Below are 57,426 nucleotides of genomic sequence, written 5' to 3' on the forward strand. Positions count from 1 at the left end.
CGCGCAATGAAATTGCGGATGTTATACGGACTCGCAGCAAGGTTTTCTGGACCGTTGGCATATTTACCGCATTTATTAATTTATTAATGCTAGTTCCTTCTATCTATATGCTCCAGGTTTATGACCGGGTGCTTCCTTCTCGCAATGAAATCACGCTGTTGATGCTGACGCTGATCATGCTGGGCATGTTCGGCATGATGTCGCTGTTGGAATACGTGCGCAGCATGGTGGTGATCCGCATCGGCAGCCAGCTGGATATGCGGCTCAACACGCGAGTCTATACCGCGGCCTACGAGGCGAATCTGAAAAACGGCTCGTCTGATGCCGGCCAGATGCTGAGCGATTTGACCAATCTGCGCCAATTCCTCACCGGCAGCGCGCTGTTCGCCTTCTTTGATGCGCCGTGGTTTCCAATCTATCTGTTGGTGATATTCCTCTTTAACCCTTGGTTGGGGCTTTTCGCTCTGGTCGGTGCGCTGTTGCTGATCGCATTGGCGGTGATCAACGAAATGGTGTCGAAAAAGCCGCTGGCGGAAGCCAGCAAGCTGTCGATTATGTCCGGGACGCTGGCCAGCACCAATCTGCGCAATGCCGAAGTGATCGAAGCTTTGGGGATGTTGCCCAACCTGAAACGCCGGTGGTTCGGTCTGCACCAGCGGTTCTTGAACAGTCAGCGCATCGCCAGCGAACGCGCATCGCGGGTCACGTCGATCACCAAGTTTGTGCGCATGTCGCTGCAATCATTGGTGCTGGGGCTGGGGGGCTGGCTGGCGATCGATGGGCACATCACGCCCGGTATGATGATAGCCGGTTCCATTCTGATGGGGCGAACCCTGGCGCCGATTGAGCAGGTTATTAACGTCTGGAAGAGCTACAGCGCGGCGAAGCTTTCTTATGGCCGGTTGGTCAAGCTGCTGGAAACGCATCCGCAACGGGGTACCGGCATGTCCTTGCCGCGCCCGGAAGGGGTGCTGGCCGTAGAAGGCGTCACCGCCACGCCGCCGGGATCCCAAGGCGATGCGGTATTGCATAACGTGAGTTTTGCCATCCAGCCCGGTGACGTGCTGGGGATCATTGGCCCGAGCGCGTCGGGGAAATCGACGCTGGCGCGTTTGCTGGTCGGCATTTGGCCGGTCAGCGAAGGGATTGTTCGGTTGGATAATGCCGACATCTATCAGTGGAACAAGGATGAGTTGGGGCCGTATATCGGCTATCTGCCACAGGACATTGAGCTGTTTGCCGGGACTATCGCCGAGAATATCGCCCGCTTTAACGATATTGACTCAGAGAAAGTCATTGAAGCCGCCAAGCTGGCCGGCGTGCACGAACTGATCCTGCGTTTCCCTAACGGCTACGATTCGGTGCTCGGCAACGGTGGCGCTGGGCTTTCCGGTGGACAGAAACAGCGTATCGGCCTGGCGCGCGCATTGTATGGCGACCCTTCGCTGGTGGTATTGGATGAGCCTAACTCCAACCTGGATGATGCGGGCGAGAAAGCGTTGAACCAGGCCATTATGTTCCTCAAGCAACGTAATAAAACGGTGGTTCTGATTACCCATCGCACCAATTTGCTGTCGATGACCAGCAAGCTGTTGCTCCTGGTAAATGGCAACGTCAACGCATTCGGCCCGACTCAACAAGTGCTTCAGGCGTTAGCCAATGCGCAAAAAGCGCAGGCGCAACCGCCTCAGCAAGCGGTGAGGGCGGTAAATTCCGAGCCGGATGAAGGCAATATCCCGAAAACGCAAATTAATTAAGCCGTGAATTGCCTGACGGCTTTATTGCCGTCCGCAGTTTAAAGGAGTTGGTATGTCGACGCACATTGGCGAGCCGCAAGACTCGTATATTGAAGAGATCCCGCAGGATGAACGGCGGTTTACCCGGATGGGCTGGCTGGTGGTGGGAATTGGTCTGTTCGGATTTTTGGCCTGGGCAGCGTTCGCGCCTCTGGATAAAGGGGTGGCATCGCCGGGATCGGTAACCGTTTCCGGCAACCGCAAAACGGTGCAGGCCCCGGCCAGCGGCATCATCAAGAATATCGCGGTGAAAGACGGCGACAAGGTGAAAGCCGGAGAAGTCCTGGTGCAGTTGAGCCAGGTGCAGGCACAGGCGCAGGTCGATTCCCTGCGCGACCAGTACTACACCACGCTGGCCACCGAAGGGCGTTTACTCGCCGAGCGCGACGGTCTGAGCAACGTCACTTTTTCCCCTATTTTTGCCCAGATCAAAACTCAGCCGCGCGTGGCTGAAATCATCGCGTTGCAAACGCAGCTGTTCGCCTCCCGCCGCCAGGGGCTGCAAAGTGAAATTGACGGTTATAAGCAGTCGATGGACGGGATTCGTTTCCAATTGAAAGGCCTGCAGGATTCGCGCGCCAACAAGCAGATTCAACTTTCCAGCCTGCGTGAGCAGATGAACAGCATGAAGCAACTGGCGGCGGACGGCTACCTGCCGCGCAACCGCTACCTGGAAGTGCAGCGTCAGTTTGCCGAGGTGAACAGCAGCATCGATGAAACCGTCGGGCGGATTGGCCAGCTGCAAAAGCAGCTGCAGGAATCTCAGCAGCGTATCGATCAGCGTTTCGCCGACTATCAGCGCGAGGTCAGAACGCAACTGGCGCAAACCCAAATGGACGCCAGCGAGTTTCGCAATAAGCTGCAAATGGCCGATTTCGATCTGGGCAACACTGCCATCACCTCACCGGTGGACGGCACCGTGGTCGGATTGAATATCTTCACTCAGGGGGGCGTCGTGGGAGCGGGTGACCACCTGATGGACGTTGTACCCAGCCAGGCGACATTGGTGGTGGATTCTCGCCTCAAAGTCGACCTGATCGACAAGGTGTACAACGGGTTGCCGGTGGATCTGATGTTTACCGCCTTCAACCAGAACAAAACCCCGAAAATTCCGGGAACGGTCACGTTGGTTTCCGCCGATCGCCTGGTCGACAAAGCCAACGGCGAGCCTTACTACCAGATGCAGGTCACGGTCTCGCCGGAGGGCATGAAGATGCTCAGTGGCGAGGACATCAAGCCGGGGATGCCGGTGGAGGTGTTCGTGAAAACGGGGTCGCGCTCGCTGCTGAGCTATCTGTTTAAACCTATTTTGGATCGCGCTCATACTTCATTAACCGAGGAATAATTTTGATTCAATCAAAACGACAGGCTGCCGGTCTGGTTATCGGCACCCTTTTGTTTGCGATATCTGCGCCGGTTTATTCGATAGGGATTTTAGACGCATATTCGCTGGCATTAGAAAAGGACCCGACTTTCCGGGCGGCTATAAAAGAGAAAGAAGCTGGAGATGAGAACGAAAACATCGGCAGGGCGGGGCTGCTGCCGAAAGTGTCGCTGAACTATCAGAATTCGCCGCGCAACTGGCAGACGCAAAAATATCCGCAGAGCGACTTTTTCGGCAATGTTTCGGAGGTCACCCGGCGGCAGCAATATCGCAGTTATTCCAGTTCGATCACGCTGACGCAGCCGCTGTTCGATTATGAAGCGTACGCGCGCTACAAAGCCGGCGTCGCGCAGACGATGATGTCGGACGAGCGCTATCGCGGTAAGTTGCTGGATCTTGCGGTTAGGGTGATTAACGCCTATGTCGAAGTGGCCTATTCCAAGGATCAAATCGCGTTGGCCGAAGCGCAAAAGGCGGCTTACAAGGAACAGCTGACCTTGAACGATCGCCTGATGAGCGCCGGTGAAGGCACCATTACCGACGTATCGGAAACCCAGGCGCGCTACAGCCTGGCCGAAGCGCAGGTCATCGAAGCGCGCGATGCGCTGGATGCCGCGCAGCGCGAATTGGAAGTGATTATCGGCATGCCGCTGAACCAGCTGGATGAGTTGCAGGTGTTGCGGCCGGGCAAGTTCAAGGTGGCGCCGCTGATCCCGTCCAAGTTTGAAGAGTGGCAAAAGATCGCGCTGGAGAATAACCCGGTGCTGGCCGCCTCGCGTCATGGCGTGGATGCCGCCAAGTATGACGTTGAAAGGAATCGGGCGGGCTTTATGCCGCAGGTTCAGCTGTATGCTTCGCATTCGGAAAACGACTCCAGCAGCGATAACACGGTTAACCAGAAATATCGCACCGACAGCATCGGCGTGCAGGTCAGCATGCCTATTTATTCCGGCGGCGGCGTTTCGGCGTCGACCCGGCAGGCGGCGGCGCGCTATGGCCAGGCGATGTATGAGATGGATGCGCAGACGGGCACCACGCTCAACGATCTGCGCAAGCAGTACAATCTGTGCATCAGCAGCCGCGCCAAGGTGGCGGCCTATGAGTTGGCGGTACAATCGGCCACCACACAGGTGACGGCGACCCGGCAAAGCGTGCTGGCCGGGCAACGTGTCAACGTTGACGTGCTCAACGCCGAACAGCAGCTCTATAGCGCCCAGCGCGATCTGGCCTCCGCCAAGTACGCCTACATCAAGTCGTGGATTACCTTGCTGAGCGACTCCGGTACGTTGGATGAAAAAGATGTTATGCGGGTAGCGCAGTATTTTGCCCGCAGTCGCTAGCAACATATTCACTATGAGCATTAATCTGAAAGAGCAGCGTTGAGCTGCTCTTTTTCGATGGATGTGCCCTTTCATCACGCGACGCTATTTGATTAGTGGAGCGGTTCTCCTTGCCTGAAGAGGCGTCCATGCCCCAAACGCCATTGATAGGGAACGGCTTGTCCCTTTGGGTGTCGAATCGTGTGCGATATAGCGTTAAAGCAAGAAAATGGCCGAGGGAGAGTGTTGCACCTGACCCCATCGGGCAAGGCCGTGGGCTGCCGTTTTCTCTTCATGCATGAACCATTGAGCTGTATTATGCGTATCGAAATCAATGGATGGCCTGCTTAAACGTCCTACGAAAAAAACGGCCTTCTTATAGAACGAGTAACTAGGCTTTGATGCTGTCGAAGCGTAAGGGGGGGATATGGCAATTTTAGTTACCGGTGGCGCTGGTTATATTGGATCTCACACTGTGTTATCGCTGCTGGAGCGCGGTGAAGAGGTAGTGGTGTTGGACAATCTGTCGAACTCGTCAGCGGAATCTTTACACCGCGTAGAGAAACTGACGGGAAAAGCCGCCGTGTTTTACCAAGGCGATGTTCAGGATGCTGAATGCCTGCATCGCATCTTTGAAGCGCACACGATTACCGCTGTGATCCACTTCGCCGGCCTTAAGGCCGTTGGGGAATCTACGCGTAAGCCGCTGGAATACTACCAGAATAATGTTACCGGCACGCTGGTGTTACTGGACGCCATGCGCCGTGCCGGCGTGCATGATTTCATCTTCAGTTCTTCCGCCACTGTCTATGGCGCCAATTCGCCGGTGCCCTATGTGGAGACGACACCGATCGGCGGGACAACCAGCCCTTATGGCACGTCCAAGTTGATGGTGGAGCAGATCCTGCAAGATTTCGCTAAGGCTGAACCGCAATTTTCGATTATTGCCTTGCGTTACTTCAATCCGGTGGGGGCTCACGAGTCCGGACTCATTGGCGAAGATCCTAACGGTATCCCCAACAACTTGCTGCCTTACATCTCACAGGTGGCTATCGGCAAGTTGGAAAAGCTGGGCATTTTCGGCGGAGATTACCCGACGAAGGACGGCACGGGAGAGCGCGATTACATCCATGTCATGGATTTGGCTGAAGGCCACCTGAAAGCCATGGATCATTTGCCGAAGATCAACGGATTCAAGGCTTATAACCTGGGGGCTGGCGTAGGACACTCGGTGCTGGCGATGGTTCAGGCGTTTGAAAAAGCGTCCGGCGTAACTATCCCTTACCAAATATTACCTCGCCGTGACGGCGATCTGCCTGCTTTCTGGGCGAACGCCGATCTGGCTTATCAGGAGTTGGGTTGGAAAGTCAGTCGGGGTATCGATGACATGATGCGTGATACCTGGAACTGGCAGAAGAAAAATCCTAAGGGTTTTCAGCATTGACCATGCAATTCAACCCCACTGTTTATCGGGAAGGATAAACGGTGGGGCACAAACGTCTATTGGGAAATCAGTAAGCAATACTTGATAAATTGTAACCAGCCTCTTAGAAATCACAGCATGACTCCCTACTAAATTTCCTATATTTTATTTTAAAACCATTGAGTTAAATCTCATCTTCGTACATGAACCACACAAATTCAGCGTATTTTTTTACGTTACGGTGTCGGATGTTTTTGCAAATTGTGCTAGTCTCTCAGACCTTCGCGGATCCTATATTATTTCTGTCATATGCACGCGAGTTTGTTTAAGGTTCGTTCAAAAAGACCTCAGACGTGAAGTGTAAACTCGGTGGCGGCGCGTGTTTATAAGCATAATTCTAGGTCTCTGGGTAACGTTTTTCGTGAGTAAATTTCTAATGAAAGTGATAGAGACGCAGGTTGAAGGTGTAAAGCTGATCGAACCCAAAGTGTTTGGCGACCAGCGTGGTTTTTTCTTGGAAACATTCCAAAAAAGTCGATATCAGGAGTTGCTCGGCATTGATGCGGAGTTCGTACAAGATAACCACTCCCGTTCAGCGCGTGGCGTTTTGCGGGGCTTGCATTTTCAAACGGCAAAACCGCAAGGTAAGTTGGTGAGGGTGGTACGCGGCGAGGTCTACGATGTCGTCGTCGATATTCGTCCTGAGTCGCCGACATTCAAAAAGTGGGTTGGCGTCTATCTGTCCGAAGAGAACAAAAACCAGCTTTGGGTGCCGCCTGGTCTCGCCCATGGTTTTGTCGTAGTTTCGGACTCGGCTGATTTTGAATATAAATGCACTGATTACTATGATCCAAGTAATGAAGGGTGCCTGCTGTGGAACGATCCGGAAGTAGGTGTCGAATGGCCAATCAGCGAGCCGCTGTTGTCGCCGAAGGATCTACAGGGAAAATTGTTTAGAGAGCTTTTTTAATGCGTGTACTTTTGACCGGTGCTGCGGGGCAGTTGGGGCGCTGTATTATCGATCGTTTCCCTGCCAATTGGACCCTGATGGCGATGGACAGCCAGCAATTGGATATTGCGGACTCTGCCGCTGTCTCGGCGGCGGTTGAGCAGCTGGTACCGGATGCCATTATCAATGCTGCGGCTTATACTGCGGTGGATAAAGCGGAATCGGAACCTGAAAAGGCTCGGGCAATCAATGCGTTCGGCCCCGGCTTCCTCGCTACTGCTGCGGCGAAGTTAGACATTCCTTTCATACATATCTCGACCGATTACGTCTTTGATGGCACTTCATCGGAGCCGTATTGCGAAGAGACACCTTGTTCGCCCAAAAGCGTTTACGGGCAGACGAAACTCGAAGGTGAGCGGGCAGCACTACAAGCTAATCCGAAAACTGTCGTGATCAGAACGGCCTGGGTTTTCAGCGAGTACGGTAACAACTTCGTGAAAACCATGCTGCGAGTCGGAGCACAGAGAGGGGAGTTGGGCGTGGTGAGCGACCAGTTCGGCTGCCCAACTTATGCGGGGGACATTGCAGCGACTGTCATCGCTATGCTGTCCCATCCTCAATTGCCTTATGGCATCTATCATTACTGCGGTGATAATGCCGTTTCATGGTTCGATTTTGCTTGCGCTATCTTCCGGGAGGCGGAAGCATCAGCGCGTTATCCGCATAAGGTGAGCGTCAAACCTATCGCAACCCATGAATATCCAACGCCTGCATCCAGGCCAGCGTATTCGATTTTGAGCACCAGCAAGATTTGTGCGCTGGCTCTGAAGCCTAGCCCATGGGAACAGCAACTTAAAACAGTACTCCAGAAGATATTATCTCAGTGATGATCCTTCAAATGGATGAGATTAAAGGGGATAATACTATCCCCTTTGACGTTTTTGTGTGTTGATGAAACGTTAGCATCGCTTATGAGCCTGACGTTCAGTCTTTTAACCACCCTAATGGCATGACTTTGTGACTGCGATAAATTACGGGTTTAGGAACTAGATACAGCATGGCTGTAGACCAAGAAAAATCTCAATTTCAGATCGTTGCATCTATCGTTTTGTTCAACCACAGCTATGAGCAGGTGGCGGGCACCTTGACGTCTCTTTTGGCGGAGCGCTGCGTTGATAAGATTGTTCTGGTCAATAATGGCGGTGCCGATTGGGCCGATGCCTTGAATAATGACCGTATCAGCTACATCTCTGCTAAGGAAAATGGCGGATTTGGCCACGGACATAACCTGGCAATGAGCCGCTACCTGGATTCCTGCGATTATTTTTTGATCTGCAACCCGGATATCAGTTTTGAAGTAGGCGCGTTGGCAAGTTTGCATCAGTTCGCCAGCGAAGGGAAACATCAGTTCGTCTCTCCACGAATACATTACAGTGATGGTCGCTTTCAGTACAGCTGCCGATTGCTGCCGACGCCGGCGAATTTGCTGTTGCGCCGCTTTATACCCCGTTTAGGAGTTAAGATGGATGCAGCCTATGAGCTCCAGGCTGCTGATTATGATTCAACGTTTGCCGTGCCGACCGTGTCAGGGTGTTTCATGCTGATTGCGTCACCATTGCTGAAAAAGTTGAATGGATTTGACGAGCGCTTTTTCATGTACATGGAAGATGTCGATCTCTGTCGCCGGGCTTTGCCGCATAGCGACATCATCTACTTTTCGGGAGCGCAAATCACACATGTCTTCGGCAAAGGGTCTTACAAAAATCTGGTGCTGCTGGGCCATCATGTACGCTCTGCTGTTGCCTACTTTTGCAAATGGGGATGGTTTTTTGATCGTCAGCGCCGCCAATATAACCAGCAATGCTTAAAGAGCATTCCTATGAAAGAAAACGGCCGCAAGCGGTAGCATACATCGCGAGAAAAAGTGCCAAGACGGTGTGTTAAAAGTATTAAGGTATTGATTATGATTATTTTCAATGAGTTTATGGCGGTGAGACATACTGCCGTGATCATGCAGGGGGCAGGGGAATGAGTAATCCGCATAAAAATCAACCAATATCACCGCTCTCCTTGGTGCGTAACATATGGGGTTACAGGCAGCTGATTCTGCAGATGACCAAACGTGAAGTGATCGGCCGCTACAAAGGTTCCGCGATGGGGCTGGCCTGGTCGTTTTTAAACCCTTTGTTTATGCTCGTTGTCTATACTTTTGTCTTTTCGGTCGTTTTTAAAGCCCGCTGGTCTGTCGGCGGAGATGAAAGCCGCACCCAGTTTGCCGTAATTCTCTTTGTCGGCATGATTGTCCACGGTTTTTTTGCTGAGGTCGTGAATCGTGCGCCGCAGATCATTCTGGGAAATACCAACTACGTGAAGAAAGTGGTGTTTCCTTTGGAAACCTTGCCGGTGATCAGCTTATGTGCTGCCCTGTTCCACACTTTGATTAGCCTGCTGGTTCTGCTTTGCGCCTTTTTCCTGTTCAACGGCTATTTGCATTGGACGCTGGTGTTTGTGCCGTTGGTCTTCCTACCGCTGGTCATTTTTTGCCTTGGTTTGGGATGGATCCTGGCTTCGCTTGGGGTATTTATCCGTGATGTTGGCCAGACTACGGTAATCATTACCACCGTAATGATGTTTTTATCCCCGGTCTTCTTCCCAATCACTGCGCTCCCTGAGAAGTATCGGATCTGGATTATGCTCAATCCTCTGACATTTATCATCGAACAAGCGCGTAATATTTTGATCTGGGGTCAGATGCCTAACTGGAGCGGTCTGGTGGTCTATACGTTGGCCGCGATGTTAGTGGCTTGGCTGGGTTATGCTTTCTTCCAGAAAACCAGAAAGGGGTTTGCAGATGTCCTCTAACGATGTTGCGATTCAGGTTAGCAATTTAAGCAAATGCTACCAGATCTACTCTCGTCCGCGCGACCGTCTGAAGCAGTTCTTTGCCCCTAAGCTGCAGCGCGTGGCGAGAAAGGAAAGCCGTACTTATTTCCGTGAGTTTTGGGCACTCAGGGATGTGTCTTTCACGATCAACCGTGGCGAGACCGTTGGCATCATCGGTAGAAACGGGGCGGGTAAGTCCACGCTGCTTCAGATGATTTGCGGTACGCTGACGCCGACGACAGGTGACATCAGCGTCAATGGCCGAATTGCCGCCTTGCTGGAGCTGGGCGCGGGGTTTAATCCTGAATTTACTGGCCGAGATAACGTCTACCTTAACGGCAGTGTTCTGGGGTTAAGCAAGGCTGAGATCGATCGCAAGTTTCAAAGTATTCTCGATTTCGCAGATATTGGCGCGTTTATCGACCAACCGGTAAAGACCTATTCCAGTGGGATGTATGTGCGCTTAGCTTTTGCGGTGCAAGCCTGTATTGATCCCGAGATTTTAATCGTCGATGAAGCGTTGGCGGTAGGGGATATCGGATTCCAGTATAAATGCTTTAAAAGGATGGAAGCGCTGAAGAAGCAGGGGACAACCATCATTATGGTGACCCATTCAACCGGCAGCATTCTGGAATACGCCGATCGCTGTCTGGTTATGAGCGACGGCCAACTGATCGGTGATACGACGGATGTGCTGGCCGCGGTATTAGCCTATGAAAAGGGGATGCTGCTTTCTGAAAAGAAACAGGAACCGGTGGTATCTTCCTCCGTCGACTCTTCCGCCAGGTATGGGATTGAGGAGCTCCGTGCTCTGCAACAGGCGTCGATCAATGCGGAAGTGGATGAGAAACGTTTTGGTAGTGCGCGGGCGATTATCGAGTCGTTCTCTGTCATCAAAAGTGATGGTACCCCCCTGGCTGACAAACCTTTAGTCAAATCGGGTGAAGAACTGTACTTTAACTTTACCCTGGCGGCTTCAGAGACGATCAGCGACGTTGTTTTGGGTATCTCGATTTCTCGCGCTCAGGGGGGAGATATTTGGGGGGATAACAACATCGGCGCCGGGCACCCTCTGACGCTGCAACCAGGTTTGCAAACGTTGAAATACAAAGTTAAGTTGCCGATTAACGCCGGCGATTATCTCATCCACTGCGGTCTGGCATGCTTTAATAATGGCGAGCGAGAAGAGCTCGATCAGCGTAGGCCTATTGGAAAAATTAAGTACTGGTCTTCACGAGAGCTCGGTGGCGTGATCCATGCTCCAATCCAGATCGTTGCCGATGGAGTGTCATAATGGTCAGTGTTTTCTTACCGGCTTATCCCTTTAGAGGCGTTAAAGCACCCTATTTGTGGTTTTTCTATCGCGTCTTGAGCTCGATGAAAGAACCCGTTTATTTCATGATGGGCAACGATTACCTGTCTTCTCTTGAGCAATGGGAAAGTGAGAAGCGTTGGGAGCTTGAGGAGGATTCGCAAAGGCGTCTGGGTTTCCAATTGCCTGACCTGAGCCAACTGAGTGATAAACATAACGTCAGTGTGATTGACGAGTCGTATTTCAATCACTACATGGCAAAATGTTTTAACAATCCCGATGAGCTCTTTAAGAAGTTTATCACCGAGGTGATCCCTGAACTTGAGGAGGTTCTGTTTGCTGCGTTAAGTCAGGAAAGCCACATCGAGTGCGTATTGACGTGGTGTAATTGCCCTTCCTTAAATGCGGCAGCGAAAAGAAGGAATATTAAAGTCGTCAACCTTGAGTTGGGGCCATTACGCTCGCCAGAGTACTTATCGACCGCTTATTTCGACTTTAGCGGGGTAAACGGCAATACAGAGGCGGAAAGGCGCTACCTGAGTAGCGATTACCGTTTCAATATGAACGTTCAGGTGGAGCAACTCCGCGAGTTCTTTACCGGTCAGTCCCTGGCGATGCCTCAAGGTGATGAAGATCGAGCTGAAGACAAGTTTGATGTCGGTATCGCGCTTCAGGTTGAAAATGACTCCAATATCATTGCGTTCAGCAACTCTTTCAATAACCAATCGTTGCTGGACTATGCCGAGTTCACTTTTTCTGGGAAGCGATTGATTCGTAGCCATCCTGGCAGTCGCTTTACTTTGCAGGAAGGACCTGATGTCATCGACCATTCGGCAAATAGCATCGACTTTATTCAGCGTTGCAAACATATCCTGACGATTAACTCCAGTGTCGGCCTAGAAGCGATGTTGTTGGACATTCCCGTGACCGTATTGGGTGATTGTTCATATGCTTTCTGTAATGTTGCCAATCAGACAGAGAAGGTAAAGCGCCTTGCCTTCTATCTGTTCTCCTATTTGGTGCCTTTTGAGTTATTGTTTGATATCAACTATATTCGTTTCCGGCTTTCCTCTCCTGATGAAGCGGAAATAATAGCGAAACACGTCAATTATTATATTACCCTTGGTGATGGCATGCGTGATGCGGAAATGGAAAAAAAGGCCTCTTCCATTGTTGAAGATGGAAGTGTTGAAAGGACTGTTTGTACTTTAATGAATACAATTGAAGATTTGAACTTGGCATTGGCAGCCAAGCAGGCTGAGATCGGCGTTCTGGAAGAAAAAGTCGGCGCATTGGAAGCTACGGTCAACGAGCAATCCGAAGAGATCATTGTCGACGTCGTAGTCCCTGTATACGGTGGATTGGAGGAGACTCAGGAGTGTATTGAGTCTGCTCTGACAACTTTGCCGCATTGGGCGCAACTGGTGGTTATCAACGATGCTTCGCCGGAGCCTGAGCTGACTCAGTGGCTACGTGAACGGGCCGAAACGGCGCGTTTCAAGCTGCTTGAAAACGAGCAAAACCTGGGCTTTGTAGCGACGGTGAACCGTGGTATGAAGCTCAATCCGAAGAGGGACGTCTTGCTGCTCAATAGCGATGTTGAAGTCGCTAATGATTGGCTGGAGCGTATTCGTGACGCGGCTTATTCACGTAGCCGGGTCGGCAGCATCACACCGTTTTCAAACAATGCAACCATCTGCAGCTTCCCTAATTTCTGTGAAGATAATGAACTCTTTATGGGAATGAACGTACAGCAGCTGGACGATCAGTTCTCGACTTATGGTAGAGAAAACAACCTGGTGGAAGTACCGACTGGTGTCGGCTTCTGCATGTATATCCGTCGGGATTGTTTGAATGAGGTGGGGTATTTTGACGTCGAAACCTTTGGCCGAGGTTATGGTGAGGAAAACGACTGGTGCCAGCGTGCGGCAAAAGCCGGATGGCCCAACTTTCATCAGCTCAACGTCTTTGTTTATCACAAAGGCGGCGTGAGCTTCGCCGGCGAACAGAACCCGCGCAAAACGCGAGCGCTGGAGCTGTTGAACGAACTCCATCCCAACTATACGAAGGATGTGATGGATTTCATCGCTCACGATCCGGCAAAAAAAGCTCGCCAACAGATGTTACTGCGTATTTTGGCCAAGAAGGACGTCAGCAAAGTCTTGTTGGTCTCTCATAAGATGGGCGGTGGTGTTACCCAGCATTTGCATGAGTTGGTCAAGTTTTATAAAGATAAGGCGCATTTCCTGCTGTTGACGCCGGAAGAGGAAGGTTGCAGCGTTGCATTGTCGTTAAATACGAACGAGGCAGTGTACCGCGAGAAGTTCATTATTGATGTCACCCATGGTTATGAAACGCTGGTCAACTTATTGCGCTTTATTGGCGTTGGGCACATTCATTTCCATCATATGATCGGGGTTGCCGATAAAATTGGCGAGTTGAGGAATAGCTTGTCATGCACCTATGACATTACGATTCACGATTATTATTTCGTGAACGCGAATCCAACGTTAACCGATAAAAATGGGATTTTTGCTGGTGATGCCGTCGCCACCCGCGATAAGCTGTGCAGTGAACACTATCAGATTCCGGGCGGGTTGTCGGCGGAACAATGGCGTGCAAAACTGCTGCCATGGATCGAAAATGCCGAGCGGGTTATTTTCCCTTCTGCGGATACGCAAGTTCGCTTTATGCGCGATTTTCCAAGTTGCGCGCAAAAAAGTGTCATTGCCTGGCATCCGGATTACGAAGTTGCCGCCCCTTATCCTGAAGTCAAGTCCACCTATCAGCCGGGGCAGAAGCTGAAGGTACTTGTGTTGGGGGCGATCAGCCGTGAAAAAGGCGCATTGATGTTGGATGAAGTCGCCAATGACTTGAAACACGAAGATATCGAGTTTCATCTGTTAGGCTACGCTTTCCGCCCCCTGTGCGATGCCGTCAAAGGTCATGGCGCCTATTCAAGCCGCGATCTGCAGCAGAAACTGGATGAGATCAAGCCGGACGTCATTTGGTACCCGGCACAATGGCCTGAAACTTATAGCTATACGCTCAGCATCGCGCTTGAATACGGAATTCCCGTTGTCGTTCCGAACATTGGCGCTTTCGGCGAACGTGTTGTCGGCCGCCGCGATAGTCGGGTGATTGCATGGGACACTTCCGCCAAGAAAATGTGCGAGCTCTGGCGTTCTTTGCGTGCCGACCCGCAAGCTTTCTTTGCAGCCGCTAATGCGCCGGCGTTGCTGGATCTTTCTCACGCAGAACGCGTAGGGGACTTCTATCGCGACGGTTATCTGCAGGCTGATTGGCTGCGGGAAAGCGAGTTGGGGCGTATCGATTATAAAGCCTTGCTGGCATCCGTTTACGCCTCTGCCTATGTAGAAGTTGTTGCCGTAACGCCAGCTGCACCGCAAGGCCGTAAGGAAAAACTACTGGCCATTTTATGGCGGCTTAGCAAACACCCGGCATTGGCCTGGGGCGTCAAATTGGTGCCTTATCGTTTGCAGCGCTACGTGAAGCGAATTCTGTCGCGCCGAGCGATCCATGAGATCATCGGTTAACGAGACAGAGAACGAGTGTCTTGCGTTAGAAACCGGCGCTAGAGCGCCGGTTTTTTTATAGAAAAGAGAGCGGAGGGACTTTTAAACGGCGCTATTGGCCTACTTGACGGCCAGTTCGTCCACATTAATAGAGGATGTGGACGACGGTGACGGTATCGCTTTCTTGCGTAGGAAGCGTCTTTCCACAAGGTGCCAGGATAACGCACCGAGGAATAAGGTCATTAATGCGCTAAGCAGCATACTGCTGTAAAAACCCAACGACGTATGGTTTATGACAATTTGTTGCACTGGGAACGCATAAATATAGATGCCATAAGAGTAATCAAATCGGCCATAGATAAGTTTGTTCGTTATTGACACACCAATGATAATGACCAGCGCGGGAATGATGAGGTAGCCTAAAACCCGCAATTCATAACTCCCTTTTAGTACATAAAGCAAAATGATACCTGACAGGAAGATAAATTTCTTGGCGTTTCTATTACTCCAACTACTTTCCGTTAATGCCATTAAGGCTCCCAGGAAGAAGGCGACGGCACGTGGCGTAAACAGTTGCAGCGAAATTGAATAGAATCCGAGAGTTGTTGGATTTGACAGAAAATAAATAGTGAGCGCCACCATAACGAGCAGAACGATGAGTATTGGCTTGATATTTTTTGCGAAACAAAAAGCGACGGCAAGAATAAGATAGCAAGCGAACTCTAACGGCAATGTCCAGAGGCTGCCATTTATCGCGTTAGGATAAATGTAATGCTGTGCCATAGTGATAGGGTCAGCACCGCGTAAGGCGACCAGGTTAATCGCAGCAATCAACGATCTTTTAGTAAAGACGCTTTCTGGCTGTAAAGTTAGGCCTAATGCGACGTAGAGAACGATGCTGCATACAACAAGCGCCGGGAATATTCGCTTTATTCTTTTTTCCATAAAAGAGACAAAGCTCACGCTTCTCATCCCTGACTGAGCGATCAGATATCCGGAAACGCCAAAGAATATGACAACGGCCAATCCACCAAAACTTTCAAATCCTAGAAAGGACGGCTCGGCTTTGCCACTCAAAGCAAAATGGTTCGAATAAAGAACAAGGAATGCTGCAAAAATACGAATAACATCAAAACAGTTTTTTGATGAGAATAGAGAGACTTCATTTTCTTTTTTTACACAAAAAATGGGTTGCTGGATTTTAGTGCATCTCACATCAAGTTTAAAGTTTTTCCCCTCTTTACCTCACCTTTTTGTCAATGTATGTAACAAAATGTGAATTTGCTTGCTATGAATTTGTGCCGTGATGTGACCTATCGCACCAATCACTACCCACCCGGCTCAATCCTGAGTTAACATGTGTGCCACATCACAAAACCTGTTGGCCGACGTTGCCAGCAGGGTCATCCTCAGACAGGAGTTCCTAAATGTCCAAGCAACAAATCGGCGTTGTCGGCATGGCGGTAATGGGCCGCAACCTCGCGCTGAACATCGAGAGCCGTGGTTACACCGTTTCCATTTTCAACCGTTCTGGCGACAAAACTGACGAAGTGATCGCTGAGAACCCGGGCAAGAATCTGGCGCCGTATTATACCGTTGAAGAGTTTGTCGAATCGCTGGAAAAACCGCGCCGCATCCTGCTGATGGTGAAAGCGGGCGAAGCAACGGATAAAACCATTGCCTCGCTGACTCCGCACCTGGACAAGGGCGATATCCTGATCGACGGCGGCAACACCTACTATCAGGACACCATCCGTCGTAACCGCGAACTGTCCGACCAGGGCTTCAACTTCATCGGTACCGGCGTTTCCGGCGGTGAAGAGGGCGCGCTGAAAGGGCCTTCCATCATGCCTGGCGGCCAGAAAGAAGCTTACGAGCTGGTGGCGCCGATCCTGGAGAAAATCGCTGCGGTTGCCGAAGGCGAGCCTTGCGTGACCTACATCGGCGCAGACGGCGCCGGCCACTATGTGAAAATGGTGCACAACGGCATCGAATACGGCGACATGCAGCTGATTGCCGAAGCCTATTCCCTGCTGAAGCAGGCGCTGAACCTGAGCAACGAGCAACTGGCCGAAACCTTCGCCGAGTGGAACAAGGGCGAACTGAACAGCTACCTGATCGACATCACCAAAGACATCTTCACCAAGAAAGACGAAGAGGGCAAATACCTGGTCGATGTGATCCTGGACGAAGCCGCCAACAAAGGCACCGGCAAGTGGACCAGCCAGAGCTCTCTGGATCTGGGCGAACCTCTGTCGCTGATCACCGAGTCGGTGTTTGCGCGCTACCTGTCCTCGCTGAAAGACCAGCGCGTTGCCGCGTCTAAAGTGCTGACCGGCCCGAAAGTGGCACCGTTCACCGGCGACAAAGCCGAATTCATCGAGAAAGTGCGTCGCGCGCTGTATCTGGGCAAGATCGTATCCTACGCGCAGGGCTTCTCTCAGCTGAAAGCCGCGTCTAAAGAAAACAACTGGGATCTGCACTACGGCGAAATCGCCAAGATCTTCCGCGCCGGCTGCATCATCCGCGCCCAGTTCCTGCAGAAGATCACCGACGCTTACGCGGCGGATGCCGATATCGCCAACCTGCTGCTGGCACCATACTTCAAGCAAATCGCCGACGAGTACCAGCAGGCGCTGCGTGACGTGGTGGCCTATGCCGTGCAGAATGGTATTCCTACGCCGACCTTCTCCGCTGCGATCGCCTACTACGACAGCTACCGCTCCGCGGTGCTGCCGGCGAACCTGATCCAGGCGCAGCGCGACTACTTCGGTGCGCACACCTATAAACGCATCGACAAGGAAGGCGTGTTCCATACCGAATGGATGGAATAAGCCCGCCCGTTGAGCGGTAAAAAAAGCCGCCGAGGTTAACGCCCGGCGGCTTTTTTATTGGGCGCGAGTTAGCGTCACGCTTTTTTCTGATGCCGCTCGCGCAGCCGGCCGATCACCACGCTCAGGTCCAGATCCTGGTCCTGCAGCAGCACCAGCAGGTGATAGATCAGATCCGAGGCCTCGTTGGTCAGCTCTTCGCGATCGTTGACCGTGGCGGCCAGCGCGGTTTCCACGCCTTCTTCCCCGACCTTCTGCGCAATGCGCTTGGTGCCGCTGGCATACAGGCTGGCAGTGTACGAGCTGTCCGGGCTGGCGTGCTTGCGCTCCGCCAACAGCTGCTCCAGCTGATAGAGGAACGTCCAGTCGCTGGCGGCCGGGTGGAAGCAGCTGCTGTTGCCGAGGTGGCAGGTCGGGCCGATCGGGTTGGCCAATACCAGCAGCGTGTCGTTATCGCAGTCCGGCGTGATGCTGACCACCTTGAGGAAGTGGCCGGAGCTTTCACCCTTGGTCCACAGGCGCTGCTTGGTGCGCGAGAAGAAGGTGACGTTGCCGCTCTGCTCGGTGGCCGCCAGCGCTTCCGGCGTCATGTAACCCAGCATCAGCACTTCGCCGGAAACGGCGTGTTGCACGATGGCCGGCATCAGGCCGTCGGTTTTTTCCCAGTCCAGCTGGTTGTTCTGTTGTTCTGTCAGCACACGCGAATCTCCACGCCTTGTTCAACCAGGAACCTTTTCAGCTCGCCGATATTGATGATTTGTTTGTGGAACACCGACGCCGCCAGCGCGCCGTCGACGTCCGCATCGCGGAACGCTTCCAGGAAGTGCTCCATAGTGCCCGCGCCGCCCGAGGCGATCAGTGGCACCTTGCAGGCCTCGCGCACCCGGCGCAGCTGCTGCAGATCGTAACCGTTGCGCACGCCGTCCTGGTTCATCATGTTCAGCACGATCTCACCGGCGCCGCGGCGCTGCACTTCCTGTACCCAGTCGAGGGTTTCCCACTGGGTGATGCGGGTGCGGCTCTCGTCGCCGGTATATTGGTTGACGTGATACTTGCCGGTTTCACTGTCGAACCAGGTGTCGATGCCCACGACGATGCACTGCACGCCGAAGCGTTCCGCCAGGCGGCTAATCAGCTCGGGATCGGCCAGCGCCGGCGAGTTGATCGAAATCTTGTCGGCGCCGAAAGACAGGATCTGGCTGGCGTCCTCGGCGCTTTTAATGCCGCCGGCGACGCAGAACGGAATATCAATCACCTCCGCCACGCGCGATACCCAGCTTTTGTCCACCACCCGGCCGTCGCTCGAGGCGGTGATATCGTAAAACACCAGCTCGTCCGCACCTTCTTGCGCATAGCGCTGCGCCAGCGGCACGATGTCGCCGATGATTTCGTGGTTGCGGAACTGCACGCCTTTCACCACTTGCCCGTCTTTAACATCCAGGCACGGGATTATCCGTTTTGCCAGCATGCGATCGCCTCCTCAACGCTAAATTTACCTTCCAGCAGGGCGCGCCCCACGATCACGCCGGCAACGCCGCTGCCGCGCAGCTGGGCGATGTCGTCCAGATTGCCGATGCCGCCCGAGGCCTGGAAGGCCACCTGCGGATAGCGGCGGCTGATCGCCTGATACAGCGCCACGTTGGAACCGGCCAGCGTGCCGTCGCGCGAAATGTCGGTGCACAGCACGTGCTTCAGCCCGTAGGGCAGGAACTGCTCCACCACCTGTTCCAGCGTGGCGTCGGAATCCTCCTGCCAGCCGCTGATGGCCACGCGTTTCACGCCCTGCGCGTCGATGCGCACGTCCAGCGCCAGCACCAGCGCGTCGGCGCCGTAGCGCTCGAACCAGCTCTGCACCAGTTGCGGCTGTTTCACCGCGGTGGAGCCGATCACCACGCGCGTGGCACCGGCCTCCAGCAGGGCGCTAACGTCTTGCTCGTTGCGGATGCCGCCGCCGACCTGCACCGGCACATTAACCCCCGCCAGCAGTTTGCGCAGCAGCGGGATCTGGCGCGCCGCCGGATCCTTGGCGCCGGTCAGATCGACCAGGTGCAGCACCTGCGCGCCCTGTTGTTGATAGTCCTGCAGGCGTAACAGCGGATCGTTGCCGTAGTCGCGCTGTTGGCCGTAATCGCCCTGATGCAAACGCACCACCTTGCCGTCGATCAAATCCAAAGCCGGAATAATCATGCTGCCTACATCTCCAGAAAGTTTTTCAACAGTTGTGCGCCGGCCGCTCCAGAACGTTCTGGATGAAACTGCACGCCGAAGAAGTTGTCTTTTTGCACGGCGGCGGTGAAGGGCTCGCCGTAGTTCGCCTGGGCGATGGTGCTGGGGCATATCGGCATCGCATAGCTGTGAACGAAATAGAAGTAGGCGCCGTCATCGATGCCGCGGAACAGATGGTGGCCCGCCTGCGCGGACACCTGGTTCCAGCCCATGTGCGGCAACGGCAGGCCAAAGTCGGTCATCTGCTTGACCGGCGTATCGATGAGGCCGAGCGTGGTCACGCCGCCGTTCTCTTCGCTGCTGGCCGCCAGCAGCTGCATGCCGAGGCAGATGCCCAGCACCGGCTGCGTGCAGGCCTTGATCAGCTCGATCAGATCGCGCTCGCGCAGTTGATCCATCGCCGCCTGCGCGGTGCCGACGCCCGGCAGGAACAGCTTGTCGGCGCGCAGCACGATCTCCGGATCGCGGCTCACCTCCGGCTGGTAACCCAGGCGCCGCACCGCGTAGGTGACGGAGGCCAGGTTGGCGCAGCCGGTATCCAAAATCACCACGTTCATCACAGCACTCCTTTCGAGCTCGGCAGGGTATTGCCCTCGACGCGGATCGCCTGGCGCAGCGTGCGGCCAAACACTTTGAACAGGCTCTCGACCCGGTGGTGGTCGTTTTTGCCCTTGGTCTTCAGGTGCAGCGTGCAGCCCATGGTGTAAGAGAGCGAACGGAAGAAGTGCTCGACCATTTCGGTGCTGAGATCGCCGACGCGCTGATAGTTGAACTCGGCCTTGTACTCCAGGTGCGGGCGGCCGGAAATATCCAGCGCGCAGCGCGCCAGGCACTCGTCCATCGGCAGCACGAAGCCGAAGCGGGCGATGCCGCGCTTGTCGCCAAGCGCCTTGTTCAGCGCTTCACCCAGCGCCAGACCGGTGTCTTCCACCGTGTGGTGATCGTCGATATACAGATCGCCTTTGACGTCGATCTCCATGCGGAAGCCGCCGTGGGTGGCGATCTGATCCAGCATGTGATCGAAGAAGCCGACGCCGGTTTTGATCTTGCTGCCGCCTTCGTGATCCAGCCAGACGTTGACGTCGATCTGCGTCTCTTTGGTCACGCGGTTAACCCGCGCGTGGCGGTCGCGCAGGGTCAGCTGGCGCACGATCTCTTTCCAGCCCAGCACGCCGCGCTGGTAGCGCAGCCCCTGGATGCCCATGTTTTCCGCCAGCTGCACGTCGGTCGGCCGATCGCCGATCACGTAGCTGTGGGCGGCATTCAGCACGCCGGGTTCGAGGTAGCCCTTCACCAGCGCGGTTTTCGGCTTGCGGCAGTCGCAGTTGTCCGCCGGCAGGTGCGGGCAGATCAGCACATCGGCGAACTGAATGCCCTGCGAGCTGAGGATCTGCATCATCAGGTTGTGCGGCGGATCGAAGGTTTCCTGCGGGAAACTGGCGGTGCCGAGCCCATCCTGATTGGTGATCATCACCAGCTGATACCCCGCCTGTTGCAGCGCCAGCAGGGAAGGGATCACGTCCGGCTCGAGCGCCAGCTTGTCCAGGCGGTCAACCTGGAAATCTTCCGGTGGCTCGGCGATCAGCGTGCCGTCACGATCGATAAAGAGGATTTTTTGGCTCACATTGGCTCCTGGCGAGTCTGGTTGGCGCCGGGCAGGGCGGACAAGGCGTCCACCACGCGTTGACATTCGTCGCGGGTGCCTATGGTGATGCGCAGGCAGCCGGACAACCCGGGCTGTTTGTTTTGGTCTCGTAAGATAATGCCCTGATCCCACAAGCTTTTAAACACATTACTTGAGGCGGTGAAGCGGGCCAGCAGGTAATTGCTGTCGCTGGCGAAAACCTGCTCGACGCAGGCGCATTTTTCCAGCTGTTGCTGCAGCCAGCTGCGGGTGGCGGCGATGTCGGTGACGCGCTGACGCATGGTGCGGATACCTTCTTCGCTCAGCGCCTGCGCGGCGATATCCGCCATCGGCGTCGAGAGCGGGTAAGGCGCGATCACCTTCAGTAGCAGGGCGATCAGATCTTCGTTGGCGAGCGTAAAGCCGCAGCGCAGGCCGGCCAGCGCAAAGGCCTTCGACAGCGTGCGCAGGATAGCCAGATGCGGATAGTCGCTCAGCCACCCGGCCACCGAGGCCTGCGGGCAAAACTCGATATAGGCTTCGTCCACCGCGACGATCGCCTTGCCTTTGGCCAGCTCCAGCAGGTTGCGCAGCGAGTCCGGGTCGATCAGGTTGCCGGTCGGGTTGTTCGGGCTGCAGACGTAGATCAGCTTCACGTTGTCCATGCTGTCTGCGATGGCCGGCAGATCCAGCTGCCAGTCCTCTTTGGCGGCCACGGTGCGGCGCTCCACGCCGAAGGTTTCGGCGCTGACGGCGTACATGCCGTAGGTCGGCGGGCAGAACAGAATGGCGTCTTTGCCCGGCTCGCAGAAGGCGCGGATCAGCAGTTCGATGCCTTCATCGGCGCCGCGGCTGACCAGCACCTGCTCTTTCTTCACCCCGGCGTAGGCGGCGTAGCGTTCGATTACCTGCGCCGGCTGGCACTCCGGATAGCGGTTGAAGGTTTGCGCGGTCAGCTGGAACTCGGGCGCGATCGGGTATTCGTTGGCGTTCAGCCACACGTCGCCCTTACCGCCGAGGCGGCGCGCCGATTGATAAGGGGTCAGCTCGCGAACGTTGGCGCGCGCCAGTTTTTCGATGCTCATGCTTGCTCCTTCAGGGCGGCGACGCGCAGGGTCACGGCGTTCTTGTGGGCGATCAGCTGCTCGGCGGCGGCCAGGGTCTCGATGGTGGCGGCCAGGTTGCTGAAGCCCTGCGGCGTCAGCTCCTGCACCGTCATGCGTTTTTGAAAATCGGCCAGCCCCAGGCTGGAGCAGGTGGCGGTGTAACCGTAGGTCGGCAGCACGTGGTTGGTGCCGGAGGCGTAATCGCCGGCGGACTCCGGCGACCAGTCGCCGAGGAACACTGAGCCGGCGCTGGTGATGCCGTCCACCAGCTCGCGCGCATTGCGGGTCTGAATGATCAGGTGCTCCGGGCCGTAGCGGTTGCTGATGGCCACGCACTCTGGCAGATCGCGCGCCACGATCAGGCGGCTGCTCGCCAGCGCCTGGCGGGCGGTCTCGGCGCGCGGCAGCTCGGCCAGCTGGCTTTCCACCGCTTCGGCCACCGCCTGCGCCATCGCCGCGTCCGGCGTCAGCAGGATCACCTGCGAATCCGGGCCGTGTTCGGCCTGCGACAGCAGATCGGAAGCGACGAATGCCGGGGTGGCGCCGGCATCGGCGATCACCAGCACCTCCGAAGGGCCGGCCGGCATGTCAATGGCCGCGCCGTCGAGACGCTGGCTGACCTGCCGCTTGGCTTCGGTCACGAAGGCGTTGCCCGGCCCGAAGATTTTCGCCACGCGCGGCACGCTTTCGGTGCCGAACGCCAGGGCGGCGATCGCCTGTGCGCCCCCGACCTGAAACACTTCCTGCACGCCGCACAGCTGCGCCGCATACAGGATCTCATCGGCGATCGGCGGCGGCGAGCACAGCACCACCCGGCGGCAGCCGGCGATGCGCGCTGGCGTCGCCAGCATCAGCACGGTGGAGAACAGCGGCGCCGACCCGCCGGGAATATACAGGCCCACCGAGTCGATTGGGCGGGTCACCTGCTGGCAGCGCACGCCCGGCTGGGTTTCGACGTCCACCGCTGGCAGTCGCTGCGCGTTGTGGAAGGTGTCCACGTTGGCGACGGCCACCGCCATCGCCTGTTTGATGTCATCGCCCAGTCGCGCGCAGGCGGCGGCGATCTGCTCGGCGCTGACGCGCAGCGCGGCGACTTCCGCCTTGTCGAAGCGGGCGCTATAGTCGCGCAGCGCCCGATCGCCGTTGGCCTTCACGTTGTCGAGGATCTCGCTCACCGTGCGGGTGATGCTGTCGGAAGCGGCGATTGCCGGGCGCATCAGCAGCTCGGCCTGGCGTTCGGCGCTGCACGTTGCCCAGTCGATCGGCGTGTTGAAGGTCGACATGGCGTTACTCCATCATCTTTTCAATCGGCAGCACCAGAATCGAGCTGGCGCCGAGCGCTTTCAGTTTTTCCATGGTTTCCCAGAACAGGGTTTCGCTGCTCACCATGTGCATCGCCACGCGGTTCTGCGCGCCGGCCAGCGGCAGAATGGTCGGGCGTTCGGCGCCCGGCAGCAGCGCGACGATCTCGTCCAGCTTCTCGCTCGGCGCGTGCAGCATGATGTATTTGGATTCACGCGCCTGGATCACGCCCTGAATGCGGGTCATCAGGCGGTCGATCAGCTGCTGTTTGGCTTCCGGCATTTCGCCGTCGCGCTGGATCAGGCAGGCCTTGGAGCGGTAGATCACCTCCACCTCGCGCAGGCCGTTGGCCTCCAGCGTGGCGCCGGTAGAGACCAGATCGCAGATGGCGTCGGCCAGGCCGGCGCGCGGCGCCACTTCCACCGAACCGTTCAGCAGGCAAGATTTGAAGCGCACGCCCTGCTTGTCGAGGTATTGCTTCAGCAGGTGCGGGTAAGAGGTGGCGATGCGGGCGTCCTGCAGGCTTTGCGGGCCGGTGTATTCGGCGTCGAGCGGGGTGGCCAGCGACAGGCGGCAGCCGCCGAAATCGAGGCGGCGCAGGGTGAAGTAACGCGGGTCTTCGCCCTGAGCGCGGCGGCTGAGCAGCTCTTCTTCCAGCACGTTTTCGCCGATGATGCCCAGATCGACCACGCCGTCCATCACCAGGCCCGGAATGTCGTCATCGCGCACGCGCAGGATATCGATCGGCATGTTTTCCGCGAAGGCGATCAGGCGCTGCTGCTGCAGGTTGATCTTGATGCCGCAGCGCGCCAGCAGTTCCTGGGATTCCTCGCTCAGGCGGCCCGACTTCTGCATTGCGATCCGTAAACGTGTCTTGTCCAGCATGGTAACCTCTGTTTAATCTGTAATTTCATGAATTTGTTGTAAAAATATTCTTTCTGTCTGTCCGAAGCCAAAAAAAAACCCTCGGAAGAAATCTTCCGAGGGCTCTCTCTTGCGTTCTGCGCGCCACTGGAAGATTAACAAACCGTCTTCCAGCACACATCGCCTGAAAGACTAGTCAGGGTGATGGTGATGATGGTGGTTGAACTGAACGCGTGTCATGGTGTTTTTCTCTAATCAAAAGCCGGTAAAAACCGTATGCCGATTAAGCTAAACTATCCGCTGTCCACCGCGCAACCCTTTTTTAACGTCATAAATTTAATTTATTGAAACAGGTTAGGTTATTAGCCACACACGGCTTTACCTAACCTTAAGCCGGGCAGATTGTATCGCCGTGCACAGTGGCGTAGCCTTAGGGGCAGGGCGCTGCGATCTTCAGGAGAGGAAGAGGATGAAAAAGGTAGCCATTATTGGTTTGGGTTGGCTGGGCATGCCGTTGGCGTTATCGCTGATGGGCCGCGGGTATGACGTGGTCGGCAGCAAAACCACGCCGGACGGCGTCGAGGCCGCGCGCATGAGCGGCATCGAATGCTATCAACTGGAGCTGACGCCGGAGCTGGTGTGCGATCCGGACGATCTGGAATCACTGCTGCGCGTGGATGCGCTGGTGGTGACGCTGCCCGCGCGCCGCACCGTCGAAGGCAGCGAGAACTATTTCAATGCGGTGCGCATGCTGGTGGACAGCGCGATGGCCTTCGGCGTGCCGCGCGTGATCTTCACCAGTTCCACCTCGGTGTACGGCGAAACCGCCGGCACGCTGCGCGAAGAGTCGCCGCTGCGGCCGGTCTCGCCGTCGGGCCGGGTGCTGGCCGAGCTGGAGGGCTGGCTGCATGAATTGCCGAATACCTCAGTGGACATTCTGCGGTTGGCGGGGCTGGTGGGCGCCGATCGCCACCCCGGCCGCTTCCTGGCGGGCAAACTCGACGTGAAGGGCGGTTCGCAGGGGGTGAATCTGGTGCATCAGGACGACGTCATCGCCGCCATCCAACTGCTGCTGAAGCTGCCGAAGGGCGGCCACGTATACAACCTATGCGCGCCGCGTCATCCGGCCAAACGCGAATTTTATCCGGCGCTGGCCGAACAGCTGCACCTGGAGCCGCCGCAGTTCGCCGACGAAGCGGAGCAGGATGAGCGGCTGGTGGACGGCAACCGCATCTGCAACGAGCTGGGTTTTGAGTATCAGTATCCCGATCCGGCGCGCATGCCGGTCAGCTAACGTCCGTCAGGCCCCGCGCATGCGGGGCTTTTTTTTCGCCGGCGCGCGCCAAATCCTCCAGCAGCGCGTTCAACGCCTCGTCGGGCTGGACGGGGCGGCTGACCAGGCTGAGCGTGGCGCGGTAAGAGAGCGCCGCGCCGCCCAGCTGCCGCAGCAGCCCCTGTTCCACCCAGCGCGCCGCGTAGTGGGTGGGCAGATAGCCGAGACAGGTGCCGCTCAGCACCAGATGGGCGACGCTTTCCATATGGTGGGCCACCGCCGCCAGGTGAGGCGGCGCGATCGGGCACAGCTGCTGCGCCAACAGGTAGCCGCGCTTGACCCAGCGCGCGTTTTCAATCTGCTCGCGCTCCGGTTCTTCCACCGCGAACAGCGGGTGATCCGCGCTGCAGTAGATCGCCTGCGTCTCCTCCAGCCATGGCTGATAACGCAGCGCCTCCAACTGCTGGCCAAAGTAGCCGATGCCCAGATCGAGCTGCCGGTGCAGCAGCCCTTGCTCAATCTCGTTCGGCGAACAGATGCGGCACTGCAATTGCACGTCCTGGTGGCGGCGCTGGAAGTGTTTGATGGCCTGGCTGAACGGATTGCCCGGCAGCGAAACCAGATTATCCACCAGACCGATCTGCAGATCGCCGGTCAGCAGGCCGTTCAGCGACTGGCTGACTCGGGTGAAGTCGCGGGCGGCGTTGAACAGCGAGCGGCAGGCGATCAGCATGCGTTCGCCCTTGGGCGTCAGCCGGAAGCCGGAGCGTCCGCGCTGGCACAGGCGAAAACCCAGCCGGGTTTCCAGCGAGGCCAGGTGAGTGCTGATGGTGGACTGGTTCATCAGCAGCGCTTCCTGCGCGGCGCTGACGCCCTGAGCTTCCGCCACCGCGACGAATACCCGCAGCAGTTTCAGATCGATATCGCTTAGGTTGGTGAGCATCGTCCCCTCCGCAGAACGTCGGCCGGTTAACCCATTTTTAACATCGAGAAAATAGGTGCGGCGCTGAAGATATGGCCTCCCTTATGGCATGAAGTTGAAATAAAAATCAATACTTCAATAGGTTAGTTACATCGCGTTTTTCGATGTTTACATGCAAAAGCGGGAATGGTAGCCGGGGTGGCCAGCGGGGTAGTCTGCGAATGTTGCTCAAATGTTTCAATTCATCGCAGATCAAGACAAGGAAACGCCATGCTGAACCAACCCCAAAGCGGTAACGATATGCCGCGCTTTGCCGGTATCCCCACCATGATGCGCCTGCCCGCCGCCGAACAGGCGCGCGGTTTGGACGCCGCCTTTGTCGGCATTCCGCTGGATATCGGCACCTCCAACCGCAGCGGCACCCGCTATGGCCCGCGCCAGATCCGCCAGGAATCGGTGATGATCCGCCCCTACAACATGGGCACCGGCTCCGCCCCGTTCGAACGGCTGCAGGTGGCCGATCTGGGGGATGTCGCCATCAACCCTTACAGCCTGGCGGACAGCGTGCAGCGCATCGAGGCGGCTTACCACGAGATCCTGGCGCACGGCTGCATGCCGTTGACGCTCGGCGGCGACCACACGCTGACGCTGCCGGTGCTGCGCGCCGTCGCCCGTCGACATGGCCCGGTCGGGCTGATCCACGTCGATGCGCATTCCGACACCAACGAGGAGATGTTCGGTGAACAGCTGGCGCACGGCACCACCTTCCGCCGCGCGTTCGAGGAAGGGTTGCTGGCGCCGGAAAAAGTGGTGCAGATCGGCCTGCGCGGCAGCGGCTATGCGGCGGACGATTTCGACTGGTCGCGCCGTCAGGGCTTTCGCGTGGTGCCGGCCGAGGCCTGCTGGCACCGATCGCTGACGTCGCTGATGGCGGAGATCCGCGAACAGATGGGCGATGCGCCGGTTTACCTCAGCTTCGATATCGACGGGCTGGATCCGGCCTTCGCGCCGGGCACCGGCACGCCGGAGGTCGGCGGGCTGTCGGTTTGGCAGGGGCTGGAGATCGTGCGCGGCTGCCGCGGGCTGAACCTGGTGGGCGGCGATGTGGTGGAAGTGTCGCCGCCTTACGATCGCTCCGGCAACACGGCGCTGCTGGCGGCCAACCTGCTGTTTGAAATGTTGTGCGTGCTGCCGGCCCGCTGAGGCGGCGCACTGACCCTACCGGCGGAGCGGTTGCGTCGGGGCCCCTGATAACAATAACAACGGAGTGGAGGTACCCATGAATCTCGATCTGCTGGTCGTGGTGTTTTACTTTCTGGTGATAGGCGCGGTGGGGTGGATGGGCATTCGCCGCGCCAATTCCAAAGAGGCGTATCTGGTCGCCGGGCGCAACCTGGGGCCGGGGCTGTATCTGGGCACGCTGTCGGCGGTGGTGCTCGGCGGCGCGTCGACCATCGGCAGCGTCAAGCTCGGCTACACCTACGGCATCTCCGGCGTCTGGCTGTGTGGCGCGCTGGGGCTGGGCATCGTGGTGTTGAGCCTGGTGCTGGCCAAGCCGCTGCTCAAGCTGAAGCTGTATACCGTCAGCCAGGTGTTGTCGCGGCGCTATCATCCGGCGGCGCGGGTTACCAGCGGCGCGATCATGCTGGCGTATGATCTGATGGTGGCGGTGACTTCGATCATCGCCATCGGCAGCGTGATGCAGGTGATGTTTGGCCTGTCGTTCAGCGCGTCTATCCTGCTCGGCGGCGGGCTGGTGGTGCTGTATTCGACGCTGGGGGGCATGTGGTCGCTGACGCTGACCGACATCATTCAGTTCATCATCATGACCGTCGGCATGATGCTGGTGCTGATGCCGATGAGCATCGTCAAGGCCGGCGGCTGGGAGGCGTTCACCAGCCTGCTGCCCGCCGGTTACTACCAGCTGTCGTCGATCGGGCTGGACACCATTCTGGTATTTTTCCTGATCTATTTCTTCGGCATTCTGATCGGCCAGGACATCTGGCAGCGGGTATTTACCGCCCGCAGCGCCAACGTGGCGCGCTTCGCCGGGCTGGGGGCGGGCGTCTACTGCGTGCTGTACGGCGTGACCGGCGCGCTGATCGGCATGGCCGGCAAGATCGTGCTGCCGTCGCTCAGCAACACCGACGGCGCCTTCGCCGCTATCGCGCAGGCGGTGTTGCCGGTCGGCGTCAGCGGGCTGGTGGCCGCCGCGGCGTTGGCGGCGCTGATGTCCACCGCCAGCGCCTGCCTGCTGGCCTCTTCCACCATCGCGCTGGAGGACGTATTGCCGGCCATCCGGCGCAAACCTTCCGGCGAGTTGGCCGCCGGGCGCTTCACCACGCTCCTCATGGGCGCGGTCATGCTGGGGCTGGCATTCGTGGTGCGCGACGTGCTGGCGGCGCTGACCCTGGCTTACAACCTGTTGGTGGGCGGCATGCTGATCCCGCTGGTGGGGGCGATCTTCTGGCCGCGCGCCACCAGCGCCGGCGCCATCGCCAGCATGCTGACCGGCAGCCTGTGCGTGGTGGGGCTGATGGTCTGGCACGGCATCGACGCCAACAGCCCAATCTACGGCGGCCTGCTGGGCGGCGGCGTCGCCTTCGTGCTGGGCAGCCTGTTGAGCCGCCCGGCAGCGCAGCTGCAGACCCAAACCGAGCGCTGAAACGCACTGAGCTTTTATCGCGGCGCCTTTGCTGCTTTACTGGAGGGCGGGGCGCACGGCTCCCGAATGGGTTTAACGGCGGTCGTAAGGAGATTGGGAGTGAAGGAAAAAATCAGCGTCGCATGCTGCCAGTTAGCGTTGCGGGTCGGGGAAGCGGAACATAATCGGGCGCTGTCCGCCCAGGCTACCCGCCGGGCGGCGCAGCGCGGCGCCAACGTTATCGTGCTGCCGGAGCTGGTGAACAGCGGCTACGTGCTGCGCGATAAGGCGGAGGCGCGGGCGTTGGCCGAGGCTGAAGACGGGCCTAGCCTCAGCCTGTGGGGAGCCCTGGCGCGCGAGTTGGATGTGGCGATCGTCGCCGGTTTCTGCGAGCGCCTGCCCGATGGCGAGGTGGCCAACAGCGCGGCATTGATCGATGCGCAGGGGGTGAGGGCGATTTATCGCAAAGCGCACCTGTGGCATGAAGAGAGCACCATCTTTACCGCCGGCGATCGGCCGCCGCCGGTCGTCGAGACCCGCTTTGGCCGGTTGGCGGTGATGATCTGTTACGATCTCGAATTCCCTGAGTGGGTACGGCTGCCGGCGCTGGCCGGCGCTCAGCTGCTGTGCGCGCCGGTCAACTGGCCGCTGGCACCGCGCCCGCAGGGCGAACGGCCGGCGGAAATGGTGAAGGCGCAGGCCAACGCCGCCGTCAATCGGCTGTTCATCGCGGTGTGCGATCGTTGCGAAACGGAGCGCGGCGTTGCGTGGATCGGCGGCTCGGTGATCGTCGACGCCGACGGCTATCCATTGACGCAGAGCCTGGCAGGCGAAGGCATGGTGCTGGCATCGATGGATATCGGCTCGGCCGATGACAAGCACATCGGCCGCCACAATCACGTGCATCGCGATCGGCGGCCGATGCTGTATTGAAGCGGCGTGGCGGGCCGCTCCGCAGATCGTTTCTCCGGCGGGAAAACCCGCCGTTTTGGCGCTTACAGCCAGCCCGATTTCTTCAGCTTCTGATACAGGAAAATGCAGCCGACGGCGGTCACCCCCAGCGTGGCGTGGTAGGCCCACGGGAACTTCAGTTCCGGCATGTCGGCGAAGTTCATGCCGTACAGGCTGAAGATCACCGTCGGGATGGCCAAAATCGCCCCCCAGCCCGCCAGGCGTTTCACCACTTCGTTCTGTTTGACCGTCACCAACGCCAGGTTGACGTGCATGGCGTTGGTCAGCATTTCGCGCATGTCGTCGATATTGCTGACCACCTGATGCGCGTGATCCTGCACATCACGCACATAGGCGCGCAGCTCTTTCGGGATCACCTCTTCGTGCAGGCGGATCAGCTGGTTGCAGATTTCATCCATCGGCAGCGCGGCGTTGCGCAGCGCCAACAGGTGGCGGCGCAGGGTATAGACGTTCTCGATCGCCGCCTGATCGAACTCCGACTGAAACATGTTGGCTTCGATATTCTCGATGGTGCTCTCGAAGCGCGTCACCACGCTGCGGTAGTTGTCCACCACGAAGTCCAGCACCGAATAGAGGGCGAAGCCTGGCCCGCGGCACATCTGCTTGCGGTTCTCCTCCGCCTTGGCGCGGATCGGCGCGTAGCTGGGCGAGGCGCCGTGGCGCACCGTCACCAGAAAGTTTTTGCCGACGAAGAAATGGGTTTCGCCGTATTCGATTTCGTCGTTCTCGCCCCACTGCGCGGTTTTCACCACGATGAACAGCGAGTCGCCGTAGGTTTCCAGCTTCGGCCGCTGGTGCGCGCACAGCGCGTCTTCGATCGCCAGATCGTGCAGGCCGAACTCTTCCTGCACCTTGCGCATAAACGCCGGCTCCGGCTGCCGCAGCCCCAGCCAGATGAAGGTATCCGGCTGTTTGACCACCTCGCTGATATCGTCGATGGTCACTTCGCCCAGCCGTTGGCCGGCTTTGTACGCCACACAGTTCACCACCATGCTTTTGCTGTCCATCCGTCCATCCATTAATCAGTCAGGGTTTTGGTAAGAAAATAACACTCATGTTCCACCGGATACTCTTTCAGCGTCATTTGCAGCTGATAGCCGAGTTTTTCGTAGAACGGCCGCGCTTGGAAGCTGAAGGTATCCAGGCGAGCGTAGCGGCAGCCGCGCGCCTGCGCCTCGCGTTCGGCGGCGCGCATCAACCGGCCGCCGAGGCCGCTGCCGCGCTGGGAATCCGCCACCCACAGCCATTCGACGCTCAGCCAGTTGCCCCAGGTTTCGGCGGTCAGCCCGCCGATCACCGTGCCGGCCTCGTCGCGCGCATAGACGCTGAGCGGCTTGCGGTGACGGGCATCGATATGCGGCAGGTTGTAAGCGCGCAGGCCTTGCCTGATCGCATCGAGAGTGTGTTCGTCAATCGCGTCGGTAACGGTAATGTCCATGATTCCTCCTGGGTGATGGGTTAACTTAAGCACACTGCGGCTAAAAGGCAACCTGTTGAAATGTAATGCAAACGACCGCGCCCGCTGAGTGGGCTACACTAAACGGGTCATTTCACCCCCAGGAGGATGCCATGCCCCGATTGACTTTGCTGGCCGGTTTGCTGCTGTGCAGCGGCCTGCTGCACGCCGCGCCGACGGTCAGCCAACTGCAGGACGGCCTGGAACACCCGTGGTCGCTGGCCTTTTTGCCGGCGGAACAAGGCCTGCTTATCACCGAGCGGCCCGGCCGGCTGCGGTTGTGGCAGCAGGGCAAAGGCCTGTCGCCGCCGATCGCCGGCGTGCCGCAGGTTTACGCCGAGGGGCAGGGCGGCCTGCTGGAGGTGTTGCCGGCCCCCGACTTCGCCGCCAGCCGCCGGGTGTACCTCAGCTTCGCCGAACCAGGCGAGGGCGGCAAAGCCGGCACGGCGGTCGGCTACGGCCGTTTGAGCGACGACGGCGCGCGGCTGGAAAACTTCAAGGTGATCTTCCGCCAGCTGCCCAAGCTGTCGGTCGGCAATCACTTCGGCGGCAAGCTGGCGTTCGACAGGCAGGGCTACCTGTTTATCGCGCTGGGCGAAAACAACCAGCGGCCGACGGCGCAGGAGACCGACAAGCTGCAGGGCAAGCTGGTGCGACTGACCGCCGAAGGCGCGGTGCCGCCGGACAACCCCTGGGTCGGCCAGGCCGGCAAACGGCCGGAGGTTTGGTCCTACGGCCACCGCAATCCGCAAGGGTTGGCGCTGAACCCGTGGAGCGGCGCGATCTGGGAACACGAGCACGGCCCGCGCGGCGGCGATGAGCTCAACCTCCCGCTGCCGGGTAAAAACTACGGCTGGCCGCTGGCCACCTACGGCATCAACTATTCCGGCCAGCCGATCCCCGAGGCCAAAGGGGAACGGGTGCCCGGCACCGAACAGCCGCTGCACTATTGGCGGGTATCGCCCGGCCTCAGCGGCATGGCGTTTTATGACGGGCAGCGCTTCCCCGCCTGGCGGCACTCGCTGTTCATCGGCGCGCTGGCGCAAAAGGAACTGATTCGCCTGACGCTGGAAGGCGACAAGGTGGTGGCGGAAGAGCGGCTGCTGGGCGATCGCGGCGAGCGCATTCGCGAGGTGCGCAGCGGACCGGATGGCTATCTGTATCTGCTGACGGACGAGCGGGACGGCAAGCTGCTGAAGGTCGGGGCGTCGTAACGCCCCGCAGCGATCAGGTGAGTTCGCTCATCACGCCGCGCTGATAGGCCGGGCGGGCGCGCAGCTGCTGATACCAGCGCTCCATGTTCGGCCGCGGGCGGCGGGCGATCGGCATTTCGAACCAGGCGTAGGCGAAGCTGCCGAGCGGGATATCGCCGAAGCCGAACGCGTCGCCGGAGAGGTAAGGCTGGTGCGCCAGCGTCTGTTCGATGACGTCGAAGTGCTTTTCCAGCGTGGCGATCGCCGCTTCGATTTTCGCCATGTCGCGCAATTCCGGCGCGGTGCGGATCAGGCCCCAAAAGACGATGGTGAAGGCCGGGACGATGGTTGAGGTGGTCCAGTCCATCCACTTCTCGGCGGCGGCGCGCGCCTGCAGATCTTGCGGATAGAACGTCGCGTCGCCGAATTTCGCCGCCAGATAGCGCACGATGGTGTTGGATTCCCACAGCACGAAGTCATCGTCCTGCAGCAGCGGCACCAGGCCGTTCGGGTTCAGCGCGCGGTAACTCTCTTCGTTCACCTTGCCGAACGCGCCGCCGGCGTTGATGTGGGTATAGCTCAGCCCCAGTTCGGCGGCGCACCACAGCACCTTCCTGACGTTGTTCGAATTCTCACGGCCCCAAATGGTCAGCATTGCGCAACTCCGTTAGTGGATTAAGGACCCTCTATACCTACGCCACAAAACGCTATTTGTCACACCGCAGGGCACTTTTTGCCTGCCGCTCAGCGTTCCCAGCGGCACACTTCCCAGCCGTGCTCCGCCGCCAGCGCGCTCAGTTCGCTGTCGGGGTTGATCACCGTGGCGCTGTCGACGAATTGCAGCATCGCTTTATCGTTGAGGGAGTCGCTGTAGCCGTGGCTGTGTTCGAATTTCAGGTGCGGATGCTGCGCCAGCCAGCGTTGCAGGCGGATCACCTTGCCCTGTTGATAGGTCATGGTGCCGTAGGTGTTGCCGGTGAAGCGGCCGTCGCTGATTTCCACGCCGATCGCCAGCGCATCATCGGCGCCGAGCTGTTCGGCGATCGGCGCCACCAGATGCTCGCCGGTGGCGGAGATCACCAGAATGCAGTCGCCGCGCTCGCGGTGCCACTGCAGGCGTTCACGGGCGGCGGGATAGACGCGCGGCAGGATGTCACGCCGGATGTAACGCTGTACCCAGCCGGCCACGGTTTGCACGCTCAGGCCGGCCAGCGGCGCCAGCGTGGCCTGCATGTAGTCCTCCATCGACAGCTTGCCCTGATAATAAAGCTGCATCAGCTGCTGCTCCTGCAGCTCCAGCTCCGCCGGCGCGAAGCCCTGGCCGACCAGCCAGCGGATCCACAGGCTGGCGCTGTCATCGTCAATCAGGGTTTCATCCAGGTCGAATAAGGCTAAATCCATCAGTATTTCTCCGGCAGGCAGGGTATGAGGTCGTTTACAGGATAGCGGATAGCGCCCGTCGCCAGCCAGCGGCGTCGGCGAAATTGCGCAGAGCATAAGAAACATTGATGACGGTTTTGCGACAGTTTGTTGAACGTTTGCATAACTTAGAACGCAACAATATTGGCCGCCCCGGCGAGCGCGGTGATAACTATGGAACAAATGCAGCTACCCGGTAGGGAGTGACAATGTTGATTATTCGCCTGTATGGCAGCCCGATTGTGATTGGGGAAGAAGAGGAACCGCACGATGACGCATCTGACGACGCTGAAGACGCTGCCGCTGCTGGATCTTTCGCTGCTTGACGGCGATGCGCGCCAGCGGCGCGCCTTTCTCGACGATCTGCGCGCGGCGGCCCGCGACGTCGGCTTTTTCTATCTGCGCGGGCACGGCGTGGACAGTGTGCTGAATGCGCGGCTGCAGCAGGGCGCGCGGCAATTTTTCGCGCTGCCGGAAGCCGACAAATTGGCGGTGCAGATGGTGCATTCGCCGCACTTTCGCGGTTACAACCGGGCGGCGGCGGAGCTCACGCGCGGCCAGCCGGACTGGCGCGAGCAGTTCGATATCGGCGCCGAACGCCCGGCGCTGACGCTGTCTGACGACACCCCGCGCTGGGCGCGCCTGCAGGGGCCAAACCAGTGGCCGGCGGCGCTGCCGACGCTGAAACCGCTGCTGCTGCAGTGGCAGCAGGCGATGACCGCCATGTCGCTGCGGCTGCTGCGCGCTTTCGCTTTGGCGTTGTCGTTGCCGGAGCAGGCTTTCGATCGCTTGTACGGCGATAAACCCAACGAGCACATCAAACTGATTCGCTATCCGGGGCGGGACGCTACCGCCAGCGCACAGGGCGTCGGCGCGCACAAGGATTCCGGTTTTCTCAGCTTCCTGCTGCAGGACGAGCAAAAAGGGCTGCAGGTAGAGGTGAGCGAAGGGCAGTGGCTCGACGCCCAGCCGCGTGAAGACACCTTCGTGGTGAACATCGGCGAGCTGCTGGAACTGGCGACCAACGGCTATCTGCGCGCCACGGTGCACCGGGTGGAAACGCCGCCGGCGGGGCGCGACAGGCTGTCGATCGCTTTTTTCCTCGGCGCGCGCTTGGACGCGGTGGTGCCGCTGTATCAACTGCCGCCGCCGCTGGCGGCGCAGGCGCGCGGCCCGGCCAGCGATCCGCTCAACCCGCTGCTGCGCGACGTGGGGTATAACTACCTGAAAGGCCGCATCCGTTCCCACCCCGATGTGGCGCAGCGCTTTTATCGGGACGTCATCGGCGTCTGAATAGCAGGCACAAAAAAGCCCGGCGCGCCGGCCGGGCTGATGGCGCTTGATGCAGGCGATTATTCCGCCAGCGCCTGCTGCAGATCGGCGATCAGATCTTCCACATCCTCAATCCCCACCGACAGGCGCACCAGCTGCGGCGTGATGCCGGTTGCCAGGCGCTGTTCCAGCGGAATGGAGGCGTGCGTCATGCTGAACGGCTGGCTGATCAGGCTTTCCACGCCGCCCAGGCTTTCCGCCAGGGTGAACAGGCGCGAGCGCTTGATGACCCGGCGCGCATAGGCGTCGTCGCCTTTCAGCCGCACCGAGATCATGCCGCCGAAGCGCGTCATCTGGCGCGCCGCCAGCGCGTGCTGCGGATGGCTAGGCAGGCCGGGATAGTAGACGTTTTCCACCTGCGGCTGGCTCTCCAGCCACTGGGCGATGCGCAGCGCGCTGTCGCTGTGGCGCTGCATGCGCAGTGCCAGGGTGCGAATGCCGCGCAGCGTCAGGAAGCTGCTGAACGGATCGAGAATGCCGCCGACCGCGTTTTGCAGGAAACCGAGCTGTTCCGCCAGCGCCGGGTTATCCCCCACCGCCGCGACGCCGGCCACCACGTCGGAGTGGCCGTTGAGGTATTTGGTGGCGGAGTGCACCACCACGTCAAAGCCCAGATCCAGCGGGCGCTGCAGATACGGCGAGGCGAAGGTATTGTCCGCCACGCTGATGAGCCCATGCTTTTTGGCGATCGCGGCAATGGCGCTCAGATCCGCCAGCTTCAGCAGCGGGTTGGTCGGGGTCTCTACCCAGATCATTTTGGTGTCCGGCTCGATCGCCTGCTCCAGCCCGGCGAGATCCGCCGGCGACACGTAGGTGACGCGCAGGCCGGCGGTGCGGCTGCGCACTTTTTCCAGCAGGCGATAGGTGCCGCCGTACAGATCGTCTACTGCGATCAGGTGGCTGTCCTTATCGAGCAGCTCCAGCACCGTGGAGCAGGCCGCCAGGCCGGAGGCGAAGGCGTAGCCGCGGCTGCCGCCCTCCAGTTCGGCGATGGCGCTTTCCAGCGCGGTGCGCGTCGGGTTGGCGCTGCGGGAGTATTCGTAGCCGGTATGCTCGCCCGGCGCCGGTTGGGCGTAGGTGGAGGTGGCGTAAATTGCCGGCATCACGGCGCCGGTGGCGTCCGGGGTGTAACCGGCGTGAACGGTCAACGTATCAAACTTGGCCATAAAGGGTCCTTATTAACGTAATTTTTGGCGCCAGGCGTTTAGCACGTCTGTGCGGGTAATCAGGCCGAGGAAGCGCTCGCCGTCGAGCACCACCGCGACGTGGCCATGGTTGAAGGTGGCCTGCAATTCGTCGTAGCCGGCTTCCTTTTGCAGCGTCTGGACTTGCTTGGTCATCGCGCTGCCGGCCGGCAGGCTGAAGTGGGCGGCGTCGGCCTGGACGGCGTTCAGCAGATCCCACTCATCGATCAGGCCGACCACCCGATCGCCTTCCAGCACCGGCAGCTGCGAGATGTCGTACAGCCGCATGCGGGCGTGCACGATCGCCAGCGTGTCGTCCGGCGCGGCGGAGACGGCGGCGCCTTCGTCGTGGCGGTAGGCGATCAGATCGCGCAGATCGCCGTGCTGCGGCTTGCTCAGCAGGCCCTGTTCCAGCATCCAGTGGTCGTTATACATTTTAGACAGGTATTTGTTGCCGCTGTCGCAGACGAAGGTCACCACCCGCTTGGGTTCGGTCTGTGCGCGGCAGTAACGCAGCGCGGCGGCCAGCAGGGTGCCGGTGGACGATCCCGCCAGCACGCCTTCCTTGCGCAGCAGATCGCGCGCGGTGGTGAAGGCTTCGGCGTCGCCGATGCGGTAAGCGTTGCGGACCTGGTCAAAGTCGCTGAGCGGCGGGACGAAGTCTTCGCCGATGCCTTCCACCAGCCAACTGCCCGCTTCGCCGATGCGGCCGTTGTCGAGATAGTCCGCCAGGATAGAGCCGGCAGGGTCGGCCAGCACGAATTCCGTCTGCGGCGAAACCTCGGCGAAATAGCGGCTCAACCCGCCCAGCGTGCCGCCGGAGCCGACGCCAACCACGATAGCGTCCACGTCATGCTCCATCTGCCGCCACAGTTCGGGCGCGGTGGTGGTGGTATGGGCCGCCGGATTGGCCGGGTTGTTGAACTGATCGATATAAAAGGCGCCGGGGATCTCCCCGGCCAGGCGTTTGGCGTAATCCTGATAGTAAGCCGGATGCCCCTTGCCGACGTCCGAGCGGGTCAGCAGCACTTCCACGCCCAGCGCGCGCAGGTGGAAGATCTTCTCGCGGCTCATCTTGTCCGGCACCACCAGCAGCAGCTTATAGCCTTTCAGCGCCGCCACCAGCGCCAGCCCCAGGCCGGTATTGCCGGCGGTGGCTTCGATGATGGTGCCGCCCGGCTGCAGCTTGCCGTCGCGCTCGGCCTGTTCGATCATCGACAGCGCCACGCGGTCTTTGATCGAACCGCCGGGGTTTTGATTCTCCAGCTTGACGAACAGCCGGCACGGGCCGGTATCGAACCGGGTCAGTTCCAGCATCGGGGTATTGCCAATCATCTCGATGACGGAATGGGGGATCGCCATGACTCATCTCCAGGATTATTCAGTATAAAAGTCGTTATGTGGATGATAGCGCTGAGAATAAGCGCTTTAAAAAGAACAAATAACGGTTGTATATGCCATTATGGAATATATTAATCTTTTTTAGACGTATGGATGCGCAGATGTTTAGCAGTGCAGATGCTTGGCCGTGTAGCCGTGGGTGGGTGCAAAAATGCGCGTCACGATGCTTTTTTGAACGATAAGCGGGGGGTTGCGTACAGTTATGTAAAAATGCTGAAAATTCACGCTAAACCCTGCAAAAATAAGATAAATCACATAAACTCACAGCAAGGGCATTTTCGGTGCGCTGCGTTACCCGCTACGGGCGCCGCAGGGGGTTGCGGCCGGCACGCGCGCACCGGGCCACTCTCGCTGGTTGGCTTAAAACGTGAACATGTTTGAAAGTTAACGCTATTTCAATGATTTGAATGGACACTCTGGCGACGTCATGATGAAAAAAAACTTATCCACTTCCCTGAAAAAACTGACCTTCAGCGTAGGCATCCTGTTGCTGGCCGCCCCGGCCGTGCATGCGGCCGAGCCGCCGGCGCCGCCGCAGGTAGACGCCAAGGCCTTCATTCTGATGGATTACAACAGCGGCAAGGTGTTGACCGAAGGCAATGCCGACACCCGCCTCGATCCCGCCAGCCTGACCAAGATCATGTCCAGCTACGTGATTGGGCAGGCGATCAAGGCCGGCAAGATCAAGCCGGAAGACATGGTCACCGTCGGCAAAGACGCCTGGGCGCCCGGCAACCCGGCGCTGCGCGGTTCTTCGCTGATGTTCATCAAGCCGGGCGATCAGGTGCCGGTGCTGGAGCTGAATAAAGGCATCGTGATCCAGTCGGGCAACGACGCCAGCATCGCGCTGGCGGACTACGTGGCGGGCAGCCAGGATTCGTTCGTCGGCCTGATGAACAATTACGCCAAATCTCTGGGGCTGCAGAACACCCACTTCCTGACGGTGCACGGCCTGGATGCGGAAGGGCAGTACAGCACCGCGCGCGACATGGCGCTGCTGAGCCAGGCGCTGATCCGCGACGTGCCGGACGAATACGCGCTGCATAAAGAGAAAGAATTCACCTTTAACAAGATCCGCCAGGTTAACCGCAACCGCCTGCTGTGGAGCAGCAACCTGAACGTCGACGGCATCAAGACCGGTTACACCAGCGGCGCCGGCCACAACCTGGTGGCATCGGCCACCGACGGCTCGATGCGCCTGATCTCGGTGGTGCTGGGCGCGCCGAGCGATCGCGTGCGCTTTAGCGAAAGCGAAAAACTGCTGACCTGGGGCTTCCGCTTCTATGAAACCGCGACGCCGATCAAGGCCGATAAGCCGTTCGTCACCCAGAAAGTGTGGTTCGGCGACGTCAGCGAAGTGCCGCTCGGCGTGGCGAAAGACGCCTCGGTCACCATTCCGAAAGGGCAGATGAAAAACCTGAAGGCCAGCTACAAGCTGACCCAACCGACGCTGGAAGCGCCGTTGGCGAAAAACCAGGTGGTCGGCACCATCGATTTCCAGCTGGACGGCAAGACCATCGAGCAACACCCGCTGGTGGTGATGCAAGAGGTGAAAGAGGGCAACTTCTTCAGCCGCATCTGGGATATGGTGATGATGAAGCTGAGCCAGTGGTTCGGCGGGATCTTCGGCTGAATACCCTGATGTGAGGAGCGCGCCCCGGGCGCACGATCCTCGACCAGGCCGCAACTGCGAGGTTGCGGCTTTTTTTCGCGATTTTTTGGGGGCGGTGATTAAAAGTAGTCCACCAGCATGGTGGCGCCGCTGGTGAAATCGCCTTCCGCCAGGGGGACGGCGCTGTTTTTCACCGGCACCGCATCAAGCGTCGGCGGATTGGCGTAGTCGATGTTCAGCGGCGTATTGATGGCGAAGGCCTTACCGTTGGCCAACAGTTTGATGCCCAATCCATTGACGCTGCTGGTTAACACGCTGCCGTCGAAGGCCGCCGCGCTGCCCATGATCTTCATTTTCAGCTGGCGGCTGTTATCCAGAAACTCGCATTTGATGCTGTAATCGATGCGTTGCATATAGCGATTGCCGTCGATGCGCTTGATGCCGACCTTGCCGAAGTCGATATCGATGGTGCGCCCGTCGTTGATCACGCAAGGCGGGGGCGCCACCACGGTGGCGGTGATGTTGACTTTGGTACCCTGGTCGGCGGCCTGAGCCGCGGCGCTAATCAGGCTCAGCGCCCACAGCAGAGCGCAGCGCGTTTTACTCGTCATGTTCATTCTTGCTCCCGTCTCAAGGTGCGCTGAAGATCAGCGTAGCCGAACCCGATAGCGGGCCGGTGGCGATGCTGGTGTAAGGGACATTGTTCTTTACCGGTACAAAGGTCACGGTATCGTTGCCCTGGCCGTTGACGATGCGCGTTCTGAAGGCATTGTTCGGCTTCACCACCGCGCCGTTGTACATCATCGCCACGCCGACGTTAGGATTGGTGGTCTTGATAAAATCGCTGGAGAAGCCGCTGGCATCGCTGACCATGCGGATCAGAATATCCTGCGTCGCGCTCTGGTCGTCGCATTGGTAGCTGAGCGCTTTGTCCTGTTTTATCTGGGCATCATTGGCGCTCTGGGTCAGAAAGTCCTGACGGATCTGGCCGAAGTCGACGTTAATCTGCTGGCCGTTGTTGATGGTGCAGCTGGTGGTGACGAAGTAAGCGTCGTTGTCGGCGATCAGGCGCCAGCGATAAACGCCGCACTGTGGGCAACCCGGCTGATCGTTGGTCTGAATAAAGTTGATTTGGCCGATGACGTCGCCTTTGTTCACCTTGATGTCCGGCGTTGGGAAACGGTTCAACACGATATAGACCCGGATGGCGACCGACTGGGTTTGCAGGCCGGTAAGGCTGAGTACGCTGATGCCTGATGGCACCGGGGAGTTGTAATCGCTGCCGTTGATGGTGGTGCCGCTGCCGATGGCGCCAAAAATCGCACTGTTCATCGTCAGCGCCGGGCTGTCGGTTTTGAGATAGTCATACCAGCTCGCGACGTCGTTTTTACAGGTGACCTGGCTGACGTTGACGATTTCGTTTTTGCCATAAGAAAGCTGTGGCCCGATGCGTACCCGGACGTCAACCGGCGTGGTCGAGCCCCCGGGTGGAATCAGTCCGCCATCGGACGTGCGGCAGGTAAACGCGTTGGCGTTGCCAAACAGCATGAAGAAAGATAATGCCAGGCAGCAACGTAAAAATAGCAGGGCTGTTTTTCTCACGATAATATCCCAATATATATAAATAGTGTGCGGCGTTACTCCGCAATGAAATATTGCCAATCAGGCCGGCTGGCCATATTTATTCCGTTAAAGGGGAGTGAGGGGCATCGCTGTTGGAGATGCCGTCGTTATCACCGTTCAGCAACGCGGTGGGATACCACCTCAATGAGTTGTTGATAGAGCCATCCGTCACAATCACTTTTTTCCGGGAGACAAGATCCAGCAATAGCCGCCGCGCCCGGTAAACACCAACGTTGACGGCATTGGCCAGTTGCCGCGTCGATAGCCATTGCTGCTGTGGCGGCAACCCGCCGATAGGGCACTTACGGGGCGACTGCGCGAATAATGTTTGCAGCAGATCGTGCTGCAATTGCCGTATTTCCTTTTGTTTCGGAGATAACGCTTCCATAGCACTTCCTCTGTATTCCGATTGCCGTATTCCTAAGAAAAAACAAACTTTCGCTGCCTACCAACAACGAGGTAAAACGCGAACAAAGAAAATTCCTATCTATTTATCAGGATTGAAAAAAAAGGCGTTGCCCGCCCCGTTTTTACCTGTGCTTAGGCAGGGGTGGCGTCACGCTGAAACCTAAAATTTTGGTTTATTATATTCACAAAGCGCCACTTTGCGATCTGATTACTTGGGAATCAAAGAAAAACAGGATATTGCTCTATAAAAGTATCTTTTACGATCTATGAGGCTAAAAATAACAGTAAATTAACTTCAATTAGGAAATAAATTGCGAATGTTCGCCTTGATCAAAAAAAGCCTTTTTTTGCTGAGAGGCATTTGCCAGAATATTCATCGCCGGACAAGAAGGACGGATTAGAAAGTATTGGCCTCTGCTTGTTGTGATTTCGTTTATTTTTATATGACGGATTCATTAATGGGTGGGCCGCTGCAGACTTGCCGTTATCGACGTATTTATTGTCGATGCCTTTGGGTTTTGGCAGTTAACCAACCAGCAAGATGCTAAAGAATCAGGGCTGCGCACATATAAGCGCGAGCAGGTTTCCTGTTGCTCTTTTTCTTGATTGGAATATGCATTTTTTCTTATAAGGAATATAGGTTCTATGAAACTTAACAAAATCATGATGGCTGCAGTGATTGCATTTGGCGCAAGTTCTTTTGCACAGGCAGCCGATCAGGGACACGGTAAGGTCACCTTCACGGGCTCTATTATTGATGCGCCATGCTCTATTGCGCCCGAGTCGATCGATCAGACCGTAGATCTGGGCCAGGTTTCCAACGTGGCGTTGAAAAACGGCGGCAAATCCAACCCGCGTCCGTTTGAAATCAAACTGGAGCAGTGCGACATCACCACGCTGAAAACCGTTAAAACCACCTTCAGCGGCGTCGCATCGTCCACCGACAAGGATCTGTTGGGTATCGCGGGCACCGCCAGCGGCGCCGGCGTAGCCATCTCTTACAATGGCCAGCCGATCAAACTGGGTGAAGCGACTACCGCGCAGACCCTGAATACCGGCAACAACACCCTGCATTTCGCCGCCTACCTGCAGGGCGAAGGCGCTTCCGCCGCCATCGTTCCGGGCGATTTCACTGCCGTAGCCGATTTCACCCTGGCTTATCAGTAAGTGAGCCCGAAGGCTTAATCAACCAGGCATGGGGTTCGCCGCATGCCTGGTGAATCTCCCTGTCAAAGGAATGTCGCGATGTTTTTACCAAGGAATCGAGCGGGTGCCGTTCTTTTGGCGTCGTTGGCGTTTGCGCCCGGCCATGCAACTTCCGCCGCGCAGGGGTGGGGCAAAGTCAACATGCACGGCGCCATTATCGACACCGCCTGCGCCATTGCCGCCGGCAGCCGCGATCAGACGATCGATATGGACACTATTCCTCTCGGGCAGATCATTCGTGACGGCCAGGGGATGACCAAACCTTTCAGTATCGAATTGGTCAATTGCATTTTGGAACGGCCGGAAAACAAGCCTGACTGGAAATTCTTTCAGGTCACGTTTGATGGTTATGCGGAAGGCGCTCTGTTTGGCGTACAGGGCGATGCGCGCGGCGTTGCATTGGAGATAAAAGACAGCAGCGGCACGGCGGTTATTCCAGGGAAACCTTTGCCGATGGAGGGAATAATACCGGGGAACCGAGTGCTGAATTATTCCATGACGTTGATGCCGAATCACCAGCCGTTGAAGGTGGGAGCGTATTTTTCCACAGTGCGTTTTAAGCTGGATTATTTTTGATTTTTTCTCGTACTGACGGTTAATTCGTTATTGAAAGGACTTTATTATGCTTTCACCGGCAGGGAAGTTATTTCGTCTTCAGGCCTTGGGGCTTTGCGTTGCCCTTTCTCTGGGAAATCCAATCGCGTTGGTCTATGCCGCCGACGTGATTCAATTCAATACCGACGTATTGGACATCAACGATCGCAAAAATATCGATCTGAGCCAATTCACGCGCAGCGGCTACATCATGCCGGGCGTTTATACCATGGTGGTGCACGTCAATAAGAACGATCTGCCGGAACAGCCGGTGACGTTTATGGCGCCCGAGAACGATCCTAAAGGCAGCGAAGCCTGTCTTTCGCCGGAGTTGGTCAACCAACTGGGGCTGAAAGAAAAACTGTTAAGCACGCTGAACTGGACGCACGGCGGCCGTTGCCTTGACGCCTCCAGCCTGGCGGGGATGGAAGCCCGCGGCGATCTTGCCAGCTCTTCGCTGTATCTCAACATTCCTCAGGCCTATCTGGAATACAGCTCGGAAAACTGGGACCCGCCTTCGCGCTGGGATGATGGTATTCCTGGGCTGCTGTTTGACTATAACGTCAACGCCCAAACGCAAAAACATCAGAAGGGCGGCAGCAGTTACAGCCTGAGCGGCAATGGCACCGGCGGCGCCAACCTGGGCGCCTGGCGTCTGCGCGCCGACTGGCAGGCCAACCTCAACCATCAGACCGGCTCTTCTCAGCCGACCGACAAACAGTTCGACTGGAGCCGCTATTACGCCTACCGGGCGATCCCGGCGCTGCGTTCGCGGCTGACGATGGGTGAGGATTACCTGAACTCCGACATTTTCGACAGCCTGCGCTTTACCGGCGTCAGTCTGCGATCCGACGACAGCATGTTGCCGCCCAACCTGCGCGGCTATGCGCCGGAAGTGACCGGCGTGGCGAAAACCAACGCCAAGGTGGTGGTCAGCCAGCAGGGGCGCGTGCTGTATGAAACGCAGGTGGCGGCGGGGCCGTTCCGCATTCAGGACATCAACGATGCGGTTTCCGGCGAGCTGGACGTGCGCGTCGAAGAGCAGGACGGCAGCGTGCAGGAGTTCAAGATGAACACCGCCAACATCCCTTATCTGACGCGGCCGGGTACGGTGCGTTACAAGCTGGCGACGGGCAAGCCGTCGGAGTGGGGGCACCATCTGCGCGGGCCGATGTTCGGCACCGGCGAGTTCTCCTGGGGGATCAGCAACGGCTGGTCGCTGTACGGCGGGGGCATCGCCGGCGGCGATTACAACGCGCTGTCGCTGGGGATCGGGCGCGATCTGATGGCGCTGGGGGCGTTGTCGTTCGATGCCACGCAGTCGCGTGCGCGTTTGCCGCAGGATGGCACGCTGACCGGCGGTTCGTACCGGCTGAGCTATTCGAAGAACTTCGATGAATACGACAGCCAGGTCACCTTCGCCGGTTACCGCTTCTCTCAGGAAGACTTCATGAGCATGGGGGACTACCTGGATGCGCGTTACGAAGGGGGGCGCAGCGGCAAGAGCAAGGAGATGTACACCATCACCTTCAACAAACAGTTCCGCGATCTGGGGCTGAGCACCTATCTCAACTACAGCCACCAAACCTACTGGGATCGGGCACCGAACGATCGTTACAACCTGATGGTGTCGCGCTACTTCGACATCGGCGATTTCAAGAACGTCAGCGTGTCGCTGTCGGCCTATCGCAACCGTTACAACGAGCGCAACGACGACGGGATGTATCTGTCGCTGTCGCTGCCCTGGGGCAGCGCGGGCACGCTCAGTTACAACATGACGCTCGATCGCGAAGAGAACGCCCACCGGGTCGGGTACTACAACCGGGTCGATGAACACAACAACTATCAGATCAGCGCCGGCGCCGCACGCAGCGGAGCGACGGCCAGCGGTTATTACAGCCATCAGGGCGACATGGCGCAGATCAACGCCAACGCCAGCTACCAGGCCGGCCGCTACAGCGCCGTCGGCATCGGCGCGCAGGGCGGCCTGACAATGGCGGCGGAAGGGGCGGTGCTGCACCGCGTCAATACGCCGGGCGGCACGCGCTTGCTGCTCGATACCGAAGGCGTCGCCGGTGTGCCGGTGCGTGGCTACGGCAGTACGGTGCTGACCAACCGTTACGGCAAGGCGGTGGTGGCGGATGTAAACAGCTACTACCGCAATAAGGCCAGTATCGATCTCAACAGCCTGAGCGACAACGTCGAGGCGACGCGTTCGGTGGTGCAGGCCACGTTGACCGAGGGGGCCATCGGCTACCGCAAGTTTGAGGTGATCGCCGGCGAGAAGGCGATGGCGATCGTCAAGCTGGCGGACGGCAGCGAGCCGCCGTTCGGCGCCACGGTGCTGAATGCCCGCAAACAGGAGACCGGCATCATCAATGACGGCGGCAGCGTTTACCTGTCCGGCCTCAATCCCGGCGAGCGCATGAGCGTGCACTGGAACGGCGCGGCGCAGTGTGAAATCCAGCTGCCGGCGCCGCTGCCGGCCGAAATGTTGATGAACACGTTGCTGCTGCCTTGCCGTCCTCTTGCCGGCGACAAGCCGGCGGCCGACGCCAACTGACATACACCCGGCGGAGTGCGCTCCGCCGCTAAACCGCCGGGGCGGGCTCGTCCGCTTCCGGCCGACTGGAACCGTGAAGACATGATGAATCTGACTATGACCAGAAAGACCGTTTTCCTTGTGGGCCCGCTCGCCGCCGCGTTGACGATCGGCGCGGTCAGCCTGCCCGCTCATGCGGCCATCGCGCTGGATCGCACGCGCGTGATTTTCGACGGCGACCTGAAAACGGTCAGTCTCAACATCAGTAACCAGAACAAACAGTTGCCGTATCTGGCGCAGGGATGGATCGAAGACGATCGCGGCAACAAGATCCAAAGCCCTTTCACCGTGCTGCCGCCGGTGCAGCGGGTGGAACCGGGCAAACCGAGCCAGGTGAAGATCCAGTCGCTGCCGGCGGCGCGTCAGCTGCCGCAGGACAGGGAGACGCTGTATTACTTCAACCTGCGTGAGATCCCGCCGCGCAGCAATAAGCCGAACACGCTGCAGATAGCGCTGCAGACGCGCATCAAAATGTTTTATCGCCCGGCGGCGCTCGCCCCGAAAAAGAACGCGGCGCCGTGGCAGGAGCAGCTGACGCTGACCCGGCAGGGCGACAAGTACGTGGTGAACAACCCGACCCCGTATTACGTGACGATCGTTGAGGCGAGCGCCGGCAAGGGCGGGAAAGGGGCGGCGGGCTTTGAACCGCTGATGGTGGCGCCGAAGGCCAGCGCCCCGCTGAACGTCTCCGCCGCGAGCCTCGGCAACGGGCCGTCGCTGGCGTACATCAACGATTACGGTGGGCGGCCGCAGTTGAACTTCCGCTGCGCCGGCAATGCCTGCCAGGTCGTGCCGGTCGCCAAATGACGAGCCGCGCCAGCAGGGAAGACAGAGTGAACACAGCGGAGTGAACGAATCATGCAACGAAAGATCCCCATGTTGTTGGGAAAAGCCTATGAACGTCATCAGCGACGCACTATCGGCCTGACGGTGTTGGCCGCGCTGATGGTGCCGCTGACGGCGGGCACGATGCTGATGCTGATGCCGCCGGCCCGCGCGGTGGACAACTGGGAGGTGGAGGGCGCGAACGGCACGCTCCACGTCTACGGCGCGTTGACGGAAAGCGCCTGCAGTCTGGAAATGACCACCGCTCGTCAGGAAGTGTGGCTGGGGGAGACGGGAACGGCGCATTTTCAGCGCCCGGGCGATCGCGGCACGCCGGTGGCGTTCGAGCTGACGCTGAAAGACTGCCTGCGGGCGCCGGCGAGCAACCGCGACGCCTGGACCGGGGTGCTGGCCTGGAGCGGCAGCCAGCCTGCGGTGTCCGTGGCGTTTGCCGCGCCGACGGATGACGACGCGCCGAGCCTGGTCAGGGTCGCCGGCGTCACCGGCTTGGGGTTGCAGTTGGCGGATGCCAGCGGCCTGCCGGTGCGCCTCGGCGCGCGTAACAAACCGATCTTGCTGACGCCGGGACAAAACACCCTGACGTATACGGTGACGCCGGTGCGCACCCCGGCGACGCTGAGCGCCGGCGCCTACCGTGCGGCGATCGATTTCCGCCTTTATTACGACTAATACGCCGCTTGCGCCGAGCCGGCGCAAGCCTAACCAAAGGGAGTGGCGTCATGCGCGCGACAGAGACGAACCGGCGCCGGAGCGCGCTGTTGGGGGCAGGCATGGTCATGGTGGCCGGCATGATGGCGCAGCCGGCGGACGCGGCGGAAAACATGCGCTTTCACGGGACGCTGGTGGCCGAGCCGTGCGTCATTCAGCCGGGAGATGAGGATATCCAACTGGATTTCGGCACCATCGTCGACAAATACCTGTATCTGAACACCCGCACCCATAGCCAAACCTTCGCGTTGCACCTGACCGAGTGCGATCTCAGCCTGGGCAATACGGTGGCCATTACGTTTACCGGCACCGAGAACGCCAAACTGCCCGGCCTGCTGGCGCTGGATGCCGGCAGCCTGGCCTCGGGGATCGGCATCGGGTTGGAGGACAGCAGCGGCAAGGCGCTGCCGCTCAATCGCGCCAGCGATAAATTCCGCCTGAATGCCGGCAACACCACGCTCACGCTGCAGGCCTATGTGCAGGGGGAACCGGAGGCTATCCAAACGAAGACCATCGGCCGCGGCACCTTCAGCGCGGTGGCCACTTTTACGCTGGAATACGAATAAGCGTCTACAAGGACAAAAAACGCAATGATGATAAAGCCCCTCAATCGCGCCCTGCGCATGGGCCTGCTGTGCCTGTTGGCGTTGAGCGCCGCCGCCTGTCAAAACCAAAAATCGGGCAAACCCGCCGTGAACACCCAAAATCAGGCTGTGCAAGCGCCGTCAGAAGAGGCTTTGCGCAAGCAGCGTGAGGCCGAGCAGCTGCAGCAGTGCCAGCAGCAACTGGGCGCATTGCGCACCATCAACGAGAAACAATATCAGCGCTATAAACAGGCCTTCGACAGCCTGATGAGCGGCGCTTCGCAGTACGCCAATCTACGCGCCCGGGTAAACGGCGACACGCAGGAGACGGTGGATGCGCTGTATCGCTACAAGGTCAACTATCTGTGCGCCGGGGTGAATCAGGCGGTGTTGACCGGGCTGGCGGATCGCGGAGAGCAGATTAAATGAGGATGCGTCTGCTCGGCTGTGTCGCTCTGCTGTTCACCGGCGTTGCGCAGGCGGACGACGGCGTGCCGGCGCTGCTGCAGTTTGCCGAGCAGTATCAACGGCAGAGCACCGGGCCGAAGAGCGAAAACGCGGCGCCCGCCGACCGCGCGTCGGGGCAAAAAAAGCGTGAGCCGGCGAAGCGCCCGTCGGACACCCAACAGCCGGCTTCACCGGCCAAAGCTTTTACGCTGAGCCAGGCATTATTGGCGCGTGACCAACAGCTGGCGCGCCAGCGAATGGAACTGACGATGTTGCGCCAGGAACTTGCCGCGCTGCGGGCGGAGAAAGCGGCGCCATCCGTCGCGATGTTGCCGGACTCGTCAACGCTGCAGCAGTGGATCGCCGGGCTGGGCGCCGCCTGGCGCGGTTCGCCCGATGCCCAGCGCGCCGAGGCGCTGCTGCGTCAGGCGACGCAGGAAACCGCCAAAACCAAAGCGGCGGCGATGCAGGCCGAACGGCGCGCCAGCGAGCTGGAGTCCGCCGCACAGGCATCGGCACAGACGCTTGCACAACGCCAGCGCGAGCACCAGGAGGCGCTGCACGCTCTGCACGCCGCGTTGGAAGCGAGTGAGCAGAAGCGAGCCGCTGAGCAGAAGGCGACCCAGCAGGCGCGCGAGGCGCTGTTGGCGCTGCATCAGCGGCTGCAATGGGAGATGACGCCGGAGCAGTTGAAGGATGAACGCAAGCGTTTGTCCTACGCGGCGGGCAGTGCGCTGGGGCGCGACATTCAGGGGGTAGTGGCGGAGCGTCAAAGCTGGGGCGTACCGGTGGATCGCGACAGCCTGTTGGCGGGCGTCATCGATAGCGTGTCGGGGCGTTTGCAGCTGCCGCCGGATGAACTGAATGCGCTGACGGCGCAGGCGGATGCCGCCGCCGTGGCCGCGCGTGAGAAACGCGTTAACGAACAGCGGCGGCGTGACGAAGATTACCTGGCGCAGTTCCGTCAACAAAAGGGCGTTAAGCCGTCGGCGATGGGCTTCTGGTATCGGGTGGATTACGCCGGGGAGGGGGCGTTGGCGCCAACGGCGGTGGTCGATGTGGTGGTGAAGGAGAAACTGACCGACGGCACGGTGATCCAGGATATGGAACTGAGCGGCAAGGTGCTGTCGCAACCGCTGTCCGAATATCCGCCGCTGTTTCGGGAGGCGATAAGCCATCTGCATAACCACGGTTCGCTGACGATGGTCGTGCCGCCGGCGCTGGCCTACGGCGAAACCGGCTATCCGCCGAAGGTGCCGCCCAACGCCACCATGGTTTATGAATTACGCATCGACAACAGCCAGGCACCGGCAAAGGGTGCCAAGGCGGTTAAACGGGAAGCCGACACGGCGGGAGGGCAGGGATGAACACCATGATAAAAATCGCGCTATTTGATGAAAACCGTTACTTCAGCGCTGGTTGGCAGGAGGCCCTGGCGCTGCACTTCAGCACTTACGGCAAGCGCACGCTGTTACTGGATGCGCAGCAGGTTCACGAAGCCGATCTGGTGTTCTGCTATTTTCCTCCCGGCGTGCAAAGCTGTTTTTGTCACTTCTTTGAAGCGCAGGCTGCGGGGCGCCAAACGCTGTATTTCTCGTTGCGAACGCCGGAGGGGCGGCATAAACGCACCGCCGGCACCCGCTGCGCGCTGGAGGCCGGCGTCATCTACCACGATACGCCGCTGGTATCGGCGCTGTATCAGGTGAACGCCGAGTTGGAGCGGCGCAGCAAATGGCCGGGCAGGCCGAGTTGTGGCATGAACTGCGTATGCCAGCACCGAGGCCTGACGCTGCGCGAACAGGAGATCATGCGCTGCATGACGCGGGAGATGGGAGTGACGCAAATCGCACGGATGCTGGACATCAGCGTGAAAACCGTCAGCAATCACAAGATGAGCGTTATGCGCAAGATGGGGTTCCGGCGTAATGCCGAACTTTACGGCTGGCTGCGGCACAGCGCCCGTCCCGGCGCCGTGGGGGCGCGAGCCGGCATTCAGCCTGGCATTGCGGCAGGGAAGGCGCAGCACTGAGACGGCGCCGGCCCAATCGGAGCGGCCGGCGCCTTAAGTGCCTCGCCGTGGCGGTCAGTTGCAGGCCACGACCTTGATCGCCAGCCCGCCCTGCGAGGTTTCGCGGTATTTGGCGTTCATGTCTTTGCCGGTTTCGTACATGGTTTCGATCACCTTATCCAGACAAACTCGCGGTTCGCTGGTGCGGCGCATCGCCATGCGCGCGGCGTTGACCGCCTTGACGGCGGAAATGGCGTTACGCTCGATGCAGGGCACCTGAACCTGGCCGGCGAGCGGATCGCAGGTCAGCCCCAAATGGTGCTCCATGGCGATCTCCGCCGCGATGCACACCTGCGCCGGGCTGCCGCCCAGCAGCTCGGTCAACCCGGCCGCCGCCATCGAACAGGCCACGCCCACTTCCCCCTGGCAGCCCACTTCGGCGCCGGAGATCGAGGCGTTCATCTTGTACAGCGCGCCAATCACACCGGACGCCAGGAAGTAACGGGTGTAGGAGTTGGCGTTTACCGGACGGATGAACTTGTCGTAGTAAGCCAGCACCGCAGGAATGATGCCGCAGGCGCCGTTGGTCGGCGCGGTGACCACGCGGCCACCGGCGGCGTTTTCTTCGTTGACCGCCAGCGCGAACATGTTGATCCAATCGACCACGTTCATCGGGTCGATATTGTTCTTGTCTCCGGTCACCAGAATGCGGCGCAGCGCGGCGGCGCGACGCGGCACCTTCATCGGGCCGGGCAGCAAGCCTTCGGTGTTGATGCCGCGCTCGATACCGGCGCTCATCACCTGCCAGACGTCGGCGAAGTGCGCGTCGATATCGGCCTTGCTGCGCAGCGCCAGCTCGTTCTGCATCACCAGGCCGGACAGCGACAGCCCGGTGTCTTTGCAATGCTGCTGCAGATCGTGCGCCGATTTGAACGGGTAGGGCACCGGCGTGGCGCCCTCGGCGGACTGGCCGAAGTGCTCTTCGTCGACGATGAAACCGCCGCCGATCGAGTAATAGGTTTTGCTGTGCAGCAGGCGCTCACCGGCGAAGGCGCGGATGCGCATGCCGTTTTCGTGCAGCGGCAGGTTATCGCTGTGGAAATTCATGCCGCCGTGCTGCGGGAAATCCACCTCGTGATGGCCGTTGGCCAGCGGCAGGCGGCCGCGCTGTTCGACGTCGCGGATAAAGCCGGGAATGCTGTCGATGTCCACGTCGTGCGGCAGGTTGCCGGCCAGGCCCATGATGATGGCGATATCGGTGTGGTGGCCTTTACCGGTCAACGACAGCGAACCGTACACGTCGACCACCACGCGGGTGGTGTCCTGCAACTGCTGGTGGGCGATCAGATCGTCGACGAACTGTTTGCCGGCTTTCATCGGGCCAACGGTGTGGGAACTGGATGGGCCGATGCCAATTTTGAAAATATCGAAAACGCTGACCATGGTCTCGCCTCCTTCTTCAGGTTTCAGGCGGTGAATACGGGAAATGGGGGAGTGCGGGAGAGCCGGCGCGCAGCGGCGCCGGCCGGACGTGATTAGCCGAGCAGGCTGAACACGATAGCAGAGATGGCGATCAGACCCATCACAACCACGAACACGTTGCTGATGTGGCCGCTGTACTTGCGCATGGCAGGCACTTTACGGATGGCATACATCGGCATCAGGAACAGCAGCATGGCGATGATTGGGCCGCCCAGGGTTTCGATCATGCCCAGGATGCTTGGGTTCAGGGTGGCGACGATCCAGGTGGTCACCAGCATGAAGATAGCGGTCATGCGGTTCAGCTTGGCGGTGCTGACGGTTTTGCCGCGGCTCTTCATCGACTTGGCAACCAGGCCGTTGAAGCCTTCACGCGCGCCCAGGTAGTGGCCCAGGAACGATTTGGTGATGGCGACGAAGGCGATAACCGGCGCGATGTACTCGATCATCGGGTTATTAAAGTGGTTAGCCAGGTAAGACAGAATCGAGATGTTCTGCGCCTTGGCTTCCGCCAGGTTTTCCGGCGTCAGGCTCAGCACGCAGCTGAACACGAAGAACATTACGGTCAGCACCATCATGATGTGTGCGTAGGCCAGAATGCGGGAGCATTTCTTCTCGGCGTCTGCGCCGTACTCTTCGCGTTTGGCGACGGCGAAGGCGGAGATGATCGGCGAGTGGTTGAAGGAGAACACCATTACCGGGATCGCCAGCCACAGGGTCATGATCAGGCCGTGGCCCATGCCGGTACCGCTGCCGGACAGCGACACGTTTTCGAAGATGGCGCCGGTCCAGTTAGGGATCAGATACACCGCCAGCAGCATCAGCACCGCGACGAACGGGAAGACCAGGATGCTCATGGTTTTCACGATGGCCTGCTCACCGAAGCGCACGATGGTCATCAGGCCGACGATCAGGATCAGCGACAGGATGGCGCGCGGTGGCGACGTCATACCCAACTGGTGGGTGATGAAGCTGTCGACGGTGTTGGTGATCGCCACGCTGTAAACCAGCAGAATCGGGTAGATGGCGAAGAAGTACAGCAGGGTGATCAGTTTACCGGCGGTGATGCCGAAGTGCTCTTCTACCACGGCGGTGATGTCTTCACCGGGATTCTTGCCGGACAGAACGAAACGGCACAGGCCGCGGTGGGCAAAGAAGGTCATCGGAAAAGCGATGATGGCCATGATGATCAGAGGAATCAAACCGCCGATGCCGGCGTTGATTGGCAAGAACAGGACGCCTGCGCCGATGGCGGTGCCGTACAGGCCCAACATCCACATGGTATCCGTTTTACGCCAGGTACTGCTGGAGCCCGAGGCCGCAGAGGCAATTGTGCCGGTCTGTGTAGTGTCCATAAATATCTCCGAAGTGAACACGAATTTAAAATTAAAAGGCAAAACTTAAGGTTAAACCGTCAAACGTCCTATTCAGGCAACGCTTGCGGTAAGAATCAGGTGTTGCTTGCGGGGATGTTTTGGCGTCCCCCTGGTTGTTTATTGTGTTCATTACCAAGGCACAGCGCCGGGTAATTCACTAAAGACTTTTCACCGTCACGGGCGATAAAAGTCGTTACCGCTGCCGACAGGTCTTTGCCTGTCGATTTTTGTTGGCGGCAAGATAACGATTTACAGTAGAAACAACCGTGATCCTGCTCTCAAATGCGCAATATGTGCAGTTATCTGCTTTTTTATCGATTTTTCGCGCATTTGTTGCACATTTGTGTAAGATTTTGTGCTGAGAACGCTCTCATAATAATTTCTGCGATTATGCGGTTTGTACAATAATTAGCCGGATAAAGCGCTGTGCTCAGCAGCAAGCCGAGCAATATATTTTATGCGTGGTTTTGGATCTAGCGAAAAACCCGGATTAAGCAGTTTTAGTGATGTGGATCACATTGTATTTTTAAGTAAAATTTCATTCATCGATTTGTTTTTAAATGGTTTTTAATGAAAATCGCCGTTAATAACGAAGGGAAATTACTTACGTGGTTAGCGGATAGAAATGCGTAACCATTCATCATATAAATAACAGATGCCTAACAGGTATTGGCGATATTTGCTGCAACCGCTTAAACCGCCGTTTATTTAAACATCGCGGCCTTTGGCGCGATTTATCATATAAAAGCCATAAATAGTCGTTAATTCACCCAGCTGGCAGCGGGTTTAGCCTGCGAGAAAATAATCACCCGGGTGACCTGTTGCATTTTATTAACCTGATGTTGCGTGCGGATAAGCGAAAAACGCGAATCGATTGCGCATTATTTGTTCATTTTCGGGCGGGGAAAGAAGGGGATTGCAGCGGTGCGCCGTCGGTTTCGACGGCGCAGAAGGCGAATTAATAGCGGGTAGCGATGGCGTTGTCGTTGAAGAACGCCATGAAGTCGGCGTCCGGTTGGCGGTCGCTGATCACCCGATCGAACTGCGTCAGCGGGCCGATGCAGGCCGGTTTGGTTTTGCCGAACTTGCTGTGATCCGCCACCAGGATCTTTTGCTGCGCCATCGCCATGGCGCGATGCTTCATCTCCAGCTCGTCGAAGTTGAAGCAGGTGGCGCCATGCTGCAGGCTGAGGCCGGCGGCGGAGATAAAGGCGATGTTCGGGCAGATGTGATCGAGCTCGTTGCGGCCGCCGACGCTGGAAAAGATGTAGTTGTTCGGCTTGAACTCACCGCCGCACAGGACCACTTTGCAGTTCGGTTTGTCCTGCAGCGCCAGGAAGGTGTTCAGCGAATGACACACGGCGGTGAAGATCAGCTCGTCGGCGATGGCGTCGATGATCGCCGGGGTGGTGGTGCCGCAGTCGAAAAACACCGTGTCGTTTTCATTGATCAACGGCGCCGCCAGCAGGCCGATGCGCCGTTTCTCCGTCACCTGCTTGGCTTTTTGATCGGAAACGAAGTAGTTGGTGACGCCGTTGCTGCGCGGATCGGTCACCACGTAGCCGCCGAGCAGCACCACCGCCGCCGGTTCGGCGCTCAGATCGCGGCGAATGGTCATCTCCGAGACCCCCAGCAGCACGGCGGCTTCTTTCAGGTGGATCTTGTCAGCGCGTTTTAACGCCTGAACTAACCGGTTGATACGTTCTTCGCGCCGCGTTTCCATAGATCCGTCTTCCCACAGGTAGTAGAGGTAAAGGGCGTGCCGGCGTTTCCGGCGTTAAACACAACGATGCGGGGCAATATCGGGCCGCATTGGCCGCCCGTATTGTCCCGCATCGTTGTGTATTGGCTATGCCCGTTAGGGCATGCCGACGATCAGTAGCTGCCCGCCGCCGGCTGGGCGCCGGATACGATGGCGACGCCGGAGCTGGTGCCGATACGCGTGGCGCCGGCGTTGATCATCTTCTCGGCGGTGGCACGATCGCGCACGGCGCCGGAAGCTTTCACGCCCATTTCGCTGCCCACGGTCTCGCGCATCAGTTTGACGTGCTCTTCCCGAGCGCCGCCGGTGCTGAAGCCGGTAGAGGTTTTCACGAAGGCGACATCGAGTTCGCGACACATTTCACAAACCTGGACGATCTGCGCATCGCTGAGCAGGCAGGTTTCCAATATTACCTTCAACGGGATAGCCGCGCAAACCTCGCGCACGGCGGCGATGTCGGCTTTCACTTCGTCCAGCAGGCCGCTTTTCAGCCAGCCGACGTTGATCACCATATCGATCTCTTGCGCGCCGGCGGCGATCGCCGCTTTGGCTTCAAAGGCTTTGGTGACGGTCAGGCCGGCGCCCAGCGGGAAGCCGATCACCGAGCAGACTTTCACGGTGCTTTCCTGCAGCAGCTGGGCCGCCAGCGGCACGTAGCCGGAGTTGACGCATACCGCATAGAAGTTGTGCTGCTGCGCTTCTTCGCACAGTTTGGCGATCTGCAGTTCGGTGGCGTCCATCGCCAGCAGGGTGTGGTCAACGTAGTTGGCGTAATCGATGTTTTCGGTGGTCATCGCGATTCCTTAGTGAAGTTAAGACAGTAAGCCGGATGGATAATGTGAAAATAATAACATTCAGATGCCGATAAACCTAGCGATGTTTAAAAAATGTCGACGAGATCGTCGCGAACAGGCCGTTATACGTATAACTTAAAGGCGTAGTTTTGTTATTTAAATAACATTTAACGGCTCGCGGCCTGCGCGGGCGCAACGTCGAGGGAAAAAAGATGAAGATCAACATCGAACTGGATCCTGAAGCTTTCGGGGCGCATCGGCAGGAACTGTTCCGCAATGCGGATTTCGCGGTGAGCGCGCATCGCTGCGCAGAACGCGGGCCGATGCTGACGCTGGCGAACTGCCGCGGCGCGCTGACGGTCTTGCCGTATGAGGGCCTGGCGATTTGGGACGCCGAGTTTGACGGTTATTCATTGAAATCGGGCCGCCGCAGCACCCGCGGTCTCGGGAGAAAGCGCGCTGACGACGCGGCGTTCTGTCCCGCCTGGCCGAGCCACGACGGCGCGCCGCTGCAGATGCAGCGCGTGTGGCTGCAGCTGACGGGCGATGAGCTGACATTGCATGGCGAAGGCGAGCGGTTGGGCGGGCGTTGGCGCATCGGCCCGGCGCTGCGTTTGGCAGCCGAGAGCGCGCAGTTCGTCATAGAGATGAAGGTCACTAACCTGGCCGAGCGGCCGCAGCCGCTGCGCTATGTGTGTCGCCTCAACTATGATTGCATTCCCGACGCGGTATTCCGCCAGAATCTGCCGACGCCGGCTTTGCTAGGGGATGCGATCGGGCAAGAACTGCTGTGCTCCGACGATCTGACGCGCTATGTGGATCAGGCCGAGTTCTTTATGCTGACGCCGCAAGGCCGGCGTTATGTCACGCGTTTCGCCACCGGGCAGTTCAACTATGGCCTGCGGCGCATCGCCGTTCAGGGCAACCGGCGGCTGCTGGCCTTTGTTCAGCCGGCGAACTGCCGCCCGAATGCGCCAGAGGGTGAGGCGGGGGTGATGCTGGGAGCGGGAAAAACGCAGGCGTTCT

The 57,426-nt window shown here is 58.6% G+C and carries 52 protein-coding genes and 1 other annotated feature (2 of these 53 running past the window's edge); of the genes, 28 read left to right on the forward strand and 24 right to left on the reverse strand.

Annotated features, from left to right (window positions below):
• The 10 genes from SSARUM2_RS07850 to SSARUM2_RS07895 all read left to right on the forward strand — a co-directional run.
• Nucleotides 1–1,757, forward strand: partial view of a type I secretion system permease/ATPase gene (locus tag SSARUM2_RS07850; protein ID WP_033637754.1) — the 3' portion only. The gene continues 16 nt to the left of window position 1, outside the view; 1,757 of the gene's 1,773 nt are visible here — the last part of the coding sequence; its start codon lies off the left edge, out of view; the stop codon is at nt 1,755–1,757.
• 52 nt (nt 1,758–1,809) lie between these two features.
• Nucleotides 1,810–3,141, forward strand: coding sequence for an HlyD family type I secretion periplasmic adaptor subunit (locus SSARUM2_RS07855; RefSeq protein WP_033637755.1), 1,332 nt, complete (start codon nt 1,810–1,812; stop codon nt 3,139–3,141).
• A gap of 2 nt (nt 3,142–3,143) precedes the next feature.
• Nucleotides 3,144–4,520 carry a TolC family outer membrane protein gene (locus tag SSARUM2_RS07860; RefSeq protein ID WP_016928415.1) on the forward strand — a complete coding sequence of 459 codons (1,377 nt, stop codon included), beginning with the start codon at nt 3,144–3,146 and terminating at the stop codon, nt 4,518–4,520.
• A 406-nt stretch (nt 4,521–4,926) separates the two neighbouring features.
• Nucleotides 4,927–5,943 carry a UDP-glucose 4-epimerase GalE gene (gene galE / locus SSARUM2_RS07865; protein ID WP_033637756.1) on the forward strand — a complete coding sequence of 339 codons (1,017 nt, stop codon included), beginning with the start codon at nt 4,927–4,929 and terminating at the stop codon, nt 5,941–5,943.
• 415 nt (nt 5,944–6,358) lie between these two features.
• Nucleotides 6,359–6,892 (forward strand): dTDP-4-dehydrorhamnose 3,5-epimerase, encoded by a 534-nt coding sequence (rfbC, locus tag SSARUM2_RS07870; protein ID WP_033638711.1) that lies wholly within the window; start codon nt 6,359–6,361, stop codon nt 6,890–6,892.
• Nucleotides 6,892–7,758, forward strand: coding sequence for a dTDP-4-dehydrorhamnose reductase (gene rfbD / locus SSARUM2_RS07875; RefSeq protein WP_033637757.1), 867 nt, complete (start codon nt 6,892–6,894; stop codon nt 7,756–7,758). Before rfbC ends, rfbD begins: the two co-directional genes overlap by 1 nt.
• A 170-nt stretch (nt 7,759–7,928) precedes the next feature.
• Nucleotides 7,929–8,777, forward strand: a complete 849-nt coding sequence (locus SSARUM2_RS07880; protein WP_033637758.1) for a glycosyltransferase family 2 protein — start codon at nt 7,929–7,931, stop codon at nt 8,775–8,777.
• A 122-nt stretch (nt 8,778–8,899) separates the two neighbouring features.
• Nucleotides 8,900–9,733, forward strand: coding sequence for an ABC transporter permease (locus SSARUM2_RS07885; protein WP_033637759.1), 834 nt, complete (start codon nt 8,900–8,902; stop codon nt 9,731–9,733).
• Nucleotides 9,723–11,048, forward strand: a complete 1,326-nt coding sequence (locus tag SSARUM2_RS07890) for an ABC transporter ATP-binding protein (protein WP_033637760.1) — start codon at nt 9,723–9,725, stop codon at nt 11,046–11,048. Before SSARUM2_RS07885 ends, SSARUM2_RS07890 begins: the two co-directional genes overlap by 11 nt.
• Nucleotides 11,048–14,623, forward strand: a complete 3,576-nt coding sequence (locus SSARUM2_RS07895) for a glycosyltransferase (protein ID WP_060438917.1) — start codon at nt 11,048–11,050, stop codon at nt 14,621–14,623. Before SSARUM2_RS07890 ends, SSARUM2_RS07895 begins: the two co-directional genes overlap by 1 nt.
• 99 nt (nt 14,624–14,722) lie before the next feature.
• Here SSARUM2_RS07895 and SSARUM2_RS07900 read toward each other — a convergent pair whose 3' ends face one another.
• The gene (locus SSARUM2_RS07900) at nt 14,723–15,817 is read right to left on the reverse strand and encodes an acyltransferase (RefSeq protein ID WP_226907355.1); all 1,095 of its coding nucleotides are present in this window, start codon (nt 15,815–15,817) and stop codon (nt 14,723–14,725) included.
• A 212-nt stretch (nt 15,818–16,029) separates the two neighbouring features.
• Between SSARUM2_RS07900 and gndA the strand changes: the two genes are divergently transcribed.
• Nucleotides 16,030–17,436 carry an NADP-dependent phosphogluconate dehydrogenase gene (gene gndA, locus SSARUM2_RS07905; protein ID WP_004938815.1) on the forward strand — a complete coding sequence of 469 codons (1,407 nt, stop codon included), beginning with the start codon at nt 16,030–16,032 and terminating at the stop codon, nt 17,434–17,436.
• Between the two features lie 74 nt (nt 17,437–17,510).
• Here gndA and hisIE read toward each other — a convergent pair whose 3' ends face one another.
• The 9 genes from hisIE to hisL all read right to left on the reverse strand — a co-directional run bounded on the left by hisIE (nt 17,511) and on the right by hisL (nt 24,795).
• Nucleotides 17,511–18,131, reverse strand: a complete 621-nt coding sequence (gene hisIE, locus SSARUM2_RS07910; protein ID WP_033654609.1) for a bifunctional phosphoribosyl-AMP cyclohydrolase/phosphoribosyl-ATP diphosphatase HisIE — start codon at nt 18,129–18,131, stop codon at nt 17,511–17,513.
• Nucleotides 18,125–18,901, reverse strand: a complete 777-nt coding sequence (gene hisF, locus SSARUM2_RS07915) for an imidazole glycerol phosphate synthase subunit HisF (RefSeq protein ID WP_033637764.1) — start codon at nt 18,899–18,901, stop codon at nt 18,125–18,127. The genes hisIE and hisF overlap by 7 nt, the downstream gene beginning before the upstream one ends.
• A complete protein-coding gene (hisA, locus tag SSARUM2_RS07920; protein WP_033637765.1) occupies nt 18,883–19,620 on the reverse strand; it encodes a 1-(5-phosphoribosyl)-5-[(5-phosphoribosylamino)methylideneamino]imidazole-4-carboxamide isomerase in 738 nt (245 codons plus the stop codon). The genes hisF and hisA overlap by 19 nt, the downstream gene beginning before the upstream one ends.
• A gap of 5 nt (nt 19,621–19,625) precedes the next feature.
• A complete protein-coding gene (gene hisH / locus SSARUM2_RS07925) occupies nt 19,626–20,216 on the reverse strand; it encodes an imidazole glycerol phosphate synthase subunit HisH (RefSeq protein ID WP_033637766.1) in 591 nt (196 codons plus the stop codon).
• Entirely contained in the window at nt 20,216–21,283 is a 1,068-nt protein-coding gene (hisB, locus tag SSARUM2_RS07930) for a bifunctional histidinol-phosphatase/imidazoleglycerol-phosphate dehydratase HisB (protein ID WP_060438916.1), read from the reverse strand. Before hisB ends, hisH begins: the two co-directional genes overlap by 1 nt.
• Entirely contained in the window at nt 21,280–22,368 is a 1,089-nt protein-coding gene (gene hisC, locus SSARUM2_RS07935; protein ID WP_060438915.1) for a histidinol-phosphate transaminase, read from the reverse strand. The genes hisB and hisC overlap by 4 nt, the downstream gene beginning before the upstream one ends.
• Nucleotides 22,365–23,672 carry a histidinol dehydrogenase gene (gene hisD, locus SSARUM2_RS07940; protein WP_033646735.1) on the reverse strand — a complete coding sequence of 436 codons (1,308 nt, stop codon included), beginning with the start codon at nt 23,670–23,672 and terminating at the stop codon, nt 22,365–22,367. Before hisD ends, hisC begins: the two co-directional genes overlap by 4 nt.
• Nucleotides 23,673–23,676: 4 nt before the next feature.
• Nucleotides 23,677–24,576, reverse strand: a complete 900-nt coding sequence (gene hisG, locus SSARUM2_RS07945) for an ATP phosphoribosyltransferase (RefSeq protein WP_033646732.1) — start codon at nt 24,574–24,576, stop codon at nt 23,677–23,679.
• A 69-nt stretch (nt 24,577–24,645) separates the two neighbouring features.
• Nucleotides 24,646–24,772 (reverse strand) — a sequence feature (His leader region).
• Entirely contained in the window at nt 24,748–24,795 is a 48-nt protein-coding gene (gene hisL / locus SSARUM2_RS07950) for a his operon leader peptide (protein WP_100396937.1), read from the reverse strand. Its footprint overlaps the feature before it by 25 nt.
• Before the next feature lie 229 nt (nt 24,796–25,024).
• On the opposite strand from hisL, the gene SSARUM2_RS07955 reads away from it, so the two are divergent.
• A complete protein-coding gene (locus SSARUM2_RS07955; RefSeq protein WP_033646730.1) occupies nt 25,025–25,849 on the forward strand; it encodes an SDR family oxidoreductase in 825 nt (274 codons plus the stop codon).
• Here SSARUM2_RS07955 and SSARUM2_RS07960 read toward each other — a convergent pair.
• Entirely contained in the window at nt 25,842–26,771 is a 930-nt protein-coding gene (locus SSARUM2_RS07960; protein ID WP_060429813.1) for a LysR family transcriptional regulator, read from the reverse strand. The genes SSARUM2_RS07955 and SSARUM2_RS07960 overlap by 8 nt on opposite strands.
• A gap of 249 nt (nt 26,772–27,020) precedes the next feature.
• On the opposite strand from SSARUM2_RS07960, the gene speB reads away from it, so the two are divergent.
• From speB to SSARUM2_RS07975, 3 genes are all read left to right on the forward strand, one after another.
• Nucleotides 27,021–27,953, forward strand: a complete 933-nt coding sequence (speB, locus tag SSARUM2_RS07965; protein ID WP_060453207.1) for an agmatinase — start codon at nt 27,021–27,023, stop codon at nt 27,951–27,953.
• A gap of 76 nt (nt 27,954–28,029) precedes the next feature.
• A complete protein-coding gene (locus tag SSARUM2_RS07970; RefSeq protein WP_060453208.1) occupies nt 28,030–29,415 on the forward strand; it encodes a sodium:solute symporter in 1,386 nt (461 codons plus the stop codon).
• Between the two features lie 99 nt (nt 29,416–29,514).
• Nucleotides 29,515–30,327: a nitrilase-related carbon-nitrogen hydrolase gene (locus tag SSARUM2_RS07975; RefSeq protein ID WP_225845457.1), complete on the forward strand. Its 813-nt coding sequence runs from the start codon at nt 29,515–29,517 to the stop codon at nt 30,325–30,327.
• 62 nt (nt 30,328–30,389) lie between these two features.
• Here the strand turns inward: SSARUM2_RS07975 and corA are convergent, their stop codons facing one another.
• On the reverse strand, nt 30,390–31,373 hold the full coding sequence (corA, locus tag SSARUM2_RS07980; protein WP_033637778.1) for a magnesium/cobalt transporter CorA: 984 nt from the start codon (nt 31,371–31,373) through the stop codon (nt 30,390–30,392).
• A gap of 11 nt (nt 31,374–31,384) precedes the next feature.
• The gene (locus SSARUM2_RS07985) at nt 31,385–31,804 is read right to left on the reverse strand and encodes a GNAT family N-acetyltransferase (protein ID WP_041034264.1); all 420 of its coding nucleotides are present in this window, start codon (nt 31,802–31,804) and stop codon (nt 31,385–31,387) included.
• A 131-nt stretch (nt 31,805–31,935) separates the two neighbouring features.
• Here SSARUM2_RS07985 and SSARUM2_RS07990 point away from each other — a divergent pair, with 131 nt between their 5' ends.
• Complete coding sequence (locus tag SSARUM2_RS07990; RefSeq protein WP_049212987.1) at nt 31,936–33,036, forward strand: PQQ-dependent sugar dehydrogenase; 1,101 nt, start codon at nt 31,936–31,938, stop codon at nt 33,034–33,036.
• A 13-nt stretch (nt 33,037–33,049) separates the two neighbouring features.
• Here SSARUM2_RS07990 and SSARUM2_RS07995 read toward each other — a convergent pair whose 3' ends face one another.
• Nucleotides 33,050–33,670, reverse strand: a complete 621-nt coding sequence (locus tag SSARUM2_RS07995; RefSeq protein ID WP_048322642.1) for a glutathione S-transferase — start codon at nt 33,668–33,670, stop codon at nt 33,050–33,052.
• An 89-nt stretch (nt 33,671–33,759) separates the two neighbouring features.
• Nucleotides 33,760–34,416 carry an HAD family hydrolase gene (locus SSARUM2_RS08000; protein ID WP_033646717.1) on the reverse strand — a complete coding sequence of 219 codons (657 nt, stop codon included), beginning with the start codon at nt 34,414–34,416 and terminating at the stop codon, nt 33,760–33,762.
• Between the two features lie 288 nt (nt 34,417–34,704).
• Between SSARUM2_RS08000 and SSARUM2_RS08005 the strand changes: the two genes are divergently transcribed.
• On the forward strand, nt 34,705–35,727 hold the full coding sequence (locus tag SSARUM2_RS08005; RefSeq protein ID WP_049212986.1) for an isopenicillin N synthase family oxygenase: 1,023 nt from the start codon (nt 34,705–34,707) through the stop codon (nt 35,725–35,727).
• Nucleotides 35,728–35,786: 59 nt separating this feature from the next.
• Here SSARUM2_RS08005 and SSARUM2_RS08010 read toward each other — a convergent pair whose 3' ends face one another.
• Both SSARUM2_RS08010 and SSARUM2_RS08015 read right to left on the reverse strand, forming a co-directional pair.
• Entirely contained in the window at nt 35,787–36,932 is a 1,146-nt protein-coding gene (locus SSARUM2_RS08010; RefSeq protein ID WP_033637784.1) for a PLP-dependent aspartate aminotransferase family protein, read from the reverse strand.
• A 12-nt stretch (nt 36,933–36,944) separates the two neighbouring features.
• Nucleotides 36,945–38,312 carry a cystathionine beta-synthase gene (locus SSARUM2_RS08015; protein ID WP_033637785.1) on the reverse strand — a complete coding sequence of 456 codons (1,368 nt, stop codon included), beginning with the start codon at nt 38,310–38,312 and terminating at the stop codon, nt 36,945–36,947.
• Between the two features lie 466 nt (nt 38,313–38,778).
• Between SSARUM2_RS08015 and SSARUM2_RS08020 the strand changes: the two genes are divergently transcribed.
• Nucleotides 38,779–39,984, forward strand: a complete 1,206-nt coding sequence (locus SSARUM2_RS08020; RefSeq protein ID WP_060453210.1) for a serine hydrolase — start codon at nt 38,779–38,781, stop codon at nt 39,982–39,984.
• Between the two features lie 98 nt (nt 39,985–40,082).
• Here SSARUM2_RS08020 and SSARUM2_RS08025 read toward each other — a convergent pair whose 3' ends face one another.
• The 3 genes from SSARUM2_RS08025 to SSARUM2_RS08035 all read right to left on the reverse strand — a co-directional run bounded on the left by SSARUM2_RS08025 (nt 40,083) and on the right by SSARUM2_RS08035 (nt 41,974).
• On the reverse strand, nt 40,083–40,574 hold the full coding sequence (locus SSARUM2_RS08025; protein WP_225369105.1) for a fimbrial protein: 492 nt from the start codon (nt 40,572–40,574) through the stop codon (nt 40,083–40,085).
• Between the two features lie 19 nt (nt 40,575–40,593).
• Nucleotides 40,594–41,511, reverse strand: coding sequence for a fimbrial protein (locus SSARUM2_RS08030; RefSeq protein ID WP_072270166.1), 918 nt, complete (start codon nt 41,509–41,511; stop codon nt 40,594–40,596).
• 133 nt (nt 41,512–41,644) lie between these two features.
• Nucleotides 41,645–41,974 (reverse strand): hypothetical protein, encoded by a 330-nt coding sequence (locus SSARUM2_RS08035; RefSeq protein ID WP_033646709.1) that lies wholly within the window; start codon nt 41,972–41,974, stop codon nt 41,645–41,647.
• Between the two features lie 665 nt (nt 41,975–42,639).
• Here SSARUM2_RS08035 and SSARUM2_RS08040 point away from each other — a divergent pair.
• The 9 genes from SSARUM2_RS08040 to SSARUM2_RS08080 all read left to right on the forward strand — a co-directional run bounded on the left by SSARUM2_RS08040 (nt 42,640) and on the right by SSARUM2_RS08080 (nt 51,010).
• Nucleotides 42,640–43,161 (forward strand): fimbrial protein, encoded by a 522-nt coding sequence (locus tag SSARUM2_RS08040; protein ID WP_025302212.1) that lies wholly within the window; start codon nt 42,640–42,642, stop codon nt 43,159–43,161.
• Between the two features lie 78 nt (nt 43,162–43,239).
• A complete protein-coding gene (locus SSARUM2_RS08045) occupies nt 43,240–43,776 on the forward strand; it encodes a fimbrial protein (protein WP_033654626.1) in 537 nt (178 codons plus the stop codon).
• A gap of 46 nt (nt 43,777–43,822) precedes the next feature.
• Complete coding sequence (locus tag SSARUM2_RS08050) at nt 43,823–46,357, forward strand: outer membrane usher protein (protein WP_049234301.1); 2,535 nt, start codon at nt 43,823–43,825, stop codon at nt 46,355–46,357.
• An 81-nt stretch (nt 46,358–46,438) separates the two neighbouring features.
• Nucleotides 46,439–47,203, forward strand: a complete 765-nt coding sequence (locus SSARUM2_RS08055; RefSeq protein WP_048321394.1) for a fimbria/pilus periplasmic chaperone — start codon at nt 46,439–46,441, stop codon at nt 47,201–47,203.
• A gap of 69 nt (nt 47,204–47,272) precedes the next feature.
• Entirely contained in the window at nt 47,273–47,911 is a 639-nt protein-coding gene (locus SSARUM2_RS08060; protein ID WP_053063689.1) for a fimbrial protein, read from the forward strand.
• A gap of 50 nt (nt 47,912–47,961) precedes the next feature.
• Complete coding sequence (locus SSARUM2_RS08065) at nt 47,962–48,516, forward strand: fimbrial protein (RefSeq protein WP_033646700.1); 555 nt, start codon at nt 47,962–47,964, stop codon at nt 48,514–48,516.
• A gap of 24 nt (nt 48,517–48,540) precedes the next feature.
• Nucleotides 48,541–48,963: a hypothetical protein gene (locus SSARUM2_RS08070; protein WP_048321396.1), complete on the forward strand. Its 423-nt coding sequence runs from the start codon at nt 48,541–48,543 to the stop codon at nt 48,961–48,963.
• Complete coding sequence (locus SSARUM2_RS08075) at nt 48,960–50,348, forward strand: FKBP-type peptidyl-prolyl cis-trans isomerase N-terminal domain-containing protein (protein ID WP_048321397.1); 1,389 nt, start codon at nt 48,960–48,962, stop codon at nt 50,346–50,348. Before SSARUM2_RS08070 ends, SSARUM2_RS08075 begins: the two co-directional genes overlap by 4 nt.
• Entirely contained in the window at nt 50,345–51,010 is a 666-nt protein-coding gene (locus SSARUM2_RS08080; RefSeq protein ID WP_041034282.1) for a helix-turn-helix transcriptional regulator, read from the forward strand. Before SSARUM2_RS08075 ends, SSARUM2_RS08080 begins: the two co-directional genes overlap by 4 nt.
• 54 nt (nt 51,011–51,064) lie before the next feature.
• Here SSARUM2_RS08080 and SSARUM2_RS08085 read toward each other — a convergent pair whose 3' ends face one another.
• The 4 genes from SSARUM2_RS08085 to deoC all read right to left on the reverse strand — a co-directional run bounded on the left by SSARUM2_RS08085 (nt 51,065) and on the right by deoC (nt 56,400).
• Complete coding sequence (locus tag SSARUM2_RS08085; RefSeq protein ID WP_033646691.1) at nt 51,065–52,432, reverse strand: L-serine ammonia-lyase; 1,368 nt, start codon at nt 52,430–52,432, stop codon at nt 51,065–51,067.
• Between the two features lie 92 nt (nt 52,433–52,524).
• On the reverse strand, nt 52,525–53,823 hold the full coding sequence (locus SSARUM2_RS08090; protein ID WP_004938697.1) for an HAAAP family serine/threonine permease: 1,299 nt from the start codon (nt 53,821–53,823) through the stop codon (nt 52,525–52,527).
• A gap of 979 nt (nt 53,824–54,802) precedes the next feature.
• A complete protein-coding gene (gene deoR / locus SSARUM2_RS08095) occupies nt 54,803–55,567 on the reverse strand; it encodes a DNA-binding transcriptional repressor DeoR (RefSeq protein WP_033637797.1) in 765 nt (254 codons plus the stop codon).
• Nucleotides 55,568–55,719: 152 nt separating this feature from the next.
• A complete protein-coding gene (gene deoC, locus SSARUM2_RS08100; protein WP_060438906.1) occupies nt 55,720–56,400 on the reverse strand; it encodes a deoxyribose-phosphate aldolase in 681 nt (226 codons plus the stop codon).
• A gap of 212 nt (nt 56,401–56,612) precedes the next feature.
• On the opposite strand from deoC, the gene SSARUM2_RS08105 reads away from it, so the two are divergent.
• On the forward strand, nt 56,613–57,426 hold the 5' portion of the coding sequence (locus SSARUM2_RS08105; RefSeq protein WP_060453212.1) for a hypothetical protein. It continues 23 nt past the right edge of the window; 814 of the gene's 837 nt are visible here — the first part of the coding sequence; its start codon is at nt 56,613–56,615; the stop codon falls past the right edge of the window.

Origin of the sequence: Serratia sp. K-E0102, assembly GCF_029962625.1 — a bacterium.
Classification (GTDB): domain Bacteria; phylum Pseudomonadota; class Gammaproteobacteria; order Enterobacterales; family Enterobacteriaceae; genus Serratia; species Serratia sarumanii.

Coding starts and splice junctions, on each gene's coding strand:
- hisC (WP_060438915.1), bottom strand. CDS start 22,368: ATGAGCATCGAAAAACTGGCGCGCGCCAACGTTCGCGAGCTGACCCCT.
- deoR (WP_033637797.1), bottom strand. CDS start 55,567: ATGGAAACGCGGCGCGAAGAACGTATCAACCGGTTAGTTCAGGCGTTA.
- SSARUM2_RS07955 (WP_033646730.1), top strand. CDS start 25,025: ATGAAAAAGGTAGCCATTATTGGTTTGGGTTGGCTGGGCATGCCGTTG.
- SSARUM2_RS08065 (WP_033646700.1), top strand. CDS start 47,962: ATGCGCGCGACAGAGACGAACCGGCGCCGGAGCGCGCTGTTGGGGGCA.
- hisF (WP_033637764.1), bottom strand. CDS start 18,901: ATGCTGGCAAAACGGATAATCCCGTGCCTGGATGTTAAAGACGGGCAA.
- hisD (WP_033646735.1), bottom strand. CDS start 23,672: ATGTCGACCTTCAACACGCCGATCGACTGGGCAACGTGCAGCGCCGAA.
- SSARUM2_RS08010 (WP_033637784.1), bottom strand. CDS start 36,932: ATGGCCAAGTTTGATACGTTGACCGTTCACGCCGGTTACACCCCGGAC.
- SSARUM2_RS08025 (WP_225369105.1), bottom strand. CDS start 40,574: ATGACGAGTAAAACGCGCTGCGCTCTGCTGTGGGCGCTGAGCCTGATT.
- SSARUM2_RS07895 (WP_060438917.1), top strand. CDS start 11,048: ATGGTCAGTGTTTTCTTACCGGCTTATCCCTTTAGAGGCGTTAAAGCA.
- SSARUM2_RS08050 (WP_049234301.1), top strand. CDS start 43,823: ATGCTTTCACCGGCAGGGAAGTTATTTCGTCTTCAGGCCTTGGGGCTT.
- SSARUM2_RS08090 (WP_004938697.1), bottom strand. CDS start 53,823: ATGGACACTACACAGACCGGCACAATTGCCTCTGCGGCCTCGGGCTCC.
- rfbD (WP_033637757.1), top strand. CDS start 6,892: ATGCGTGTACTTTTGACCGGTGCTGCGGGGCAGTTGGGGCGCTGTATT.
- SSARUM2_RS08075 (WP_048321397.1), top strand. CDS start 48,960: ATGAGGATGCGTCTGCTCGGCTGTGTCGCTCTGCTGTTCACCGGCGTT.
- SSARUM2_RS07985 (WP_041034264.1), bottom strand. CDS start 31,804: ATGGACATTACCGTTACCGACGCGATTGACGAACACACTCTCGATGCG.
- SSARUM2_RS08055 (WP_048321394.1), top strand. CDS start 46,439: ATGATGAATCTGACTATGACCAGAAAGACCGTTTTCCTTGTGGGCCCG.
- speB (WP_060453207.1), top strand. CDS start 27,021: ATGCTGAACCAACCCCAAAGCGGTAACGATATGCCGCGCTTTGCCGGT.
- SSARUM2_RS08070 (WP_048321396.1), top strand. CDS start 48,541: ATGATGATAAAGCCCCTCAATCGCGCCCTGCGCATGGGCCTGCTGTGC.
- SSARUM2_RS08080 (WP_041034282.1), top strand. CDS start 50,345: ATGAACACCATGATAAAAATCGCGCTATTTGATGAAAACCGTTACTTC.
- SSARUM2_RS08000 (WP_033646717.1), bottom strand. CDS start 34,416: ATGGATTTAGCCTTATTCGACCTGGATGAAACCCTGATTGACGATGAC.
- hisG (WP_033646732.1), bottom strand. CDS start 24,576: ATGCTGGACAAGACACGTTTACGGATCGCAATGCAGAAGTCGGGCCGC.
- galE (WP_033637756.1), top strand. CDS start 4,927: ATGGCAATTTTAGTTACCGGTGGCGCTGGTTATATTGGATCTCACACT.
- SSARUM2_RS07990 (WP_049212987.1), top strand. CDS start 31,936: ATGCCCCGATTGACTTTGCTGGCCGGTTTGCTGCTGTGCAGCGGCCTG.
- SSARUM2_RS08060 (WP_053063689.1), top strand. CDS start 47,273: ATGTTGTTGGGAAAAGCCTATGAACGTCATCAGCGACGCACTATCGGC.
- rfbC (WP_033638711.1), top strand. CDS start 6,359: ATGAAAGTGATAGAGACGCAGGTTGAAGGTGTAAAGCTGATCGAACCC.
- SSARUM2_RS08015 (WP_033637785.1), bottom strand. CDS start 38,312: ATGGCGATCCCCCATTCCGTCATCGAGATGATTGGCAATACCCCGATG.
- SSARUM2_RS08045 (WP_033654626.1), top strand. CDS start 43,240: ATGTTTTTACCAAGGAATCGAGCGGGTGCCGTTCTTTTGGCGTCGTTG.
- SSARUM2_RS07855 (WP_033637755.1), top strand. CDS start 1,810: ATGTCGACGCACATTGGCGAGCCGCAAGACTCGTATATTGAAGAGATC.
- corA (WP_033637778.1), bottom strand. CDS start 31,373: ATGGACAGCAAAAGCATGGTGGTGAACTGTGTGGCGTACAAAGCCGGC.
- hisH (WP_033637766.1), bottom strand. CDS start 20,216: ATGAACGTGGTGATTTTGGATACCGGCTGCGCCAACCTGGCCTCCGTC.
- SSARUM2_RS08085 (WP_033646691.1), bottom strand. CDS start 52,432: ATGGTCAGCGTTTTCGATATTTTCAAAATTGGCATCGGCCCATCCAGT.
- SSARUM2_RS07880 (WP_033637758.1), top strand. CDS start 7,929: ATGGCTGTAGACCAAGAAAAATCTCAATTTCAGATCGTTGCATCTATC.
- SSARUM2_RS08020 (WP_060453210.1), top strand. CDS start 38,779: ATGATGAAAAAAAACTTATCCACTTCCCTGAAAAAACTGACCTTCAGC.
- SSARUM2_RS08005 (WP_049212986.1), top strand. CDS start 34,705: ATGACGCATCTGACGACGCTGAAGACGCTGCCGCTGCTGGATCTTTCG.
- deoC (WP_060438906.1), bottom strand. CDS start 56,400: ATGACCACCGAAAACATCGATTACGCCAACTACGTTGACCACACCCTG.
- SSARUM2_RS07885 (WP_033637759.1), top strand. CDS start 8,900: ATGAGTAATCCGCATAAAAATCAACCAATATCACCGCTCTCCTTGGTG.
- SSARUM2_RS07970 (WP_060453208.1), top strand. CDS start 28,030: ATGAATCTCGATCTGCTGGTCGTGGTGTTTTACTTTCTGGTGATAGGC.
- SSARUM2_RS07890 (WP_033637760.1), top strand. CDS start 9,723: ATGTCCTCTAACGATGTTGCGATTCAGGTTAGCAATTTAAGCAAATGC.
- SSARUM2_RS08040 (WP_025302212.1), top strand. CDS start 42,640: ATGAAACTTAACAAAATCATGATGGCTGCAGTGATTGCATTTGGCGCA.
- gndA (WP_004938815.1), top strand. CDS start 16,030: ATGTCCAAGCAACAAATCGGCGTTGTCGGCATGGCGGTAATGGGCCGC.
- SSARUM2_RS08030 (WP_072270166.1), bottom strand. CDS start 41,511: ATGCTGTTTGGCAACGCCAACGCGTTTACCTGCCGCACGTCCGATGGC.
- SSARUM2_RS07995 (WP_048322642.1), bottom strand. CDS start 33,670: ATGCTGACCATTTGGGGCCGTGAGAATTCGAACAACGTCAGGAAGGTG.
- hisA (WP_033637765.1), bottom strand. CDS start 19,620: ATGATTATTCCGGCTTTGGATTTGATCGACGGCAAGGTGGTGCGTTTG.
- SSARUM2_RS08035 (WP_033646709.1), bottom strand. CDS start 41,974: ATGGAAGCGTTATCTCCGAAACAAAAGGAAATACGGCAATTGCAGCAC.
- SSARUM2_RS07960 (WP_060429813.1), bottom strand. CDS start 26,771: ATGCTCACCAACCTAAGCGATATCGATCTGAAACTGCTGCGGGTATTC.